Genomic DNA, 55,448 nt, shown 5'->3' with positions numbered 1-55,448 from the left:
GCCGCACAAAGCCGCCCGCCTTCATCTGAACCGCGGGGAAACCGCCAAGCGACACCGCCCGGTCAAAGGACCATTTCACGTCGGCGGCGGTGACCGGGCTGCCATCCTGGAACGTGGCGTCGCGCAGGTTGAAGGTCAGAACCAGGCCGTCCTCAGAGACGCTCCAGCTTTCGGCCAGTTCGGGCTCGACCTTGGAATAGTCAAACTCCAGCCCGCCACCGGTTGAGGGCTTGGTGCCAAAGGACACCAGCCGATCATAGCAGTTGATCGCCACCTGATAGCTGGGCCGGTTCGTGCCGGTGCGGTGCAAATCCAGGCTGTTGATGGTCTGACCGTTCACGGCCACCAATACATCGCTGCTTTGCGCTTGGGCGGGCATGGCCCGCAGGAATGGCAAACTCGCAGCGGTCACGACACCGGCTTGTAACAGTCTTCTTCTCGAAATCTCAGTCATTTTGGTCTCCATGTTGTGTCACGCATCGCCGCGTATCTTCGGTGGGCGCATACGGCGCGCGCTCTTACTTCAGGTCGTCTCGGCCAAGTACTTTCGCCAATCTGCAATGTGGGTGATGTCCTTGGCGCCTTCGCATGCGATGGCCTCACAGACGAAACCCTGAACCGCCGTCCCGTCCGCCAAAGTGATGGTGCCAATGCCCAAAGGAGCCGGGATGGTTTTCATGAACCCGCCAAAACCCGTGACCGGCATGTCCCACAGCTCGACCGTGATCGCCCCGCCCGCGCCTTGCGTCGTGCGCAACATTCCGGGACGCGGCACTTGCCCCACGGTCAGGGCGTGGAACGTGTAATCCGGGGCGCAGGCGTCTTGGCGCACAAAGGTCGCTCCGCGATCCGTCAGGCTGTGCGGGCGCCGGGACGGCGATGCCGCACATATCCATCAGGTTCACAAAGTTGGTGTCGGTGCCCAGCATGTTGTTGGGGCCCATCGGGTCCGCGACCTCTGCGATCCTGGCGTAGACCTGCTCGACGATATGCGCTGGATCCACGCCATCCGAGTAGGCCTTGCGCAAGGCTGACAGAGTGAGTGGAATTCCGGCGCTCATGCCATTTTATCCATCGTTTTCCAGAACATCGCCGATTCCTGTGCTTCACATCGACAGCTTCGTTGCGCAAGGCATTGGAAACAAATGCTAATAATTCACAAAACCGGTGCAAAAAACGCACCGCTTAGGATCGAGATCGGCAATGCGATATCTGAAGGACTTTGAATTCATCGAAGGCGTGATCCGCGCGGGGTCGATCCGCAAGGCGGCGGAGGACATGCATATCACGGCCTCGGCCTTGAACCGGCGGATCAATCGGTTTGAGGACGAGTTCGGGTACGAGATCTTCGAGCGCCTTCCGCGCGGCATGCGGTTGAACCCGGCGGGCGAGCTGCTGCTGCACCATATCCGGTCGCAGCGCTCAGACTTTGCGCGATTGAAGTCCCAGGTATCGGACCTGTCCGGTGTGCGGCGCGGGCATGTCTCCATCGCGTGCTCGCAGGCTTTGTTGCCATTTTTCCTGCCGCAGGTGATTGCGCGGTACCGCCATAACCATCCGGGGGTGACATTCACCGTCAACAACCGCGATCGCGTCGCCGCGGAACGCGAGCTGTCCGAGTTTGCAAGCGACATCGCCTTGGTGTTCGAGCCGCGCACAATGGTCGACTTCGAGATCGTCTATACCATGGCGCAACCGATCTGCGCCGTGATGCTGGCCAGCCACCCCCTCGCCGGGCGGGAAACGATCCGCCTGCGCGACGCCTTGCGCTATCCTCATGTGGCCCCGTCTGAGAAATACGCGGTGCGCGTCCTGCTGGAGACCGCCGCGCGGCGCACAACCTCTGACAAGGTGAATCCGGTCATTGAATCCGACAGCTTCGACTTCATGTGCCACTACAGCGAATGGGAGCACATGATCAGCTTTCAGTTCCCCATTGGGCTGAACATGGCGCGCACGCCGGATTTGGTCGCAATACCCCTGGCAAAGCAGGACGTCGCGCCGGGTAATCTGCTGCTGGGCCAACAGCGGGGCCGCACGCTGCCGGTCGCCTCGGCCCGATTCATGCGAGAGCTGATGGCAACGTTACAGGAATAAGTAAGGGCGGCTATGCGCATGCCAGTCGCAAGGACGACGGCATCAAAAGGCCATCTTCCGGTTATCCGGAAGTGCACAATGCGGACAGATGCAATTGCATCCCGAAAGGGAGCAAAACCCGCATTACAGACAAAAAAGGCCGGGCGCTGGGGCCCGGCCTTCTTGTTCCAACCAAAAGTTGGATTACTTGAGCTCGACCTCGGCGCCAGCTGCTTCCAGCTTGCCTTTGATCTCCTCGGCTTCGTCCTTGGAGCAGGCCTCTTTGACGGCCTTGCCGCCGGCCTCGACCAGGTCTTTCGCCTCTTTCAGGCCCAGACCGGTGATCGCGCGGACCTCCTTGATGACGTTGATCTTGGAGGCGCCAGCGGCCTTCAGGATCACGTCGAACTCGGTCTGCTCTTCTTCAGCGGCGCCACCGGCGTCGCCACCGGCCGGGCCGGCCATCATCACAGCGCCGCCGGCGGCGGGCTCGATGCCGTACTCGTCCTTGAGGATGGTTTTCAGCTCTTGTGCCTCGAGCAGGGTCAGACCCACGATCTCTTCGGCAAGTTTCTTCAGATCAGCCATTTTTCAGTTTCCGTTCCTAAGATGTGTTCCAACGTGCGGGCTTGTCCCCCACGCAGGTATCCGGTTTGCCTTAAGCCGCCTCGGCCTTCTCCTCGATGGAGGAGAGGATCGAAGCGATGTTCGAAGCAGGTGCGCCAATGGCCCCGGCGATGTTCGAAGCGGGTGCGCCGATGCAGCCGACGATGGAGGCAATAAGCTCCTCGCGCGACGGCATATCGGACACTGCTTTGACACCGGCGCGGTCCAGCGCCGTCTCACCCATAGCGCCGCCCAGGATCTCAAGCTTCTTGTTATCCTTGGCGTAGGCTTCCATGACCTTGGCCGCAGCCACTGGGTCTTCGGAATAGGCGAGTACGGTCATGCCCGTCAGAAGGTCAGCGATAACGGCGTTATCTTTGCCTTCAAGGGCGATCTTGGCGAGCCTGTTCTTGGCGACGCGTACAGATCCGCCGGCTTCGCGCATGCGACCCCGGAGATCTTGCATCTCGGCAACCGTGAGACCTGCGTAGTGGGCTACGACCACAACGCCAGAGCTCTCGAAGATCTGGCCGAGTTCGTCGACCACTTTCTCTTTTTGGGCTCTATCCACAGTTTCACTCCATTATGGGCGGGTTGCCCCGCCCGGCTCAGTTTTGCCGGCTCAAGCCAGCGGTTGGGTCCGTATTACGGGACCGCAAACCGCCCGCGAGCGCATGCCCTCGGCCAATCTGGAGTGATCCCGTCTCGGGCAGGAATTAGCGGGGATTTTGCCCCAACCCACCGTCTTGGACGAATACGGCTAGACGAAAAGAATCGAGCAAGCCGAGCCCGCTGAATAGTCGGAAAGTTTCCGCCTGCCAAGACTGAAATGTGGGATTGTGACCTTGCGCTACGCCGAATCCAGCATTGGAACTTCGCCCGCACCGGATTTCGCCGCGTTTTGCACCTTGCTGCGGCGTATGGCCCCCCTGGCCCCGGCCGTTTCCGTTAAAAGCGACAGCTCATCAATATCGCTGGTTCTTGGCGGCGTTGTAGAGACATCGCGATAGGTTCGTTTATCGGGCCGCGCATGGATGCGTTTGTGCATTCTGTGCGCCTTCCAATAGCCTAGAGCGTAGCGCAGAAGCTTGGTGATCGTCTCAAAGGCGTGAACCGGGTAAAAGATCAGCGGGTTGACCAGTGGCAGCCCGGGACGGCGATCGCGCCGATACTTGCGACGCAGCACGCCGCCCTCCAGCGGGTGGACGCCTTCGATCTGATAGGACATGAAGAACTCGTAAACCTCGTCGACATTCACGCCCTTAACTGGCTGCGCCACGGCGCGTCTGCCGATTGTTTCGATGTGTTCATCCGTGAAGAACGCCGCCCAAGCCGCCCGATAGGTATCTTCCCATTCGTCATCTGACATCGTTGGGTGATGCGTCACGCGATGGAACAGATCGTATTTGTTCATGTCCGGGTCCATCCAGACCCCGCCTTCGGCAAGTTTCTTGTGATCCGCGGACCCCGGTAGTGGCGTTAGATAGAAGAACTCCAGCACATCCAACGGAAGCTCGCGCTTGATGATCTCAACGTCACGCAGCACGCTGTCCTTTGTGTCGCCGGGGAAGCCGATGATGTACCCCGCATAGAGAGCCGCCCCATATTGCCGCCATTCCTGCATCATAAGCCGGTATTCGGTGATCTTGTTCTGCCGCTTATTTGCAGCCAAGAGGTTCTCTGGGTTGATGTTCTCAAGCCCCATGAACACGCGCGTCACGCCAGCCTTGCAGGCCTTTTCAATGAAACCGTCGATCCTGTGGCACAGCATATCGACCTGCACAAACAGTTCGACCCCAAGCCCCTCTTTGCGCAACTCGATCAGCCGGTCGAAAAACTCCTCCCAACGTTTGTTGCGCGCCAGGTCATCATCCGTCACGAAAAACTTGTGAATGCCCTGCGCGGCATTTTTGCGCACGATTGCCTCTAGGTCGTCAGCAGAGCGGAACCGGCTTTTGCGCCCCTGCACGTTTATGATCGTGCAGAATGAGCATTGGTAGGGGCAGCCGCGTCCTAGATCGAAGCTAGAGAAGTCATTTTGAACCCGCCCGATTAGTTTGAGGTCCAGGAAGGGATGCGGCTGAAGCTCCAGGCTGGGCAGATCGTTCATGTGGTTGTAGATCGGCTTCAGCTGCCCATTGTCAGCATCGCGCAGAACCTGCCCCAGGCGCCCCTCTTCCGCCTCGCCAGCGAAAAGCGTGATGCCCATGTCTTTCGCGGCTTGGATATCTGGCGGCAGCGTTTTCAGCATCGCCAGACAGCCAGAAACGTGAAACCCACCGATGGCGACCATAAATCCGGCATCCAGGAATTGTTTCGCCAAGTCGATGGCGCGGGGGAATTGGTTCGACTGAACCCCCGCGAAGGCCACCAAAACCTTAGAGCCGTCGTCTTGGAATTGGCTTATGATCCTGTCAGGCCGGATCCGCGCATTCGTCTCGTCAAACACATGCGGGCGGATTTCAACGTCGGCCCCCAGAACTTCGCCGGAGATGCAATCTTCGGCCAATCCGTTCAGCGCAGCGAGCGTGTTTGATGGGATGATCGAGCGCAGCCATTGGATCGGATAGCCGTCATCATCGTAATGCGTCGGCTTGATCATAACCAAATTGAATATGCGTCTCGCTTTCTCATTCATTGAGCTAACTCCCAAACAATCCTACGCATTATAGCCTCAATCTCAATCCTGATCCAAAGACGACCACATCATCATCTTCTTGAAGTTACCCGCCAAGGTAGTAGCATAGCGGTCTTAGCCTCAATCCACCAAATTTAACACCTGCTTTCGGAGCCTGCGCCATGAAAACCGCCAAGGACTATCTCGACGAAGCCGACGCCGTTGTGCCCAAGATCTCCGTTGACGAGGCCGTCTCCAAGCACGCCGCGGGCGGCACCGTCTTTGTGGATGTGCGCGACAGCGGCCAGATCGCCGAGACCGGCACCATCGCGGGCGCCAAGCGCATCAGCCGCGGGATGATCGAGTTCGCCGCCGACCCCGCCACGCCCTTCCACGAGCCCAGCCTGACCCATGACGCCGATATCGTGCTGGTCTGCGGCAAGGGCGGCCAGGCGGCGCTGGCCGGTAAGACGCTGAAGGATATGGGGTATCAGAACGTGGCCAATGTCGGCGGCTTCCCCGATTGGAAGGCCGGCGGCGGGCCCTCCGAGGACGGCTAAGCCGCGCCGCTGGGGCCGCCCCGCGTCCCGGCCTACCAGTCTTCGATGATCGTGTAGGCCGCCGCGGTGAACCCGGTCATCTCTGCCTCATCCGCGCCGGTGCGCGCGGACATGGCGTAGCCAAGCAGGAACCCCAGAAGCATCTCGGTGCGCGCCTCGGTCAGCTCTGCGCCGGGATTGGCGTGCGCCGTCGCCGCTTCGATGACAATGCGCAACGCCGCCCGGATGCGGGTACGATAGATGCGCGCGACGTTGCTAACCGCCGCGTCCGAGGTGCCCAGTTCGGTCGTGGTGTTCACCGCCAGGCAACCCGCCCGCCCAAAGGCGAACACCGCCTCTAGGAACGCGCGCAGCGCGCCCTTGCCCGCCGCGCCGCTGGCCTCCGCCATCTGCGCGAACCCCTCCATCCGGGTCTCGACATAGCGGTCCAGGATGCGGCGGAAGAGGTCCTTTTTGGAGCCGAAGCTATTGTAAAGGCTGGATTTGTTCAGCCCGGAGGCCTTTAGGATATCGGCCATCGAGGTGGCCTCGTATCCCTTCTCCCAGAAGAGAGCGGTCAATGCGTCCAGGACCGTCTCTTCGTCGAACTTCCTGGGGCGCCCGCGTCCCGGCGCGTCAGAAGCTTCGGCTGTTTCGATGGTGCTCATGGCCCTGATCTAGCACATCCATTTTATAATTGGAACACTTGGTCCAAATTATTTCTTGACAATATTGAACCAATCGGTCCATTAAAGATGCACAGACGCAATCGAACCCCAAATCGCTTCACCCAAGGAGACTTCCAATGACCATCACGCAAAAAGCCAAGACCCTTGCCGCCGCAACCGCCCTTGCCCTGACCGGCGCTGCCGCCACCGCCGGCTCCACCGAGATCGACCTGACCTATGTTTGGACCGCCAAGCCCGGCATGGAACAGCAGCTGATCGCCACCTACGACCAGGTCGGCGGCGTGCTGGAGGCCAACGAACCCGGGCTGCTGGTCTACGAGATCGCCGTGTCGGAGACCGGCCACCAGCTGGTGATCCGCGAGGTGTTCGAGGACGGCCAGGCGCTCGGCTACCACCTTTCCGAGACGGCCGCGAAGTTCTTCCCACAGATCAGCCAGATCGCCACGCCGGGCCCGTTCATCTTCCGCGGCGACGTGCCGGAGGAGCTTAAGCAAGCCGCCTATGCGATGGATATGGGCGCGATCTTCACCGGCGATTGGGACGGCTTCAGCCGCTGATCGCAGCAGATCAAGGTCGCGAGTGGCGGGCCAGGCGCCCGCCATTTCGCTGTTGTTTCAACGGGTTCAGCCGTTCTGCGTGAGATCCTCGGCAAGCATCAGCGCGTTACCATCGGGGTCATAAAAGCTCGCCGTCTTGACCATGCCGTCGATGACCATGGTCTCGCCGTCGAACCGCACGCCCTCGGCCTCAAGCGCCCCGCGCGCCGCATCAATGTCGCCCACGCCGAACACCGGCACACTATTGCCGGGGCTGGGCTCGGCCTGCTCGCCAAGGCCCAGGGTGACGCCGTCGGTCATGGTGGAAAGCTCGCTCCAGCCGACCGAGTCGGCGTGATAAAGAAGCTTAAACCCCAACATCTTATCGTACCATTCGGCGCTCTTGTGGCGATCCGTCACCGACACGGCCAGTGTGATCGTGTTGCGCAATTCCGCTACGGGCATTCTTGCCTCCAATACTGGAAATATATATACTATACTTTATGGACGTAACTGACGTTGTCAAGCTCACATCCCGCGCCTGGTCGCTAGAGATCCTGCGGCTGATGCATGACGGCGTGCCGGGTCGCCAGGCACAGCTCTTGGCCGCTTCTGGCGCCGGGCGCACCGCCTTCGCGCAGAGCCTGCGCCACCTCGTGGAGCTTGGGCATCTGGAGCGTAATCCGGGTCACGGCCACCCCCTGCGGCCGGAATACCGACTGACCGAACAGGGCGCGCAGATGGCCGCGCTCTCGCGGTCCATTGACGCGGCGCTTGGGGCCGAGGCCCAGGCGCCCCTGCTGCGGCGGGCCTGGACCGTGCCGGTCCTGACCGTCAGCCGGCAGCCCAAATTCTTTTCTGAAATCAAGGGCCTCCTGCCGCCGATCACTGACCGGGCGCTGTCGCAGACGCTGCAAGCCTTAGAGCAAACCCAATGGCTGCTCCGCGACACGCGAGCCGAGATGCGCCCGCCCCGCCCGGTCTACCGCGCCCAGAATACCGGCGCGCGGATTGCCGAGGCCGTGCAACAGGCATTGGCCGCCTAGAGCAGTTCCCGCACCCCGTTCGGGGTCTCAATCTCGGCGCGAAAGGCCAGCTCAGGTCCCTGGTGGATATGCGCGCTCAGCCCGCCGCCGAAACGATCCAGCGCCTCGCGAAGCGCCTCGGCCTGCGGGTGCTGCACCTCCCAGCGCCGCAGACGGCAGCCCACATCCGGCAGCCGCGTCGTGGGGTGCGGGGTATCGCCCCAGCCGATCAGCCCCGGAAAGCCGCCTCCAAACGGCAGCTTGCCATCCGCGGCCATCAGGATCTCCCATGTAAGGTCGCCCCGGCTCAGCGTGGTCAGCGCGCCAAAGGCGTCAGGGGCATCGCCGCTGACCGCGGCCAGATCCTGGCCCTGCACCACCCAGTTCGTCAGCCGTGGCGGGCCCGCGAAATTGTCCAGATCGAACCAGCGCGGCTGATCGGGCGGGGCGGCGTCCGGATCGGGCGCGATCACCTCAAAATAGCAATCCCCGAAGGATAACAGGCGGTTATGCGTGCCCATATCGGGGTGCTTGCCGCCGGGGGCCAGCGTCACGCCCAGCACCTGCTCGACATGGGCCACGCCCTCGTCCAGGTCCAGGGCAGAGACCACGAAATGGTCCAACGAAAGGGTCTGCGTCATGGGAATATCCACCATAGGACCGCCCAGATCAGGATCAGGACGGAGGGGTAAAAGGTTGCCGCGAAGCCGAAGGCCCGAAGCGGCGGCGAGATGTGGTAGCCGATCCAGAACAGCACCCGCGCGACGGCGAAGCCGAAGCCGAGCATCACCAGCACCCCCGGCCCATCGGTGACGATCAGATGCGTCGCCCCCGGCCAGATGAGCAGCGCCAGGACGAGCTGTTCCAGGGTGTTCTGCGCCACGCGGCGGTCGATCTCTGCCGCGCCGGTGGGCGCCTGGCCGTCGATCAGCGCGTCGTCGAACATCCGCCGCGCTGCCATGCGCGCGATCATCAGCGCATAGACCGCCCCCGGCGGCAGAAACGCCCATAAAACAACGGATTGGAAGCTGAAGACGGGGATGTTCACATAGGCGCTGCCGATCCAGATCAACGCCACGGCCCAGGCGAGTCCCGCCGCCATGCCCGCGATTATCAGCCCCCTCTTGGCCATCTACTCCGCCGCCGCCGGGCTGCGCGCCTCGCCGATCAGCCGCAGGATGTCCTGCGCCGCGGCGGGGATGTTCGTGCCAGGACCAAAGATCGCCTTCACCCCCGCGGCCTTGAGGAAGTCATAATCCTGCTGCGGGATCACCCCGCCGCAGATCACGATGATATCGCCCGCGCCTTGCGCCTGCAACGCCTCGATCAGCTTGGGCGCGAGGGTCTTGTGCCCCGCCGCCTGGCTGGAGATGCCCACCACATGCACGTCGTTGTCGATGGCGTCCTGGGCGGCCTCTTCTGGGGTCTGGAACAGCGGGCCGACATCGACGTCGAACCCGATATCCGCGAAGGCCGTGGCGATCACCTTGGCGCCGCGATCATGCCCGTCCTGGCCCATCTTGACCACCAGCATGCGTGGGCGACGGCCCTCGTTTTCGGCAAACGTTTCAACGTCTTGCTGGATCGCGGCAAAGCCCTCATCGCCCTCATAGGCCGCGCCATAGACGCCCGCCAGGGTCTTTACCTCGGCGCGGTGCCGCCCGAATGCCTTCTCCATCGCCATGCTGATCTCTCCCACCGTGGCGCGGGCGCGGGCTGCGTCCACCGCCAGGGCCAAAAGGTTGCCATTGCCGTCTGCCGCGCCGCGCTCCAGCGACGTCAGCGCCGCCGCGCAGGCCTCTGCATCGCGGGTTGCCTTGATGCGCTCCAGGCGCGCGACCTGCGCCCCGCGGACCTGCTCATTGTCGATGTCGCGCACGTCCACAGCGTCCTGGGTGTCAGAGCGGAACTTGTTGACGCCCACGATCACCTCGTCGCCGCGATCCACCGCGGCCTGGCGGCGCGCGGCGGCCTCCTCGATGCGCAGCTTGGGCATGCCGCTGGCCACGGCCTTGGTCATGCCGCCCATCTCGTCGATCTCTTGGATGATCTCCCAGGCGGCATCGGCAAGGTCAGATGTCAGCTTTTCAACATAATAAGAGCCCGCCAGCGGGTCTACGACATTGGTCACCCCGGTCTCGTTCTGCAGGATCAATTGTGTGTTCCGTGCAATTCGGCTGGAGAATTCCGTCGGCAAAGCAATGGCTTCATCGAAGGAATTCGTGTGCAGAGATTGGGTTCCTCCAAGTACGGCGCTCATCGCCTCGTAGGCGGTGCGCACGATGTTGTTGTAGGGGTCCTGTTCCTGAAGTGAAACTCCAGAGGTCTGGCAATGGGTGCGCAGCATCAACGAACCGGGCTTTTGCGGATTAAACTCCGACATGATCCGGTGCCATAGGAAGCGCGCCGCGCGCAACTTGGCCGCCTCCATGAAGAAGTTCATGCCAATGGCGAAAAAGAAGCTGAGCCGCCCGGCGAACTTGTCCACGTCCATACCGCGCTCGACCGCGGCGCGCACGTATTCCTTGCCGTCCGCCAGGGTGAAGGCCAGCTCTTGCACCAGGTTCGCGCCCGCCTCCTGCATGTGGTAGCCCGAGATCGAGATCGAGTTGAACTTGGGCATCTCATTGCTGGTGTATTCGATGATGTCCGACACGATCCGCATGCTTGGCTCGGGCGGGTAGATATAGGTGTTGCGGACCATGAACTCCTTGAGGATGTCGTTCTGGATGGTCCCCGACAGGGCCGCGCGGTCGACGCCCTGCTCCTCGCCCGCCACGATGAACGAGGCCAAGACCGGGATCACCGCGCCGTTCATCGTCATCGAGACCGAGATCTCGCCCAGCGGGATCCCGTCGAACAGGATCTTCATGTCCTCAACGCTATCAATCGCCACGCCGGCCTTGCCGACATCGCCCAGCACGCGCTCGTGGTCGCTGTCATAGCCGCGATGGGTGGCCAGGTCGAAGGCGACCGAGACGCCCTGCTGCCCGCCCGCAAGCGCCTGGCGGTAAAAGGCATTCGATTCCTCGGCCGTCGAGAAGCCCGCATATTGCCGGATCGTCCAGGGGCGGCCGGCATACATGGTCGAGCGCGGCCCGCGCGTGAACGGCGCCTCGCCGGGCATCGCGCCCATATGGGCCAGCCCTTCGGCATCCGCCGCGGTATAGACCGGCTGCACCGCGATCCCCTCGGGCGTCTCCCAGGTCAGGTCCTCCAGCGCGCGGCCCCGCAGCTCCTTCTCGGCGCGGGCCTCCCAGGCGGCTTTGTCAGTCATGGCATAATCCTCTTATGTGGCCGGCGCGCACAAGGAATTGCGCAGCAACCGGCGGGATAGGTCTTCGAATTTCGGATCGCGGGCCCTATATCTAGGCGCATGAACCAGTTTATCATATTCGCGCTCGTCGCGCTCCTGGCTGCCCCAGCGGTGGCGCAGGATGAAGACACCGCCGCCCCCGCCTCTGCCGAGGTAGAGGTCGCGGAAGGTATTGGGCCTTTGGACGCCGCGGATGTGACCCTGGAAGAGTTCCTATGGATCAACCGCCCCGTGGTGGTCTTTGCGGACACGCCCGCCGACCCGCGCTTCCAAGAGCAGGTGGAGCTGCTTCTGGCGCGCACCGCCGATCTGGTCGAACGCGACGTGGTGATCATCACGGACACCGATCCGGCGGCGCGCTCGGATATCCGCACCAAGCTGCGCCCGCGCGGCTTCCAGCTGGCGCTGATCGGCAAGGATGGCGGGGTAAAGCTGCGCAAGCCCTCGCCCTGGGACGTGCGCGAGCTTTCCCGCGTGATCGACAAAATGCCCCTGCGGCAGCGCGAGATGCGCGAGCGGTTGAATTCGCAATAGCCGCTCACGGCGACACCCCTTCTGCAAAGCGCCAGACCGCGCCCTCTGGCAGGCCCTCGGCCCAGGCGGCGATCTTGGCCACATAGGGCGCCGGGTCCTGTGGCCCGGTGACATAGAACGACACCTTTGTGCCGCCCAGGTAATAGGCGGGCCCGGTCGCCGTCAGATCGCCCAGGCGCTGCCAGTCCTCGCCCAGCCCGCCGGGGAACCACGTCTCGTAGATCATTGCGAACTTCACATCACGCGCGTCAGTGAGCCCGTCCACCCAGCCCGGCTTGAGGCGGCGCAGTCGCGTCTCGCGCGCCTCGTGATTGGCAAGCCCCCACAGGTCGAGCACATAGTCGGGGTTCTGCCAGGCAACCTTGCCCAGGTCGTTCACCGCCACCGGCTCGGCCAGATGCTCCTTGGCGAAGCGCGCCATTTGGCCCTGCTGGAGGAACACCGCGCGAGGCGTGTCGGGGTAGAGCTTTAGCGTGCGCGGGGCGTAAACCGACCCGGCGTAAAGAATTGGGATCACGACTAGAATTTGCAAACGCCGCTCATGCGCCGCCGCCGCTAAAAGCCCCGCCGCCACCGCGCCCAGAATATAGACCTCGTAGCGGTCCATCCAGCCGAAGCGGCCCAGGAACACATGCGCGACAGCCGCCACGAGCACCGCCAGGACCAGCGGACGCCGCCCCTTGCCCACGGCCAGAACCAGCACGCCCACCAGCACCGTCGCGTTGGCGCTGCTGATCAAGGCTTCCGCCTTTTCTAGAAAGTAGCCCGCCAGCCCGGACGCCTCATGCGGCAGCGCTATCTTGGAGGTCACCGAGCTTGGGACCGGGTCCAGCCCGAGCCGCGTCAGACCGACCGCGAAGAGGACCGTCGGCAGAAAGCCCAGCACAAGCAGCGTCGTCGCGGGCCGCAGGCGCCGGTAGGACAGCACGACCAGCACCGCCATCCCCGCCAGTGCCAGCCCCTCGGGCCGCAGCAAGGGCGAGAGCAACACGCTGAACATCAGCAAGCGCCCCACATCGCCCCGGTCCACGAACCGCAACAGCCCCGCCACGATCCCCAGGCTGGCGGCAAGGTGCAGGCTGTGCTCCATCCCGGTGAAAGCCACGCCGACGAAATGCAGCGCCAGCGGCCCGAGTACTGCAAATAGCAACCCCGATGGGCTTGTCCCGTAACCCGCTTGGCTAAGGATGCGCCCCCACAAAAGCGCCGAAAGCACCAACCCGATTCCGTTCCAAACAAACGGCAGATAGCGATGCCACTCGGTGTCGGCGAAGGGCATAAGGAGCACCGGGAACAGCGGAGACGAAGCCGCCGCCGCATACTCCCCCGCGTTCACCCCATAGCCGCCCGCGCGCATCTGCTCGGCCATGGCGAGGTGGATATAGGGGTCGTCCAGCGGGTACTCAAAATTCCCGCCCGCCGTCAGAAACGCGGTGTCCTGCAGGGCCAGGAAGGCCAGCAGCGCCACGAAGGCGGCGAGGAACGGCAGCACTGCCGTTGGGGGGGCAATTTCTTTGTTCATTTCTCTTCGTCCAACCAAGTCACGTCGCCGCGGCAGCGCATTTCGGCAATGTCGGATTTGTACTGCGCCTCTAATGCCTGTCGCTGTACCGTCGAGAAGACGGCGCCCAGCGATGCCAATGGCTTGGATGCGTTAAGGCGCTTATCAACGAGTTGAATGATGTCCTGCGGCAAACTCGCAAGGCGCGCGCAGATCTGGCGCAGCGCTCCGCCCAGCCGTTCTTGCTGCCAAAGCATGATCTCGGCGCCGGGCCAGACGCCGCGCACCACATCTATCAACGCCCCCCAGCCGCTGTTCTGCTCGAGGATCGCCGCGCCGTCAGGGCACGGCGTCTCGCCGCCGCTGCGCGCGTAAAGATAGGCGTAGCTGGACTGCCAGAAGGCGGCATAATCCCGCAACCCAATGGCGATGCGGCTTGGCGCGGGCTGGAACAGGCGCAGATGCGCCAAGAGGCGCGCGCGCGCCTTGGGATAGGCCCGCGCTGTCTGCAGATTTCGCCCCATGCTGCCCAGGATGTTCTCCTCGGACACGAACAAGTGCCTTGTCCCCGCCTTGACCTCGGCCGCTACGGCGTCGCGCAGCGCGCCCTCTGCCAGGCCCGCGGCCACGGCGGCGTCCTTGTCCCTAAGCTGCCCCCTGCCATCGAAATGGCGCGCGTATTCCGAGAACCCCTCCATCCGGCGCAGGCGCCCGGGCTGCCAGACGCGCAACCCAGCCTGAGGCGACGCAAGCGCCGTCTTGGCCAGGCATTTGTCGATCAGCGTAGAGGCAGACCGATGCACGCCGAGATGCAGGGTAAGGTGCATGGGTCTATTCGAACTCCATGATCACATCATCAACGGCCAGGCTGTCGCCGGCACCGGCGTTGATCTTGGACACGACCGACCTCTTTTCGGCGCGCAGGATGTTCTCCATCTTCATCGCCTCGATGGTGCACAGAGCCTGGCCCTCTTGCACCTCCTGGCCCACCTCGACATCCACTTTGACGATCAGGCCGGGCATTGGGCAGAGCAGCATCTTAGAGGTGTCAGGCGGCAGCTTTTCGGGCATCAACGCGGCCAGCTCGGCCTGGCGTGGGGGGCGCACATGCACCTTCAGCTCGGCGCCCCTTGTGCGCAGGCGGAACCCGCCTGGCAGCTTGCCCACCTTGAGAACCAGCGGCGCGCCGTCCACCATCAGCACCGCAAGCGGCTGGCCCGGGGTCCAGTCGCTCTCGACGCGGTGGTTGGAGCCGTCATCAAAGCTTACCGTGGCGCCTTCGTGGTCGGCGTCAATGGTGACGGTGAAGCTCTCGCCTTGCAGCGTCACCACCCAGTCGGTGCCCACGCGGCGCTCATGGTTGTCCATGCGGCCAGAGACGCGGGTGCGCCGTATCTCGGCCACGCGGTTCATCGCGGCGGCGGCGGCGGCGATGCGCGCCAATGCGCCGCGCTCTAGCGTGACCCCCTCGAACCCGTCGGGGTATTCCTCTTCGATGAAGGCCGTGGTCATGTCGCCAGAGATGAATTTTGGGTGGTCATAGACCGCGCTGAGGAAGGGCAGGTTGTGACCGATGCCCTCGACCTCGAACCGGTCCAGCGCCAGCCGCATCTCTTCGATGGCCTCGGCCCGGTCCGCGCCCCAGGTGCAGAGCTTGGCGATCATTGGGTCGTAATACATGCTGATCTCGCCGCCCTCATAGACGCCGGTGTCGTTGCGCACGACCGGCGCGCTCGGCGTCACGCCGGGGCTGTAGCTTTCGGTCTCGGCGGGCGGGCGATAGCGCGTGAGCCGCCCGATGGAGGGCAGGAAGCCGCGATAGGGATCCTCGGCATAGAGCCGCGATTCCATGGCCCAGCCGTGAAGCTTCACGTCGCTTTGCGCCATCGACAGCTTTTCGTCATTCGCCACGCGGATCATCTGCTCGACCAGATCGACGCCGGTGATCAGCTCGGTCACCGGGTGTTCCACCTGCAGGCGGGTGTTCATCTCGAGGAAGTAAAAGTTCCGGTCGCCATCGACGATGAACTCCACCGTACCCGCGCTGGCGTAATCCACCGCCTGCGCCAGGGCCACGGCCTGCTCGCCCATCGCCTTGCGGGTCGCCTCGTCCAGGAACGGGCTGGGTGCCTCTTCGATGACTTTCTGGTTGCGCCGCTGGATCGAGCATTCCCGTTCGCCCAGATAGATCCCGTTGCCATGCTTGTCGCAAAGCACCTGGATCTCGATATGGCGCGGCTGGGTGACGAATTTCTCGATAAAGATGCGGTCGTCGCCAAAGCTGCTGGCGGCCTCGTTCTTGGAGGACTGGAAGCCCTCGCGCGCCTCCTCGTCGGTCCAGGCGATTCGCATGCCCTTGCCGCCGCCCCCGGCGCTGGCCTTGATCATCACCGGATAGCCGATCTCGTTAGAGATCTTCACCGCCTCATCGGCGTCCGCAATCAGGCCCATATAGCCCGGCACGGTCGAGACATTGGCGTCCTGAGCTATCTTCTTTGAAGTAATCTTGTCGCCCATCGCCTCGATCGCGCCCTTGGGCGGGCCAATGAAGGCCACGCCCGCGGCTTCAAGCGCCTCGGCGAACTTGGCGTTCTCCGACAAAAAGCCATAGCCGGGATGCACCGCCTCGGCGCCGGTCTCTTTGACCGCGGCCATGACCTTGTCGATCACGATATAGCTTTGGTTCGCGGGCGGCGGGCCGATATGCACCGCCTCGTCGGCCATCTGCACATGCAGCGCCTGCTTGTCTGCGTCCGAGTAGATGGCCACAGTCTTGATGCCCATCTTTCGGGCGGTCTTAATCACCCGGCAGGCGATCTCTCCGCGGTTGGCGATCAGGATTTTCTTGAACATTTTTAACCCCTTCCGGTTCGTAGGGCCGGGGTTTCCCCAACGGCGAAAAGCCGCCCCGGCGCGTGGCCTGGGCGGCTCTCATAAGCGATGCCGGTCGCCCGGCATGTGTTTGTGTTTAGATCAGCAGCGCTCGGGGAACTGTTTGCAGAACGCCACGTTGGCCGCAGCGCCCAGGACGCCCCCGACCACGGGGTTGCCGTCCAGCAGAACCGCCGCGCCGGCGCCGGCGCCAGCGCCAAAAAGAGACTGCTCGCCGAAGGTATCGCCGCAGCCCGCCAGGGCCGTGAGTCCAATAAACGCAAGAATTTTGATCCGCATGCCTCTGTTCCTTCTTTTTCTTTACTTGTGGTTGCAGCTACGGCCTTTTGCAGCGTTTGCGCAACCCAAGGCATAAAAAGGGCGGCTGAATCGGCAATTAGCCGCGTAAAGCTCGTGTCGATAAGCCTAAGGGAAAATTCTGGTCTGACCCAAGAAGGGCCAGACCAGAGAGAAGGGGAAGGGTAACGGATAGGGCGCGTGATCGTTACTTGTTGGGTAGGTACGCACGCCCTGACACCGACATTGCCCATTGCCGTGGGCGCTGCAAAGCCCCGCCGCGACTCGCGCTCTAGATGCGCGCATTCCGGCCCAAAATAGCGGGTCCCAAGCGGGTTTGCGCCGATTCGCATCACAAAAAAATCTCGGGGAATGTGGTGCGCGCCAGATCGGCATCAATCCGCAAAAGCGCGTCGTAATCCTCTGGGTCAAAGGGGTCCTCGGCGGGCAGGACCTCGCGCCCAAAGAGCCAGCTCAATCGCCCGGCGTCCAGGTTGCCGCGCTCAAAGGGCTCCTCGCCGAACTGCTCCCACAGCGCCTGTATGAAGCCCAGATCCGCGCGCCGATCCGCAGGCCTGCGATCCGCGTGGCGCTCGCGGCGCACAATAGCGGTGACCCCACGCGGGTTGGCGCGGCGGATGGTGAACTGGAAATCGGTGCCGGGAAGGCGGCCAGGAAAGCCGCGGTGCTTCAGCATGCGCGTGCCCCCCGTTGGGCCGCGATGCGGGAGTGTTCGGGGGCGGGCACCAGGGCCCGCCCCGCGAAGCTTTTACTTGTACTTGCCGGTGTGTACGGGCTCTTCGGTAACGATGGGCTCGACAAACACGGTTTCTTCTTCTTGCTGACCGCACGCGGCGACGAGGCCGAAGAGGCCCAGGCAAAGAACGAGTTTGATGCTGTTCGACATCTCTGTCTCCTGTCAAAACGACGAAGACCACGCGCGCCTTGAGTTGCGCCCAGCCTCCGCAGCGAAAATACGGTCACTGTCCGGTAACCTTCTTTGACGTTATCGCATCCAATTTGGGATTGGTATCCATAAAGCACAGCAAGAAAGCCCTGTGGCCCCTTTGCATCAGCGGGTTTTCGCCCGTCAGAACGTTGCGGTCGCATCAGAAACCCTCCCAGATGCATTTGCCGTCCTCGATGAGGAAGGCCTCGAAGAATTGCGTGGCTTCCGGCGTGGCTTGGCCGAACACCACAGGACGGTCCATAAACGTGATCACAACGCGGTCTGGCGCGACGTCAAAGCGACCGAGATCGGCCACCACGAAGGTCCCGCAGAGCGCCTCGATATCGGCCAAAGCCGTCTCGACCGGCACGGTTCCGCCGTCGCGCGAGATGCCCGGCGTCAAGAAGCGGTACCGCCATAGGCCGCCCTCATGCGCATCCGCGTCCTCCACGACGTCATAAAAGCTGATCTCCTGCCCAGAGGGCACGGATACCGGATCCGCCCAGACAGGGCCCGCCAAGAGAAGGACGCACAGCGCTCTCATTTGCGCCCCTTGCGCACCAGGACGCGCTTGCATCCCGGCCCGCTCGAAAGAACCACGACACGGCCAAGGTTGGACAACAGCCGCTTGTTCTCCTGGAAGGCCTGGTTGCGCAGATCCAGGATAACCGCGCCCCCCGGCGCCAGACCGAAGCGGAAGAACGGCAGGTACATGTCCACCGGGAAATGGTAGCCGCAACTTAGAAAAGAGACTGCAAGATCAGGCTCTTGCCCCTCTTCAAGCTCGTCTTCCTCCGGGTTCCAGGTGGTGATCTTCTCCGGCGGCACCCCGTTCTCGGTCAGGAACCTTTGCGCGGCTTGCAGGCTGGTATAGGCCGCAGCCTCGTCCTCGAAGCCAAAGTGGCGCCGGTCATTGTTCTCGATGTCGATCAGCAGCAGTTCGGCATCGTAACGGGCATGCGCGAAGAGATCGAAGAAGCCATACCCACAGCCGATATCCGCGATCTTTTTGGGCCGCAATTCGTCGAGCGTGGGCTGCAGTGTTTCGAATTCGGTTTGGATCACACGGGCGGCGCGCTGTGCCAGCACCACTCCGTTTGACTGCACCTCGGCGCGCAGCCGCGTCTCGTCCCCCGCGATCCATTGCCGGATCACGTCGCCGGGGCGTTTGACTCCGGTCAGCACTTCCGAGCGCTGCAGCACGATATTCACCAGGTCAGATTGACCGAGCATATTGTAGTTCAGGCTCGAGGGGTCGATGTCGCGGTCGGCTGTGATCACAAATCAGGCCTCCGCGCGACACAGTCGATCTCGACCAGAGCGCCCACCGCCAATGCGGTCACGCCCACGGTGGTGCGGGCGGGCAAACGCGCGGGTTCGAAATGTGCTAGATAGGCCTGATTGAAGGCCTCATAGTCGCGCTCGAACTCCGTCAAATACGCTCGGCATTGCACGATATGGTCAAGCCCTAGCCCCAATTCGCCGAGAATCAGCGCCAGATTCGCAAGCACTTGTTCGGTTTGTGCAGTGATTCCCTCGGGCAGCGGAGCGTCCGGCGCCGCCGGATCGGTGGGCATTTGGCCCGTGAGGATCACCCAGCCATCCGATTCCACCGCGTGGGAAAACGGCGCTACCGGCCGGGGGCCTTTGTCGAAGAGGAAGAAGTCTGGCATTAGGTTCTCGCTTTTGCATAGGCCAGCCAACGGCGGCGATGCGTGTTTGAATTTAAAAGGTCTTCAACCCATTCACTCGCCAATGGGTGAACATGCCGGGCGACCCGCCCCCCTGCCCTCACCTGGAACACCTCGCCCAACTCGACCTCGACCGCGGGGCAGAACCCTTTGATCTTTTGCAGCTCGCGCCACATGTCCTGGCGGATCTGATGGGCGAGCCGCAACGCCTTGCACGGCGGGAACTCCGCCCGCGCCGAGACGTCCCAGCGCACCGGCTTGCGACGCGTGACGAGAACGCGGGTCTCGGATTGCTCTACGATCCAAGTGTTGGGCATCGTTATTGCTCACCCAGACACGCAAGAATAAAAGACTTCCCAAGCGCTGTGATCGCCAGAAGCTCTACCGTAACCAAGCAGCAAATGTTGGCGCCGTATCTCCCCTTAAAGTCTTCAGTGAACTCGGGCGAATTAACCACAAATGTCTCTACAATATCTTCCACAATTCCTAATCGCCTTAGAAGCTCAACGACGTGGATCCCTTCGTAGTGAGAAACCTCATGCGAAGAGCCACCCCACGCCAATTCCTCCCGGTTGGGTATCGCTCCGGAACTTTTGTGAACATGAATCGACTTCACGTGAAGACCTACCCCCTCAAGGTTGTTGATTTTTGTTCCCAAAACCTCTTCGGATAATTCTTCCGCACTCCAGTTGCGTTCCTTCTTCTCAAAAAAGTCACGAAAACGTTCGACGTTTTGGGAGAAAAGTTCGTTGGTGAATTCATGTTCGCCATCCTGGCAGAAGAATAGGCGCAGGAAGTGATAATGTTCCGACGCCATTTCCGATAAAATTTGTTTAAAGTAGTAGTGGCTAGGTTGCCGCTCTTTGGACGCTGAGACGAGCAGACCGGCCCATAAATCTGTCAAATCCTCTCCCGATTCCTCCGGCTCCTCGAGAGATGCGCCTTCCATCCAACCGATTAGAAATTTAGGCGGTACAGGTTCTATATTTAAACCTTGATTTTCCGCGATCTCTTTTGCCTTGGATAAAGCACGGATTGCATTTTCTTGGCGAAAAGTTCGCACCAAATCACCGATGGCACCCAAAGAGTCAGTAAAGGGGCTTAAGGCATCCGACAGTTGGTTACCGAGCCGCTGCCCAACACCTCCTGTTGTCGAAAGCTTAGCGCCTCCGGGGGATACCTCGAGCTCGAACTTTTCATCACCCATAACGTCAGCTCACAACGGAATGTTATCGTGCTTTTTCCACGGGTTCTGCAGCTGCTTGCCCCGCAGCGACGCAAAGGCTCGGGCCACGCGCTTGCGGGTGTTGCGCGGCATGATCACCTCGTCGATGAACCCCTTCTCAGCGGCCACAAACGGGTTGGCGAACCGGTCCTCGTAATGCTTGGTCTCGGCCTCGATCTCTTCCGGCGACTTGCCGCGATGGATGATCTCGGTCGCGCCCTTGGCGCCCATCACCGCGATCTCTGCCGTGGGCCAGGCATAGTTGAAGTCGCCGCGCAGGTGCTTGGAGGCCATCACGTCATAGGCGCCTCCATAGGCCTTGCGGGTGATCACCGTGACCTTGGGCACCGTCGCCTCGCCATAGGCGAAGAGCAATTTTGCCCCGTGTTTGATGACGCCGCCATATTCCTGCGACGTGCCCGGCAGGAAGCCCGGCACATCCACCAAGGTCAGGATCGGGATCTCGAACGCGTCGCAGAATCGCACGAATCGCGCGGCCTTGCGGCTGCTGTCGATATCCAGGCAGCCCGCCAGCACCATCGGCTGGTTGGCCACCACGCCCACGGTCTGGCCCTCTAGCCGCACGAAACCAGTGACGATGTTCTTGGCGAAATCCTCTTGGATCTCGTAGAAATCGCCCTCATCCGCCAACTTATGGATCAATTCCTTCATGTCATAGGGCGTGTTGGGGTTCGCGGGGATCAGCGTGTCCAGGCTGGTCTCGGCCCGCGCGGGGTCGTCAAAGAAGGGCCGCACGGGCGGCTTCTCTCGGTTGTTGAGCGGCAGGAAATCCACCAGGCGGCGGACCTCCGCGAGCGCCTCGACATCATTCTCGAACGCGCCATCGGCGACGGAGGATTTCTTGGTATGGGTGGAGGCGCCGCCGAGTTCCTCGGCGGTCACGACCTCGTTGGTCACGGTCTTCACCACATCGGGGCCGGTGACGAACATATAAGAGGTGTCTTTGACCATGAAGATGAAGTCCGTCATGGCGGGCGAGTAAACCGCGCCGCCGGCGCAGGGCCCCATGATCACGCTGATCTGCGGCACCACGCCGGAAGCCATGATGTTGCGCTGGAACACCTCGGCGTAGCCAGCGAGCGAGGCCACGCCCTCTTGGATTCGGGCGCCGCCCGAATCGTTAATCCCGATCACCGGGGCGCCGTTCTGCACAGCCATGTCCATGATCTTGCAGATCTTCTGCGCGTGCGTCTCGCTGAGAGATCCACCGAACACCGTGAAATCCTGGCTGAACACATAAACCATGCGCCCGTTGATCGTGCCCCAGCCGGTGACCACGCCGTCGCCCGCAGGGCGCTGCGCTTGCATGCCGAAATCAGCGCAGCGATGGGCCACGAACATGTCGAACTCCTCAAAGGAGTCCTCGTCCAGCAGCAGCTCGATGCGCTCGCGCGCGGTCAGCTTGCCCTTGGCGTGCTGCGCCTCGATCCGGCGCGCTCCTCCGCCCTGTCGGGCGTCCTCGCGGCGCGCCTCAAGCTCGGAAAGGATATCTTTCATGGGGTTTGCCTCCCTGAGAATTTGCGGCAAACTACGCGGCGGCACGGCGAAGGGGAAGCGGTTTTCAGTAAATTTGCAAATCCCTTGAGCCGTCTCCAGAGTAAATTGCAAACTTGCTAATAACCACCCTGTGACGCCTATACCCCCATTCAGGGATCCTTAAGGACAATGGGTTAAAAGCGCGTTGGTTTTTGGCGCGTTATCATGTCGGCCTATATTTCAGAGCTGGACTACTACGGCACCGCGGATGCCGAGTTTGTCGAGATCGCCGTCGCGGCGGGCACCGACGTCTCTGGCTATACTATCGTGCATTACGACGGGTTTGGGACCGTGGTGGACACCTTTTCCTTGGGCGTGATGACGGGGACGATGGGCGGCAAGGACGTCTACGTGCTGGATGACCGGACGGCGGGCTGGGATTATGGCGATCCCTCCGGCACGCTATGGGCGGATGACGCCCTCGCCCTTGTGGATGATACGGGATCCGTGCTGCAATTCGTCTCGTGGCAGGGCTATACGGTCACGGCCATCGCAGGTCCTGCCGCCGGCCAAACCAGCGTCAATGTCGGGACCATCGTCGATATCGCGAACGGGTCCGTGCAGTCCGACGACGGCGGAAGCACGTATTTCAGCCAAAGCAGTCAGAATCCTGATGTCATTCCGGCCTGCTATGCGACGGGCACACGTATCCAGACTCTGATAGGACCGCGCCCGGTCGAAACCCTGCGCGCCGGTGATGCGCTTACAATCGCCCAGGGTGACCCTGTCACGGTTCGCTGGGTCTATGCCGGTGCCACGCCCGCCGAAGCGGCGGCAACGGCAGATGCCGTTAGCATCCCGGCCCACGCAATGGGGCCAGGCAGGCCCCGGCGCCCCCTTCTTGTGTCCCCGCAGCATCGCGTTTGCGTCGGCGGCTTTGGGCAGTTCGCGACGTTGTTTTCTGCGCCCCACTTCCTGCCAGCCAAGGCGCTCATCGGGTTGCCCGGGGTGCACCAAGTGACGCTACCCGGCTCCTCGCAGTGGCACCATCTGGCCTGCGCCCGCCACCATGTTATTGCGGCGGAGGGGCTTTACTCCGAGACGATGCTGCTGGGTCCGATGGCCGTGAGCGCGCTGCCCGTCGCCGCGCGCGAGGAAGTGCAAAGCCTATTTGGGCACAGCGCTGGCTCCGCGCCCCTGAACGGCACGCCCGCACTGCCCTGCCTGACCGTAGGCGCCGCGCGTCAGGCCATCTTTGGGCGGCGCGGTCCCGGCAATCTCTCGCCCCGTCGGGCCCGGGCGCGGCATTCAGCGTTTGTACCGGCACCGTGCTTGACCTAACCTGCGTGGCGTGCGGATAGCGGCAAGTCGGGGAACATGCGCTCTGATATCGTGATCCAGATAGTCTCGGCCCATGCCGAAGGCGAAGTCGGCAACGTCATAACCGGCGGCGTCGCGCCTCCGCCCGGCGAGACGCTCTGGGCGCAGCGCGATAACCTGGCCGCGGATGGCGCGCTGCGCGATCTGCTGCTGCATGAGCCGCGCGGCGGGGTCTTTAAGCATATCAACATGCTGGTCCCACCGAAGGACCCGCGCGCCGCGATGGGGTTCCTGATCATGGAGCCGGTGCACACCCCTCCCATGTCCGGCTCTAACGCCATCTGCGTGGCGACGGTCTGTTTGGAAACGGGGCTGGTGCCGATGGTCGAGCCGGTGACCGAATTCATCCTAGAGGCGCCTGCAGGCCCGATACCCATCCGCGCCGAATGCCGCGATGGCAGGGCCGAAAGCATCGAATTCACCAACGTGCCAAGCTTTGCCGACAAGCTGGACCAGAAACTGGAGGTCGGGGGGCTTGGCACGCTGACCGTCGACACCGCCTGGGGCGGCGACAGCTATTGCATCGCGCGGGCCGATGAGATCGGGCTGGAGCTGCGCCCCGAGGAGGGCCGCGAGATCGCCGAGCTTGGCGCGCGCATCACCCGCGCCGCCAATGAGCAGATCGGGTTCCAGCACCCGACGCAGCCCTGGGATTTTATCTCGTTCTGCCAGTTTGCGGCGCCGGTGACCGAGATCGACGGCGTCAAGACCGGGCGCAACGCCGTGGTCATCGACCCCGGCAAAATCGACCGCTCGCCTTGCGGCACGGGGACCTCGGCTCGGATGGCGGTGCTGCACGCCCGCGGCGAGCTGCGCGCCGGTGACGCCTTTACCAGCCGCTCGATCATCGACGGGCGGTTCGACTGCCGCCTGACGGCAGTGACCCAGATCGGTGACCGCCCCGCAATCATCCCAAGCATTAAGGGCCGCGCATGGATCACCGGCACGCACCAGGTCATGCGCGACCCCAATGATCCCTGGCCGCGCGGCTACCGGGTTGGGGACACCTGGCCGCTGCGCTGAGCCCCTGCGCCAGCGCACATGGACATCCCCGCGACGCCCCCCTAACCTTACGCAATGACCGAACGCCCCGTCGTCCGATTTCTGGACCGCACCACCCCACCGCATATCATCACTCTGATCCTGATCACCGGGGTCTCTGTGCTGTCGATGAACATCTTCCTGCCCTCACTGCCGGGCATGGCGGCCTATTTCGACACCGAGTACCGCCTGATCCAGCTGAGCGTGCCGGTCTACCTGGCGATGAACGCCGTCTTGCAATTGGCGGTGGGCCCCATCTCGGATCGCTATGGGCGGCGGCCGGTGCTTTTGGTGGGGTTCTCACTTTTTGTGCTGGCCTCCATCGGCTGCCTCCTGGCGCCCAATGTCGAGGTTTTCCTGGCCTTCCGGATGGCACAGGCCAGTGTCGTGGTGGGCATGGCGCTGAGCCGCGCGGCGGTGCGCGATATGGTGCCGCAGGATCAGGCGGCCTCGATGATCGGTTATGTGACTATGGGCATGGCGGTGGTGCCGATGATCGGGCCGGCCTTTGGCGGGGCCTTGGACCAAGTCTTTGGCTGGAAAGCGAATTTCGTGCTCTTGGCGGCGCTGGGCGCGGCCATGGTGGCGCTGATCTGGGCCGATATGGGCGAGACCGCCAAGAACCGGTCGGCAAGCTTCGCCGAGCAGCTCCGCCAGTATCCAGAGCTTTTGTCGGCCCGCCGCTTTTGGGGCTACTGCCTGACGGCGGCCTTCGGCAGCGGGGCGTTCTTTGCCTATCTCGGCGGCGCGCCCTTCGTGGGCACGGATCTCTACGGTCTCAGCTCGTTCTGGCTGGGGATCTATTTTGGCGCGCCCGCCCTGGGCTACCTGTCCGGGAACTTCCTATCCGGGCGCTACTCGGTGCGCTTCGGCATCAACGCGATGATCGCATGGGGGACGGTGATCATCACGATCTCCATGGGCGCGCTGCTGTTGGCGTTCTGGGCGGGATTGGGCAGTGCCGAGCTGTTCTTTGGCATGATGACGCTGCTGGGCCTCGGCAACGGCATGATGATGCCGAACGCCCAGGCGGGCATGCTGTCCGTGCGGCCACATCTGGCGGGGTCGGCCGCGGGGCTGGGCGGCGCGATCATGATCGGCGGCGGCGCGGCGCTTTCGGCGTTGGCCGGGGCGCTTCTGACGCCCCAGTCGGGCGCCTATCCGCTTATTCTCATTCAGTTTATCGTCGCGGCGCTTTCGCTTGCGTCGATCCTATACGTCGTGCGACGCGAGCGCTCCCTGCCCGCCGCCGCCGAATAGCGGTTTTGCAAAGACTAGCGCTGGGCTTTGCAAAGCGCTAAGCCCGTCGCATGGCAACTCAGAAACTCTATGCGGGTGTAAAGCTGCGCGAATTGCGCACGCGCCTTGAACTGACGCAGAAGGCTTTCGCGGAAAAGCTGGGTGTGTCGTTGCCCTACCTCAACCAGATGGAGAACAACAACCGCCCGGTCTCGACCGGCGTTGTGCTCGCATTGGCGGGGGAGTTCGGGCTGGATGTGACCGAGCTGTCCACCGGCGATGCCGAGCGCATCGTTGTCGATATGCGCGAGGCGCTGGCCGATCCGGTCTTTGCCGACGGCGCCCCGCCCTTGGGCGACCTGCGGCTTGCGGCGTCGAATGCACCGGCGCTGGCGCGGGCCTTTCTTGGCCTGCATCGCGCCTATCGGCAAAGCCAAGAAAGGCTGGCCTCGCTGGATGAGGCCTTGGGGCGAAATGACAGCTCTGTGCAAGCCAGCCCGTGGGAAGAGGTGCGGGACTTCTTTCACTATTGCGACAATTACATCGACGCGGTGGACCGTTCCGCCGAACGGTTTGCCAGCCAGGGCCTGACCCATGGGCAGCCAGAGGACGCGATGCGCGATCTGGGTTATTCTGTCGAATTGCAGGATATGGCCATGCTGCGTTCCTTCGATCCGGACAGCAAAACGCTTGCGCTTAGCGCACAATCGGATCCTTCTACCCGGCGCTTTCAGATCCTGCATCAGATTGCACTGATCACACAAAACGACTTGATTGACGCCACGCTGGATCTCGCGCGCTTCCAGACCCAAGAGAGTCGTGAAATTGCAAAGATCGGGCTGGCGAACTACTTTGCCGGGGCGGCTCTGATGCCTTACGCGCGCTTCATGGCGGCCGCGGTCGAGACCCGCCACGACCTTGAGCGGCTGGCCGACATCTTTGGGGCCTCCATCGAGCAGGTCGCCCATCGGCTCAGCACGCTGCAGCGCCCCCAGGCGCGGGGCATCCCGTTCTTTTTTGTGCGCGTGGACCAGGCCGGCACGATCACCAAACGGCACTCGGCCACGCGGCTGCAATTCGCGCGCTTCGGCGGCGCCTGCCCGCTTTGGAACGTGCATCAGGCGTTCGAGACGCCGGGGCGCTTCTTGCGGCAAATGGCGGAGACCCCGGACGGCGCGCGCTATCTCTGCCTGGCGCGGGACGTCTCTAAGCCTGGCGGCAGTTTTAAGGCGCCGATCCGGCGCTATGCCATCGGGTTAGGCTGCGAGATCGCCCATGCCGACAAGCTCGTCTATGCCGACGACTTGGATGTGAGCAACCTCTCGGCCTTCGAACCGATTGGGATCTCTTGCAGAATTTGCGAGCGCCAGGGCTGCCATCAGCGCTCTGTGCCGCCCCTGGAACGCCGCTTGCAGGTCGATACGAACACCCGCGGCGTGCTGCCCTACGAGATCGGCTAGTAAAAGCTCTGCGGGTCGATGTCGATCGACAGGCGCAGGTTGTTTGGCAATCGCAATTGCCCCACCCAGCGCGCCAGCGCGGCCTGGATCGGCGCGGTCTTTTCGGCCTTCACCAGCAGGCGCACGCGGTGCCGCCCGCGGATGCGCGCAATCGGCGCCGGAGCGGGCCCAAAGACCTGCGCGCCGATCTGGCGCAATGGCGCGTCGTGACGCGCCAGCTCCTGCCCGACATCAAAGACTTCCTGCGCGTCGGGCGAGCTCAGCACGATCCCGGCCATCCGCCCATAGGGCGGCACCCCGGCCTGCCTGCGTTCCGCCGCCTCGGCGCGCCAAAAACTCTCCTCGTCACCAGCCAGAATCGCGCGGATCACCGCGTGCTCGGGCTGATAGGTCTGCAAAAGCGCCGTGCCGGGCTTTTCGGCCCGTCCCGCGCGGCCCGAGACCTGCCGCATCAGCTGAAAGGTGCGCTCGGCGGCGCGCAGGTCCGACCCCTGCAGCCCCAGATCCGCATCAATGACCCCCACAAGGGTCAGCAAGGGAAAGTTATGCCCCTTGGCCACCAGCTGCGTGCCGATGATCACGTCGGCCTCGCCCGCCGCGATCGCCTCGATGCGTTCCTTCAACGCCCGCGCCGAGCCGTAGAGATCTGAGGACAGGACCGAGATCCGCGCGTCGGGGAACAGCGCCTCGGCCTCCTCCTGCATACGCTCCACCCCCGGCCCCACCGGCGCCAGCCGCCCCTCGGCGTCGCAGCTGGGGCATTTCTCGGGCATCGGCTTGGTCTCGCCGCATTGGTGGCACATCAGGCGCTTGAGGAACCGGTGCTCGACCATGCGCGCGTCGCAATGGTCACAACCGATCTGGTTGCCGCAGGCCCGGCAGAGCGTCACCGGCGCGTAGCCCCGCCGGTTCAGGAACAAAAGCGACTGCTCGCCCAGCTCCAGCCGCTTGCGGATCTCACCCTGCACCACCGTCGAGATCCAGCGGTTCGGCGGCAGCTTCTCGTCGCGCATATCCACCGCGCGCAATGTCGGCAGCACCGCGTCGCCAAAGCGCGAGGTGAGCTGGATCTTGCGGTACTTGCCCGCCTCCACATTGGCCCAGCTCTCCAGCGACGGTGTAGCCGAGGCCAGCACCACCTGCGCGCCGTTGATCGAGGCCCGCAGCACCGCCATGTCGCGCGCGTGGTACAGCGCGCCGTCTTCCTGCTTGTAAGAGGTGTCGTGCTCTTCATCGACCACGATCAGCCCCAGGTCGCGGAACGGCATGTAAAGCGCCGAGCGCGCGCCGACGACAAGCTGCGCCCCGCCCTCGCCCACCATGCGCCACGCGCGGCGGCGCTCGGTCATGGTCACACCGGAATGCCATTCGGCGGGGCGCGCGCCAAACCGCTTCTCGACGCGGTCCAGGAACTCGCCCGTTAGGGCGATCTCGGGCAGCAGAACCAGGGCCTGGCGCCCTTTGGACAGGCAGGCAGCCACGGCCTCTAGGTAGACCTCCGTCTTGCCCGACCCGGTGACCCCCTGCAGCAATGTCGTGCCGTAGGCACCGGTTAGGATCGCGGCCCGCAGGGCCGCCGCCGCCTCGGCCTGGTCGTCGGCCAGCGCCTTGCCCGCGACCTCGGGGTCGAGCCGCGGATAGGGCAGATCCCGCGGCGTGTCCTCCTCGCGCACGACGCCCTGCTTGACCAGGCCCTTAACCACCGAGGGCGAGACCCCGGCCATCTCCGCCAGCTCGCGCAGGGTAAAGGACAGCCCGCCGTAATCCGACAGCGTCTGCACCACGCGCCGGCGCGCATCCGTGGCCCGGTCGGGCGCGCCCGAACCCAGGCGGTAGATCTTGCGCATCGAGGGCGGGTCGCCCAAACCGGGCGAGCGCGTCGCCAGCCGCAGCATCGTGGGCATCGGCGTTAGAGTGTAATCGCCCACGCGGGTCAGGAACTCCTGCATCTCCTCGCGCATTGGCACCACGTCAAGCACGCGGATCACCGAGCGGACCTTTGAGATGTCCCAATCGCCGCGCCCCGGCCCCCAGACCACGCCCAGCACCTTGCGCGGGCCCAAGGGCACCTCGACGAACGCCCCCGCCATGCAGCCGCCCTCCGGCGCCTTATAGTCCAGCAGGCGGTCCAGCGGCTGCGTGGTCAGCACGCCAACCAGCGCGCCCTCGTCAAAGAAGCCGGGGCCGCTCATCCGCCCGAACCGGGCGTCGTCGCTATATGCGTCTGTCGCGCCAAGTCTAAGCCCGCCGCAGCGTTGCGGTCGCAACGCCCATCGCCACCAAAACGCCTCCGCCGAGACGCGTCAGCCAGGCGATCACCCGCGGCCGGCCGATGAAGTCGCGCATACGCGCCGCCAACAGCGCGTAGATCAGCGCATTTGCCGCCGCCAATCCAACGAAAGTGCCGATCAGGATCGCGAATTGCGGCAGCAAATTCGCCGCAGGGTCCAGGAACTGCGGCACGAAGGCGATGAAGAACGCGATGGATTTGGGGTTCAACGCCGTCACCAGGCAGGCATGCCAGAATATGCCGCTCTGGCTGGCGGCATCCGGCGTCAACGCCAGCGAGGCCTGCCCGGCGCTGCGCCACAGCTTCACGCCGAGGTAGATGAGATAGGCCGCGCCCGCCCATTTCAGCACCGTGAATAGCGTTGCAGAGGCCAGCACGATCGCCCCCAGCCCCACCAAAGACGCGGTCATGGCGATGAAATCGCCCAGCCCCACGCCCAAAGCGGTCGAGACCGCCACGCGCCGCCCGTGCCCAATCGCATAGCTCAGCACCAAAAGCACCGTCGGCCCCGGGATCGCCAGCAACACCAGCGTCGCCGCCACAAACGCCATCCAAATTGTGAAATCCATCTCTCATCCTTGATGCTATCGGGTTTCCGATCATGCCCGTTTGCGCTATCACGCGCCCGAACCGACTCCTGAGCCCTGAGGTAATCCCAGATGAAATTCTTTGTCGATACCGCCGAAGTAGATGCAATCGCCGAATTGAACGAACTTGGCATGGTGGACGGGGTCACAACCAACCCCTCGCTGATCATGAAGTCCGGCCGCGACATCAAAGAGGTCACCAAAGAGATCTGCGATCTGGTCGACGGGCCGGTCTCGGCCGAGACCGTGGCACTGGACGCCGAAGGCATGATCGCCGAGGGCCGCGAGCTGGCCAAGATCGCCGAGAACATCGCCATCAAGGTGCCGCTGACCTGGGCCGGGCTGAAGGCCTGCAACGTGCTCACGAACGAGGGCCGCATGGTCAACGTCACGCTCTGCTTCTCGGCCAACCAGGCCCTGCTGGCGGCGAAGGCGGGTGCGACCTTCATCTCGCCCTTCATCGGGCGGCTGGATGATCTGAACCTCGAAGGGCTGGATCTGATCGCCGATATCCGCGAGATCTACGACAATTATGGCTTTGAGACGAACATCCTGGCGGCCTCCATCCGCTCGGCCAACCATATGTCGGAATGCGCCAAGATCGGCGCCGATGTGGCCACCGCGCCCCCGGGCGTGATCAAGAAGATGGCCGATCACGTGTTGACCGATAAGGGGCTGGACGCGTTCATGAAGGACTGGGCTTCCACGGGTCAGACGATCCTCTAGCGATGTTTGATTCTGGTCTGGGGCGGGCGTTGCCAACAAACGCACCGCCCTGACAACGCTTGCCGACACCAGGTGCAGCGGAATTCTAGCAATGAAACCGCCCGAGCTTGCCTCGGTCAGCGGCCGACCTCCCCCAGGAGGCCGCTTTTGCGACGTTGCATTCAATTGAAACGTCGCGATTTCCGGAGACTTCTCTGCTGGTTGACCTGATGCGCAAGCGTCCTCCAGGTCGGCCGCTGCCCGGGTTGTGCTCGGTTCAAGGCGGAGCCCCCGGGTCAAGCCCGGGGCGGGTTTCTAATCACCCCTCCCGGCCCTTTCCGACCGCCGGACACTGGTCATCACGAACCCAATCCTAGATCGGGCTATACGTGCCCTCATAGATCGGCAGCAGCGTGTCGGTATGCAGCAGCGACGAGATCGACGTGCCGTTCCAGGTGTTCAGGATCGCCTGCGCGAACATCGGCGCGGTTGGCACGATGCGGATGTTCTTGGCGTTGCGCGTGGCCTCGGTGGGCTCGATCGTGTCGGTGATCACCAGGCTCTTCATGACAGAGTTCGTGACGCGCTCGATGGCGGGCCCGGACAGCACCCCATGGGTGATGTAGCTGTGCACCTCCTTGGCGCCGGCCTGCATGATGACCTCGGCGGCCTTGCAGAGCGTGCCGGCGGTGTCCACGATGTCGTCGATGACGATGCAGGTGCGGTCCTTGACCTCGCCGATCACGGTCATCTCGGCGATCTCACCGGGCTTCTCGCGGCGCTTGTCCACGATGGCCAGGGGGCTGCCGATCCGCTTGGCCAGCTCGCGCGCGCGGCCCACCCCGCCCACATCGGGTGAGACGATGGTGACGTTCTCCAGCCGCTTCTTGAAGTGGTGCTGGATATCCAGCGCAAAGATCGGCGCCGCATAGAGGTTGTCCACCGGGATGTCGAAGAAGCCCTGGATCTGCGAGGCGTGCAGGTCCATCGTCAGGACCCGTTCAACGCCGGCGCCGGTGATCATATTCGCCACCAGCTTGGCCGAGATCGGCGTGCGCGACTTGGTGCGACGATCCTGGCGCGCGTAGCCGAAATAGGGGATCACCGCGGTGATGCGCGCCGCCGAGGAGCGCCGCAGCGCATCGGCCATGATCAGCAGCTCCATCAGGTTGTCATTGGCCGGGTTCGAGTTCGGCTGGATCACATACATGTCCTCGCCGCGCACGTTCTCGAAGACCTCAACGAAGATCTCGCCGTCGTTGAAGCGCTCCACCCGGGCATCTACAAGGCCGAGGTTCATGCCGCGATGCATCGACATGCGCCGCGCGACGGCGCTAGCGAGTTGCTTGTTGGCGTTTCCGGAGATCAGTTTGGGTTCGGTGATGGTGGCCATGGCAGCGCGGTCCTTGGTTTCCGTCGGATGACGGTTTCGTGTCGTTGAACCTCCCCTAGCATCCCGATACGGTCTTGCAAACATGATCCCGCATCGGAGCGCAAAGATGGCTAATATCGACTACTACTTCGCAACAATCTCGCCCTTCACTTACCTAGCGGGGACCCGCCTGGAAGAGGTCGCGGCGGCGCATGGTGCCGCGATCACCTATAAGCCGATGGACCTGATGGCCGTCTTTGGGCGCACCGGCGGCGTTGCCCCAAAGGACCGCCACGCCAGCCGCATAGAGTACCGCGCCCAAGAGCTGCGCCGCGCCGCCATCAAGACCGGGCTGCCAATGAGCAACCCGCCCGCCTTCTTCCCCACCAATATGGCGCCCTCCAGCTATGCCATTATCGCCGCGCAAAAGGCCGGCGGCGGCGACCTGGGCGCGCTGACGCATTCCTTCCTGCGCGCCTGCTGGGCCGAGGACAAGAACATCGCCGAGGATGACGTGATCCGCGCCTGCCTTGAGGCGGCGGGCTTTGACCCGGCGCTGGCCGATAGCGGCATGCTCTCAAGCGCCGATGAATACGCCGCCAACACCGAAGAGGCGGTCAACCGTGGCGCCTTTGGCGCGCCCTTCTACATCACCGATGGGGACGAGCGCTTTTGGGGCGGCGACAGGCTGGACGACCTGGACGCGCATCTGGCGGGCAAGGTCTAAGTGCCAAACGGGCGTCGCGGTGGCACGGAGTGTTACTGGCGAGAATGGGGAGAGGGGGCGCCCGAGGCGCTCCTGATCCACTGCACGCTGGCGCATTCCGGCGCCTGGAAGGGGCTCGCGCCCCTGCTGGGGCGCCCCGCCGTGGCGTTCGACATGCCGGGGCATGGGCGCTCGGGGCCGTGGGACCGCGCGCGCGACCTGCATGATCAGACCACCGCGATGGCAGAGGACTTCCTCACGGGCGACGCGCCCATGAACGTCATAGGGCACTCCTTTGGCGCAACGGTGGCGCTGCGTTTGGCGTTACAGCATCCCGCACGCGTGCGGCGGCTTGTGCTGATCGAGCCGGTCTATTTCGTCGCCGCGCAGGGCACCGAGGAATTCGAGGCCCATGCCGCGATGATGGCGCCCTTCAACGCTGCGATTGAAGACGGCCGGACGGTCGCCGCCGCCCGCGCCTTCACCGAGAAATGGGGCACCGGGGCGCGCTGGGATGACCTGCGGCCCGACCAGCGCGCGGCCCTGGCCGAGCAGATCACGCTGGTGCCCGCCCAAGCGGGCGCGATCTTTGAGGACGGGCCCGGGCTCTTGGCTCCGAGACGGCTAGAGGGCTGCGCGGTGCCGGTGCTGTTGGCGCAGGGGGAACATGCCTGGCCGGTGATTGATGCGGTGAACGCGGCGCTGGCCGCGCGGTTGCCACATGCCTCGCGTGCCACGATCCCTGGCGCCGGTCACATGGCGCCGATCACCCACCCCGAGGCGGCCGCGGAACACATCAGAGCTTTCTTCGCGCCTCACTGAACCGGCGCCTCACCGCACGTCCCAGCTGTCGTCATGCGGCAGCGCGCCGTAGGACATCCAATCGGCGCGGATGCGCGCCACGCGGCTGTCCCCCCAGGTGCGAAACACCAGGTCGAACCCCTTCTCGGTGATCTTATCGGCGTAGATATCGGCGCGCTGGTTGCGCTCGCGGTCCATATCCCACATCGAGATCGAGACATAGACCATCGGGATGTCCCGGTAGGGTTCCGAGAACTTCACCTTCTTGCGGATGGTGCGCGAGCCGCTGCCCGTCCACATCTTACCGCCCTGCTCGAAGTCGGAGAACATTACCACCGACCCCTGGTCTATCCCGACAACTTGGCTGTCTAGTCGCTTCATCTTGCTGTCACGGCGCGCGCCGCGTTCTGAATATTTATGCCTCGGCCACTAGGCCCATAAAACGCCAGCAGCCGCCAGAATTTTCTGACGGCTGCCGGTAAAATGTCGCGGTCTGGTGCGGGTTAAACGCCCAGTTCGCTCCGCAGGGCGGCCAGATCGGCGGCCTTTTTGGTGGCCGCGTCCGATCCGTCACCCTCGGTCGCAAGCCCGTCCAAGAAGGCCGCGTCCACGTCGCCCTTGGCCATGGCCTGCTCGGCCAGAACGCTCAGCGTGGTCCCGGTGATCTCGGCGAAGCCGCCGGAGACGACGTACTCCTGGTCGCCATCGGCGCCCTTGGCGCGCACGATACCGGGGCGCAGCGTGGTGATCACCGGCATGTGATCCGCCATGGCGGTCATGTCGCCCTCGGCGCCGGGGATCAGCACCTCGGTGGCGTCAAAGGACGCCAGCTTGCGCTCCGGCGAGACCAGATCGAATTGCAATGTGTCAGCCATCTAGCTTTCCTTCCGCAGGTTTGGTGGGCAGATTGCCCACCCTACTCGGAACAGTTTCGTCTGTGCGTAGGGTGGGCAATTTGCCCACCCTCCCACGTTTAGGCGGCTTCCGCGGCCATGCGCTCGGCCTTGGCGATCACGTCATCGATCCCGCCGACCATGTAGAACGCACCCTCGGGCAGGTGGTCGAACTCGCCGGCCACCACGCGCTCGAACGAGCTGATGGTCTCTTCAAGCGGCACCTGGATGCCAGGCGAGCCGGTGAAGACCTGCGCCACGTCGAAGGGCTGCGACAGGAAGCGCTGGATCTTACGCGCGCGGCTCACGGTCAGCTTGTCCTCTTCCGACAGCTCGTCCATGCCGAGGATCGCGATGATGTCCTGCAGCGACTTGTAGCGCTGAAGGATCTGCTGCACCTCAGAGGCCACGCCGTAGTGGCGCTCGCCCACAACGGCGGGGTCCATCAGGCGCGAGGTCGAATCCAGCGGGTCCACGGCGGGGTAGATGCCCAGCTCGGAGATCGCGCGCGACAGCACCGTGGTGGCGTCGAGGTGCGCGAACGAGGTCGCCGGCGCCGGGTCGGTCAGGTCGTCGGCGGGCACGTACACGGCCTGCACCGAGGTGATCGAGCCCGACTTGGTCGAGGTGATCCGCTCCTGCATGGCGCCCATGTCGGTGGCCAGGGTCGGCTGGTAGCCCACCGCCGAGGGGATCCGGCCCAGCAGCGCCGAGCATTCCGAACCCGCCTGGGTGAAGCGGAAGATGTTGTCGACGAAGAACAGCACGTCGGTGCCGGACTGGTCGCGGAACTGCTCGGCCAGGGTCAGGCCGGTCAGCGCCACGCGCATGCGGGCTCCCGGAGGCTCGTTCATCTGGCCATAGACCAGCGCCACTTGGCTTTCCGACAGGTTGTCGGGCTTGATCACGTTGGATTCGATCATCTCGTGGTAGAGGTCGTTGCCCTCACGGGTACGCTCGCCCACGCCCGCGAACACCGAGAAGCCCGAGTGCACTTTGGCGATGTTGTTGATCAGTTCCATGATCAGAACCGTCTTGCCCACGCCGGCACCGCCGAACAGACCGATCTTGCCGCCCTTGGCGTAGGGCGCCAGCAGGTCCACAACCTTGATGCCGGTCTCCAGCACTTCCGATTCCGTCGACTGCTCGGCGAATTCCGGGGCGGGCTGGTGGATGGCGCGGGTCTCGGTGGCGTCCACGGGGCCGCCCTCGTCCACGGGCTCGCCCACGACGTTCAGGATGCGGCCCAGGGTGGCGTTGCCCACCGGCACGGTGATCGGGCCGTCCAGGTCGGTCACGACCTGGCCGCGCACCAGACCCTCGGAGGAGTCCATCGCGATGCAGCGCACGGTGTTCTCACCGAGGTGCTGCGCGACCTCCATCACCAGGCGGTTCCCGTTGTTGTCCGTCTCAAGCGCGTTGAGAATTTCGGGCAGGTGGTCGTCGAACTGCACGTCGACAACGGCGCCGATGACCTGGGTCACTTTGCCTTTTGCGTTTGCCATTTCTGTTGTCTCCGGTTTCTTAGAGCGCCTCGGCGCCCGAAATAATTTCGATCAGCTCGTTGGTGATCACGGCCTGACGCGAGCGGTTGAACTCGATGGTCAGCTTGTCGATCATTTCACCAGCGTTGCGGGTGGCGTTGTCCATGGCGCTCATCCGGGCGCCCTGCTCGGAGGCGCCGTTCTCTAGCAGACCGGCGAAGATCGCGGTCGCCACGGCCTTGGGCAGCAGGTCGGCCAGGATCTCGTCCTCGTCCGGCTCGTAGTCGTAGAAGGTGCTGTCCGCGGCCTCCTCCGGCACCGGGGCGGGGATGATCTGCTGCGCGGTCGGGATCTGGCTGATCACGGACTGGAACTTCGAGTAGAAGAGCCAGGCCACGTCGAACTCGCCGCCGTCAAAGCGGCCCAGCACGTCGTTGGCGACGTCCTGCGCGTTGGCGTAGCCGATGCGCTTGACCTCGCTGAGGTCCACATGGCCGACATTAAGGTCGCCGAGGTCGCGCTTCAGGGCCTCGCGGCCCTTCTTGCCGACGGTCAGGATCTTGACGGTCTTGCCCGCGGCCTGCAGCTCTTGGGCCTTGGCGCGCGCCAGCTTGGCGATGTTGCCGTTGAAGCCACCGCAGAGGCCCCGCTCGGCGGTCATCACAACCAGCAGATGGGTCTGATCGCTGCCGGTCCCGGTCAGAAGCTTTGGCCCCTGCCCGCTCTCGGCGGCGCTGGCGGTCAGGCCCGCCAGCACAGCGTTGAAGCGCTCCGTATAGGGGCGCGAGGCCTCAGCAGATTCCTGTGCCCGCCGCAGTTTCGCGGCGGCCACCATCTGCATGGCCTTGGTGATCTTGCGGGTCGATTTGACCGACTCGATCCTGTTTTTGAGGTCCTTAAGGCTGGGCATCTGCCAGGATCCTTATTCGAAATCAGCGGCGTAAGCGTCCAGCGCGGCGCGGATCTTGTCCTCGGCCTCACCCTTGATCTTGGGGTCCTCGGTGGTGATCCAGTCCAGCAGGTCCTGGTGCTTGTTGCGCAGATGCGCGACCAGGCCTTGCTCGAACCGGCCAACCGCGCGGACGTCGATGCCGTCCAGGTAGCCCTTGGTGCCGGCGAAGATCACACAGACGATCTCGGCGTTGGTCAACGGCGAGTACTGCGGCTGCTTCATCAGCTCGGTCAGGCGCGCGCCGCGGTTCAGCAGCTGCTGGGTCGCGGCGTCCAGGTCGGAGCCGAACTGCGCGAAGGCCGCCATCTCGCGGTACTGCGCCAGCTCCAGCTTCACCGGGCCCGCGACGGATTTCATCGCGTTGGTCTGGGCCGAGGAGCCCACGCGGCTCACCGACAGGCCGGTGTTCACGGCGGGGCGGATGCCCTGGTAGAACAGCTCGGTCTCAAGGAAGATCTGGCCGTCGGTGATCGAGATCACGTTGGTCGGAATAAACGCCGACACGTCGCCGCCCTGGGTCTCAATGATCGGCAGCGCCGTCAGCGAGCCCGCGCCGTTATCCTCGTTCAGCTTCGCCGAACGCTCCAGCAGGCGGGAGTGCAGGTAGAACACGTCGCCGGGATAAGCTTCGCGGCCCGGCGGGCGGCGCAGCAGCAGCGACATCTGGCGGTAGGACACGGCCTGCTTGGACAGGTCATCATAGATGATCAGCGCGTGGCGGCCGTTGTCGCGGAAGTACTCGGCCATCGCGGTCGCAGCGTAGGGCGCCAGGAACTGCATCGGCGCCGGGTCGGACGCGGTCGCGGCCACAACGATGGAGTATTCCATCGCGCCGGTCTCTTCGAGCTTCTTCACCAGCTGCGCCACGGTGGAGCGCTTCTGGCCCACGGCGACGTAGACGCAGTAGAGCTTCTTGCTCTCGTCGTCGCCGGCGGCCTCGTTATAGACCTTCTGGTTCAGGATGGCGTCCAGCGCCACGGCGGTCTTGCCGGTCTGGCGGTCGCCAATGATCAGCTCGCGCTGGCCGCGGCCGATCGGGATCATCGCGTCAACGGATTTCAGGCCGGTCGCCATCGGCTCGTGCACGGATTTACGCGGGATGATGCCGGGGGCCTTCACGTCGGCCACGCGGCGCTCGGAGGCCTTGATCTCGCCCTTGCCGTCCAGCGGGTTGCCCAGCCCGTCCACAACGCGGCCCAGCAGGGCGTCGCCCGCGGGCACGTCCACGATCGAGCTGGTGCGCTTAACGGTGTCGCCCTCTTTGATGTCGCGGTCCGAGCCGAAGATCACCACGCCGACATTGTCGGCCTCAAGGTTCAGCGCCATGCCCATGATGCCGCCGGGGAACTCGACCATCTCGCCGGCCTGCACGTTGTCCAGGCCGTAAACGCGGGCGATACCGTCACCGACCGAGAGCACCCGGCCTACTTCATCAACCTCGGCCTCTTGGCCAAAGTTCTTGATCTGATCCTTCAGGATCGCGGAGATTTCCGCAGCTTGGATCGCCATCTTATCCGACCTCTTTCATTGCGTTCTGGAGGTTAGCGAGCTTGGAGGCGATCGAGGTGTCGATCATCTTCGAGCCCACCTTAACAATAAGACCGCCGATGAGGCTCTCATCAACGGTCGCGTTCACGTTCACATCTTTGCCGACCTGGGCCTTGAGGGTCTTGGCCAGTTTCTCGGTCTGTGCCTTGGTCAGGGCCTTGGCGCTGGTGACCTCGGCGGTGACCTCGCCCTTCTCGTCCGCGATCAGCCCGCGCAGCGCCGACAGCAGCTGGGGCAGCACGAACAGGCGGCGCTTCTGCGCCATCAGGGCCAAGAGGTTGGCCAGATTGCCTGACAGGCTCATCTTTTTGGCGATCGCGGTGATCGCCCCCTGGCTTTCCGCGCGGGTATAGATGGGCGAGGTGATCAGGGCGCGGAAATCGTCGCTCTCGGCCAAGGCGGCCTCCAGCGCGTCCAGGTCACTCTCAACCGCGGGCAGGGCTTTTTCTTCTTTGGCCAGCTCAAAGATGGCCGTAGCGTAGCGTGCGGCGATGCCGACAGAGATCGAAGCGTTCTCGGACACGTCCGTCCTTCCGATAGTTAGGCCCGATTGTGTACGATTGTATACAGTCCAGGCAGCCCAGACGGATCGGCCCTTGCAGGCACCCCCGTCGAAATCGCGCTTCATCTAGCAGAGGGGTTTACGTGGCGCAACACCCTTGCAAACTATCCACATTTTCAATGTTTGTTTAATTTCAGAGACTTATCGCCAGGTGCGACGGATTGCTGCGCCGATTTTCCCGATTGCTTGGTCATTTTGCCCCCTTCCCGGACGGGTGCGGGGTCCGAAACAGGGTCCTGGCGCGCGATTCTGGCCTCCCGCCGAAAGAACGCATAAAGAACAGATGCCGAGACGCGATCCCGTCAGCCGGTTTCGTCCGGGCACTGAAATCGCCGCATGGCGCCCAGCGGCACGTGACGCGACACAATTTTCTTGCAAGAAAATTGCGAAACTCTTGCAAGAGTTTCTGCAACGCGCGCCGCATTGATCCGCCATGCGCAACCTCTCGACATCCGCGGACCCAACTTTCCTTTGAAGGAAAGTGCAAATCTCTTGAAAGAGATTTGGCGCGCCAAAAAAAGGGCGCTCTGTGAATCCTTAATTCCGCCAGACGGCGCGCCATGCGCCAGCCCATCGCCTCCCCGACCGGGGACTTCCACAGAAACAAACCTAAACCCGAAACCCAACGCGCCGAGCCGCAATCTCCCGCCCTCTCATGCACCTCTGGCCGTTAAGCGCCGCGAAAGCGGCTCACTTTAGCCGCGAAGAGACATCGAACCCGGCCACGGGCTTGGCCGCCGGTTTCGTCACGCCCTCCAGGATCCGCATTGGGCGGCGCGCGGCCTCCACCAGCCCCGACGGGCGGATGAACGCCTCCTTGGAGGCCTCCACCATCAGCACGCCGCCCGCGATGCCCGAGGACAGCCGCTGGCCGTTGCGCTCGATCAGCGGGCCCAGCTTGAGCCAGAACTTGCGCTCCGAGGGCGGCTGGAACAGCGCCCCCCGGTGCCGCTCGGGGACGAAGCCATGGCGGCGCAGCTGCGCCTCGAGCTGGCCCAGCGAGTAGGGCCGGCCAAAGCCGAACGGGGTCTTGTCGCGGCGCAACCACATGCCCCGCCGGTTCGGCACGATGAACAGGGCGCGCCCTCCGGGCGCCAGCACGCGGGCGCATTCCTCCAGCAGGCGCGAGGGGTTCTCGGATGTCTCAAGCCCGTGCAAAACCAGCAGCTTATCGGCCTGCCCCGTCTGCAGCGGCCACAGGGTTTCCTCGCAGAGTACGCTGACATTGGGTTGCCCGGCGGGCCAGGGCATCACGCCCTGCGGCCCGGGCATCAGCCCCACCACCCGGCGCGCCTGGCCCAGGTAGGGGCGCAGCATCGGCACAGCGAATCCAAAGCCCACCACGGTCTGCGCCTTGGCCTCGGGCCAGAATCGCGTCACCTGCTCGCGCAGCACGCGCTGCGCCGCGCGGCCAAGCCCCGTGCGGTAGTAGAAGTTCCGCAGATCCAGCACGTCCAGATGCATTGCGGATGGCGCTCCCTTGGTTCACTCTTGCGCCATACATACCCTAGCCGCGAGCAAAGACCATGCCCTTAGAGATCGTCACCGTCCCCTGCCGCTCTGATAACTACGCCTTCCTGGTGCATGACAGCGATGCGGGCCGGACGGCGCTGGTGGATGCGCCAGAGGCGGCGCCGATCCAGGCCGCGCTGGCAGAGCGCGGCTGGTCGCTCGATATGATCCTGATCACCCACCACCATGACGACCATGTGGACGGCTTGGCCGCCCTGCGAAACGGGGCCATGGTGGTGGGAGCCCGCGCCGATGCGCATCGGTTGCCGGCGCTGGACCGGGCCGTCGCCGAGGGCGACAGCTTTGATTTCGCGGGGCATTCCGTGCAGGTCTTCGATGTCTCCGGCCACACGGTGGGGCATATCGCCTTCTACATGGCGGACGCGAACGCGGTCTTCACCGCCGACAGCCTGATGGCCCTGGGATGCGGGCGGCTGTTTGAAGGCACTGCCGCGCAGATGTGGGCCAGCCTGTCCAAGATCGCCGCGCTGCCGCCCGAGACGCTCGTATGCTCCGGCCACGAATACACCGCCGCCAACGCGCGGTTCGCGCTGACGGTAGAGCCCGCAAACGCGGCCCTCAAGGCGCGCGCCGAAGAGATCGCCGCCGCCCGCGCCGCGGGCACGCCCACGGTGCCGTCCGTTTTGTCGCAGGAGCTTGCCACAAACCCGTTCCTGCGCGCCCACCTGCCCGAGGTGAAGGCCGCGATCGGCCTGCAGGCGGCCTCTGACACAGAGGCCTTCGCCGAGATTCGCAGCCGCAAGGACAACTTCTAACCGCGCCGCGCCCCTTGTCCGGGCCCGGCGGACGCCTATCTGACATCAACGCGTGGGGGCGTTCGGCCGGGTTTGACCTTGGGTCAATTCGGGCGTTTCATCCACAATCTGCGCGCAGTGGTTGCGCGAATGCCAAAAAAAAGGGCCCCGATGGGAAAATGTGACCGATTTAGCGTAAATATCTCTTGAAGCTTGGCCGATAAAAACCAAACTTTAAAGATAAGAGGTCACGGTCGCCGTGGGGCCTCGGCTCCCGGCGCAGGTTAAGGAGCACTTCAAGTGCCATCGTTTTCGAACACACTCGAGCAAGCCATTCACGCCGCACTCGGTCTCGCCAATGACAGGCGGCACGAGTTGGCGACACTGGAACATCTTCTTCTGGCGCTCATTGACGAGCCGGACGCAGCCAAGGTCATGCAGGCCTGCAGCGTCGATCTGAACCTGTTGCGCCGCACGCTAGAGGAGTTCATCGAAGATGACCTCTCTACGCTGATCACCGATGTGGACGGGTCAGAGGCGGTGCCAACCGCCGCCTTCCAGCGCGTGATCCAGCGCGCCGCGATCCATGTGCAGTCCTCCGGGCGCACCGAGGTGACCGGCGCCAACGTGCTGGTCGCGATCTTTGCCGAGCGCGAATCAAACGCCGCCTTCTTCCTGCAAGAGCAGGACATGACCCGCTATGACGCGGTGAACTTCATCGCCCATGGCGTGGCCAAGGACCCCTCTTACGGAGAGACGCGCCCCGTGACCGGCGCGACCGACATCGAGGAAGAGGTGCAGACCCCCGAGGAAGAGGGCAAGAATGAAAGCGCCCTGGCCAAGTATTGCGTGGACCTGAACGCCAAGTCCAAGCGCGGTGACGTAGACCCGCTGATCGGGCGCGCCCACGAGGTCGAGCGCTGCGTGCAGGTGCTGTGCCGCCGGCGCAAGAACAACCCGCTTCTGGTGGGCGACCCCGGTGTGGGCAAGACCGCGATTGCCGAGGGGCTGGCCCGCAAGATCGTCGCCGGTGAGACGCCCGAGGTGCTGCAAGGCGCCACGATCTACTCGCTGGATATGGGCGCGCTGCTGGCGGGCACGCGCTACCGCGGCGACTTTGAAGAGCGGCTCAAGGCCGTGATGACCGAGCTTGAGGATCACGAGGACGCGATCCTCTTTATTGACGAGATCCACACGGTGATCGGCGCGGGCGCCACCTCTGGCGGCGCCATGGATGCCTCCAACCTGCTGAAGCCCGCCCTGCAGGGCGGCAAGCTGCGCTGCATGGGCTCGACCACCTATAAGGAGTTCCGCCAGCATTTCGAGAAGGACCGCGCGCTGTCGCGCCGCTTCCAGAAGATCGACGTGAACGAGCCCACGGTGGATGACAGCGTGAAGATCCTCAAAGGGCTCAAGCCCTATTTCGAGGAGCATCACGACATCAAATACACCTCGGATGCGATCAAGACCGCGGTGGAGCTGTCGGCGCGCTACATCCACGACCGCAAGCTGCCCGACAAGGCCATCGACGTGATCGACGAGGCCGGCGCGGCGCAACATCTGGTCACCAGCGCCAAGCGGCGCAAGACCATCGGCGCGAAAGAGATCGAGGCCGTGGTGGCCAAGATCGCGCGCATCCCACCCAAGAACGTGTCCAAGGACGATGCCGAGGTGCTCAAGGACCTGGAGGTCACGCTCAAGCGCGTGGTCTTCGGCCAGGATCCCGCGATCACGGCGCTGTCCTCGGCGATCAAGCTGGCGCGGGCCGGGCTGCGCGAGCCCGAGAAGCCCATTGGCAACTACCTCTTTGCGGGCCCCACCGGCGTCGGCAAGACCGAGGTCGCGCGGCAGCTTGCGGATACGCTGGGTGTCGAGCTGCTGCGCTTTGACATGTCCGAGTATATGGAGAAGCACGCGGTCAGCCGCCTGATCGGCGCGCCTCCGGGCTATGTGGGCTTTGACCAGGGTGGCATGCTGACCGACGGCGTCGACCAGCACCCGCATTGCGTGCTGCTGCTTGACGAGATCGAGAAGGCGCACCCGGATGTCTACAACATCCTGCTGCAGGTGATGGACCACGGCAAGCTGACCGACCATAACGGCCGGCAGGTGGATTTCCGCAACGTGATCCTGATCATGACCACCAATGCGGGCGCGCAGGAGCAGGCCAAGGAGGCCATGGGCTTTGGCCGCGACCGCCGCGAGGGCGAGGATATGGCGGCCATCGAAAAGATGTTCACGCCAGAGTTCCGCAACCGCCTGGACGCGGTGATCAGCTTTGGCGCGCTGCCCAAGGAGGTCATCCTGCAGGTGGTCGAGAAGTTCGTCGTGCAGCTTGAGGCGCAGCTGATGGACCGCAACGTCACCATCGAGCTGACCCGCCCGGCGGCGGAATGGATCGCCGACAAGGGCTATGATGACAAGATGGGCGCCCGCCCCCTGGGCCGTGTGATCCAGGAGCATATCAAAAAGCCGCTGGCCGAGGAGCTGCTCTTTGGCAAGCTCGCCAAGGGCGGCAACATCAAGGTCGGCGTCAAGGACGGCAAGCTGGACCTGCGCATCGAAGAGGCGCAGGCCCCGCGCCTGGCGACCAAGAAGCCACCGCTGCTGACGGCGGATTGATGCGTCGGATCGCGGCGGCGCTTTGTGTCGCCGCGTCCCCTGCCCTGGCCTTTGACCTGGCCTTTCCGGTGGACTGCACCCTGGGCGAGAGCTGCTATATCCAGAACTATGTGGACCGCGACCCTGGCCCTGGCTGGTCGGATTTCGGCTGCGGGCATCTCAGCTATGACGGGCATAAGGGTACCGACGTGGCGCTCAGAAGCCTCGCCGCGATGGCGGCGGGGGTGGATGTGCTGGCCGTGGCCCCGGGCACGGTGCGCGCCACGCGCGACGGGATGATGGACATCAGCGCGAATGCCGCGAACGCACCGGACGTCTCGGAACGCGCCTGCGGCAACGCGGTGGTGGTGGCCCATGAGGGCGGCTGGCAGAGCCAGTATTGCCACCTCAGGCGCGGCAGCGTCGCGGTGCGCTCGGGCGACGCGGTCGAGCCCGGAACGGTGCTGGGCCAGGTCGGCCTCAGCGGGCGCACCGAGTTCCCGCATCTGCACCTCACAATGCGCCGGGATGGCGAAACAATCGATCCGTTCCAGCCCAATGGCGAGACCGCCTGCGGCGACAGCGCGCACGCGCTTTGGGCCGACGGCACGGACTATGAAACGGCCGGGTTCATCAGCGCAGGCTTTTTTGACGCCGTCCCGGCCTATGGGGCGGTGCAAGCGGGCAGCGCCGAGATGCGCGAACTGCCCGCCGATGCCCAGGCGCTGGTGGCCTGGGGCTTCTATTTCGGCCCGCGCGAGGGCGATGTGCTGGCCGTCGCGATCACCGGCCCGGGCGGCATGTTCCTGGAACAAGAGCTCACCATCGACCGCACCCAGGCCCGCGCGTTCCGCGCGGTGGGCCGCAAGCTCAACGCCTCCACCCGGCAGCCGGGCACGTATAACGCCACGCTGCGGCTGCTGCGCGACGGCCAGCTGCTCGACACAATCAGCGCCCGTACCCAGGTGATGGCGCGATGATCTTTGGCGTCGCGCTGCAATAACCGCTAGGGTGCCCCTGCGCGCGCGCCAGGTTTGCGCGCTCGGACTGAAACTAAGGGAGCCGCCCCATGCTGCAGGAAACGGTCAAGACCCTGCGCGACCTGATCGCCTATCCGACGGTCTCCGCGGATAGCAATCTGGACATGATCGCCTATCTGGCCGCGCGCCTTGAGGCCGCCGGGGCGCGGGTCGACATCCTGCGCAACGCGGCGGGGACCAAGGCGAATATCTGGGCCACGCTCGGCCCGGACACGGATGGCGGCATCGTGCTGTCGGGGCACACCGATGTGGTCCCGGTCGAGGACCAGCCCTGGAGCAGCGACCCCTTCCAGATGACCGAGCGCGACGGGCGGCTCTATGGCCGCGGCAGCTGCGACATGAAGGGGTTCATCGCCGCCTGCCTGGCCGCCGCGCCGGCGCTGGCCAAGGGCGCGCAGCGGCGCCCGATCCATTTCGCCTTCACCTATGACGAAGAGACCGGGTGCTTCGGCGCCCGCCACCTGGTCGCCGAGCTAAAGCAGCGCGGGCTCAAGCCCGCCATCGCCATCATCGGCGAGCCCACCGAGATGCGGGTGATCGAGGGCCATAAGGGCTGCTATGAATACACCACCGAGTTCACCGGTTGCGCGGGCCATGGCTCGGCCCCGGATCTGGGCGTGAACGCGGTGGAATACGCCGCGCGCTTTGTCGGGCGCCTGCTGGGCCTGGCCGAGCAGCTCAAGGCGCGCACGCCCCAGGGCAGCCGGTTCGAGCCGCCCTGGACCACGATCAATGTCGGCCAGATGAACGGCGGCGTGGCCCATAACGTGATCGCGCCCACCGCCAAGCTCTGGTGGGAGATGCGCCCCGTGCTGCGCGCGGACGCCGATTTCGTGAAGTCCGATCTGAAGGGCTATGTCGAGAACATCCTGCTGCCGGCGATGCGCGCTGTGGACCCCGAAACGGATATCACCACCCGGATCGAGGGCGAGGTGGCCGGGCTGGAGCCCGTGGACCAGAACGCCGCGCGGGATCTGGTGGCGCGCCTGACCGGCGCGAACGGCGCCGATGTGGTGGCCTTTGGGACCGAGGCGGGCCTGTTTCAGGCGCTAGATATCGACACGGTGGTCTGCGGTCCCGGCTCGATCGCGCAGGCGCATCAGGCGGATGAGTATGTCGAGATCAGCCAGCTAGAGGCCTGCCTGGACATGCTGTCGCGCCTTGCCGGGGCGCCGGGTTAGCGCAGCAGCAGGCGCGGCGCCTGGCCCAGCCGGATGGGGCCTAGCCAAACCGCGCCCTCGGCGAAGGTCAGCGGCGCATCAAGCGTGTCCCGCCCGCCCGAGAGCCCGGTCAGCAGCGAAAGCCCGCTCTCCAGAGGGCCCACGAGTTGCTCCGGCACCCAGCCCGCGGCCTCGGCCAGGGCCAGCATCTCGCGCCAGTTCTTGGCCTTCACGGTCATGCTGCCGGTCATCCGACCGGCGCTGTCCACGGTGACCTCGCCTGCCAGCCAAAGCTCCAGCGCGCCCCAAAGCATCTCGGCCTTATGCAGGTCGATGGCGGTGATGGCGGGGCGGCGGGCCTCGATGGCCCGCAGGTCCCAGGGCGCGTCGAAACGGACGCTGGCGTCCAGGCTCAGCCGCTCCAGGTCGCCGGGGACGATGCCGCGCGCGGCCAGATCTGCCAGCAGCGCGCCCGCCGGGCGCAGCGCCTTGGCGTCCAGGCCGATATCCACCGCACCCGGCGCGCGCTCCGAGGGGCGGGTGGCCAGGCGCAGCTCTGCGATCTCGGTGGACCAGCCCGCGTCAGAGGCCAGCGCCAGCCCGGTCACGGCGACGGCGCTGCGCTCCAGGGTCCAGTTGCTTGCGTCCGCGAAGACCAGGCTGGCGCGGGTATCCGCGCCGGTCACGGTGATCTTTTGCCGCGGCGTCGAGATGACCGACTGGGGCGGCAGTACGGCGATCACATGCTTGCGCTGATAGCTGAGCCGGAAGAGCTGCAGGAACTCGCCCGTCCAGGCCAGGCCGGTGGCGGGGTCGGCCAGCTCCAGCGCGCTGATCGTGGTGTCAAAGCGGTTGGGGAAGCCGCGGGTGCGCACGGCGTCATACTCGGCCACCCAGCCCGCCTCGTGGCGGGCGTCCAGCCAGGCGGTGACCGAGCGGTCCATGCCGCGCGCGCCCAGGACCCAATAGCCGCCCCAGGCGGCCAGCAAGGCCGCCAGAACCGATGTCAAAACCCGCAATTGCCGCATTTTCTTGCACCCAATCCGTCCGGATCGCCGCGGCTTGCCCGCGGGACCCGCGCTTTCGCGTTGCGCTTCTGACACGGCTCTCTATAGGGCAGCGCAGGGAACAACCAGGGGATTGCCGCGCGCCATGTGGGTCTTTGGCTATGCATCATTGATTTGGAATCCGGGGTTCGAGGTGGCCGAGCAGGCGCTGGCGCGCCTGGATGGCTACGCGCGCAGCTTCTGCATGCGCTCGATCCACCATCGCGGCACCGAGGCCGAGCCCGGCCTGGTGCTGGCGCTAGACGCCGCCGAGGGCACGCATTGCGACGGGGTGGCGTTCCGCGTGCAGCCAGGCACAGAGGACGCGACCCTGGCCTACCTGCGCGAGCGCGAGCTGATCTCGTCGGCCTATCTAGAGCGCGTGCTGCCGGTCACGCTGGCCGATGGCCGCCGCGAGCAGGCCTATACCTACGTCATCGACCCCGAGCACGTGCAATACTGCCACGAGACGCTGGACGCCCAGGCCGAGATCATCGCGCTCGCCATAGGCGGGCGCGGCCCCAACACCGAATATCTTTACAACACCGCCGACCATCTGGCCGTGCTGGGGATCGCCGATCCCGACCTCACCTGGCTGGCAGAAAAGGTACGGGCTTTGACGAAAGTGCAGTGCTGATACGGGGGGTGTTGGCAGCGGCCCAATTCATCCGTATCTTATCCACAACTTAGAAAAGGGTCAGGATCGTCCACATGGACCAGCCGGATCGCGAGGCCGAGCAACATTTTACCCAGCCCTGGCGGCAGATCGTGCTGATGAGCGCGGTGCTGGCGCTTGTCGGGGCGCTGTCGGTGTTCCTGTTTCCCAGCGTGGCGCCGACCTTTTTGGCGAACCCCTGGCTGAACGGTTTCATCCTGGCGGTCTTCGTGGTGGGCGTCTTCGCCTGCTACTGGCAGACCTGGCAGCTGCGGCGCTCGACGATCTGGATCGAGAGCTTCATGATCAACAGCGCCGGGATGGAGGACATCGCGGCGCCGCGCCTTCTGGGGCCGATGGCGACGCTGCTAAAGAGCCGCGGCGCGACGATGCAGATCAACTCGACCTCGGCGCGCTCGATCCTGGATTCGGTGGCCACGCGGATCGATGAGCTGCGCGACATCACGCGCTACATCGTCAACCTGCTGATCTTCCTGGGCCTTCTGGGCACGTTCTACGGCCTCGCCACGGCGGTGCCGGCGATCGTGGACACGATCGGCAACCTGGAGCCGAAGGATGGCGAGACCGGCGCGGATGTGTTCCGCCGCCTGCAATCGGGGCTAGAGGCGCAGATGGCGGGCATGGGCGTGGCCTTTGCGTCCTCGCTTCTGGGGCTTGCGGGCTCGCTGGTCGTGGGCCTGCTAGAGCTCTTTGCCGGGCATGGGCAGAACCGGTTCTACCGCGAGCTCGAGGAATGGCTGTCAACGATCACCAAGCTGGGCTTCTCGACCGGCGACAGCGATGGCGGCGGCGACGGGGATCACGGGCAATACGCGCCGTTCTTTGCGCATATGTCGCAGCAGTTCGAAGAGATCCAAGGCATCCTGACGCAGGCCGATGTCAGCCGCTCGCTGCTGGACGAACGGCTGGGCGCGGTGGCCAACGGGATCGAAGCGATGACGGCCAAGCTGGGCGATGGCGACGAGAACGCCGCCGCGCTGGCCCGGATCGCCGACGGCCAGGCCCGGATCGCGGACGGCCAGGCCCGCATGGTGCAGCTTCTCGAGGTGCAGGCGCAGGCCGCCCAGGACGGCGGTGGCGCGGGGATCGACGCCGAAAGCCGCATGCGCCTGCGCTCCATCGACGTGCAGCTTCTGCGCATCCTTGAAGAGATGGCCGCCGGTCGGCAGGAAAGCACCGCCGAGCTGCGCGGCGACATCGCGGCCTTGACCAAGGCCCTGCGCCAGACCACACGGGACCCCGCGACGACCAACAACCGAAGGGGCTAAGCGATGGCCCTAACCCGCCGCTCCGTCAACCGCATGACCGGCAATGTTTGGCCGGGCTTCGTGGACGCGATGACCGGGCTCTTGCTGGTGCTGATGTTCGTGCTGACCATATTCATGGTGGTGCAATACGTGCTGCGCGAGACCATCACCGGCCAGGAAAGCGAGCTCAACGAGCTGAACCAAGAGCTGAACACGCTCGCCCAGGCGCTTGGGCTGGAGCAGCAGCGCAATTTTAATCTCGAGGAAAACGTGGCCGATCTCAGCGCCACGCTGGAGGCCTCGCAGGCCTCCGAGGCGGCCCAGGCCGCGCTGATCGCCTCGCTGCAGGGCGAGGTCGCCGAGCAGCAGGCGACCCTGGCCGCCCGCGGCGCCGAGATCGCCAGTTTTGAGGAACAGGTGGCATCGCTGCTGGCGCAGCGCGATGCTGCCCAGGCCGAGGGCGTCGCCCTCACGGCGGATCTCGAAGCCCTGCGCGGCGAGAACGCCACGCTGATCACCCAGCAGGAGGCACTACAACTGGCGCTGGCCCAGGCCCGCGACGAGGTCGACGCGCAGGTCGAGGCCGCCCGGCTCGCGGCGGCCCGGCGCGAGGCGCTTGAGGTGCTGATCGCGGATCTGCAACAGCGCGTGAGCGACCGGGAGGCCTCGCTGGCCGACGCCTTGGCGCGGCTGGACGGCTCCGCGACCGAGAACACCGCCCTGAATGAACGACTGGCCCGGCTCCAGGCGGCGCTGGACGACGAGACCTCCGCCCGCCAGGTCGCCCTGGCCGAGGGCGAGGAGCTGCGCGCGCAGATCCTGGCCCTGCAGGCCAGCCTAGCCGACGAAAGCACCGCCAGGACGGACGCCTTGGCCCTGATCACCGAGCTGCGCGACAGCCTCGCCGCCCGCGACGCTGAACTGAGCACCGTCACCTCCGCCAACACCGCCGCAGAAACCGAGCGCGAGAGCATGGTCCGGCAGCTGGCCGCCCTGCAGGCCTCGCTGGACGACAGCACCGCGGCGGAAAACGCCCTGCGGCTGCTGCTGGCGCAGCGCGAAGAGCAGCTGGCCTCGGTCAATCAGGCCCAGGTGCAGGAGCAGGCCTCCAACACCGCGCTGCAGCTTGCCATGAAGCAGATCGAGGAGCGGCTGAGCACCGAGCTGGCCCAGGCCGTGGCCCTGCGCGCCCAGCTGACCAGCATCGAGGCCGAGCTGGCCCAAGAGCAGGACGCGGTGGCCAAGGCGGGGTCGGATATCGCCGCGCTCTCGGCAGAGCTGGACCGCACCCGCGCCGCCCTGACCGCCGAGGAGGCCCTGGTGATCGCCCTGCAGACGCGCCTGGACGAGGGCGACGCCTCGCTGGCGCAGGAGCTGGCCAGCAGCGAGGGCCTGCGCGCGGAACTGCAGGCAGCGGTGAACGCCCTGGGCGAGGAGCAGGCCATGGTGCTGGCCCTGCGCGCCAAGCTGGACGAGACCACCAACGCGCTGAACGACGAGGCGACGCGCAACGCCGGGCTTGAGGCCGAGCTGGCCAGCCGAACAGAGGCCCTGACGCAGGAGCAATCGCTGATCCAGGCGCTGCGCGGCGAGGTCGGCGATACCAGCGCCGACCTGAACCTGGCCGCGGAAGAGCTGCGCGCCGAGCAGGCCTTGGTCGCCGCACTGCGCGATAACCTCGCCGACAGCGCCCGCGCCCTGGCAGATGAGCAATCCGCCCTACTCAAGGAGCAGGCCGCCGCGATCTTGCTGCGCGAGGAATTGGCGCGCATGTCGGCAGAGTTCGACGCCGCAGAGACGCAGCGCCTCGCCGTGGCGGCGGCCTTGGCAGCGCTAAAGGACGAACTCACGACCGCAACGACCGATCTGGACGCCGCCACTCAGACCCAGCTGGCAGAGCGCGCCGCGGCAGAGGCCCTGCGCCTGAAGCTGGCCGAGATGGAGGCACAGTTCGAGCAGGCCGAGGCCGAGCGCCTGGCGCAGCTGGCCGCGGCAGAGGATCTGCGCCAGCGGCTGGCCACGGCCGAGGCGCAGTTTACCGAGGCCGACGCCCAGCGCCTGGCCGAACAGGCCGCGTTGGAGGATCTGCGGCAACGGCTGGCCGACGCCGAGCAAGGCGTGACGGATGCCGAGGCCCGCCAGCTGGCAGAGGCCGCCGCCGCTTCGGAGCTGCGCGAACGCCTAGCCGCCGTAGGGGGCGAACTGGACGCAAAAGAGGCCGAATTGCTGGCCGAGCAGGCCGCCGCTCTGGAGCTGCGCGAAAAGCTGACCTCGGCGCAGACCCAACTGACGGAGGCGGAGCAGCAGCGCCTGGCCGATGCCGCCGCCGCCGAGCAACTGCGCGAACGCCTGGCCAATTCCAGCGCCGAACTGACCGCCATGCAACTGTCGCTGGAGGAAAAGCGCCGCGAGGCCGAGGAGACGCTGACCCTGCTGGCGGCGGCGAACCTGTCGAACGAGAACCTGACAGATCGCCTGGCGGCGGCGCTGCTTGAGAACAACCAGGTGCAGGCCCAGCTGACGGAAGCCCTGGCCGAGGCGGAGGCGCTTCAGGGCTCGGTCGGCGATGAGGCAGAGCTGCGCGAGCGGCTCAAAAACGCCCTGGCAGCCAAGCGCGCGGCGGAGCTTGAGAACATCCGCAACCTCTCCGATGCCGAGGAGCGCGCGGTCCTGCTGGCCCAGGCCAACCGGACCCTGTCGGCGGAGGAGGCCAAATCCGCCGAAAGCCTACGCCAGGTGGAGGCGCTGAACCAGAACGTGGACGCGCTGAAAGAACAGATCGCCACGCTGCAGACCCTGGTGGACCAGGCCATCGAGAAGGACCAGGTCAGCCGGGTCGAGATCCAGACGCTGAGCGGCAAGCTAAACGCCGCCCTGGCCCGCGCCACCGCCGAAGAAAAGCGCCGCGCGGATGTGGAGCAAGAGCGCGCCGATCTTCTGGAAGAGCGCGCCGAACTCCTGGAAGAGCGCGCGCGGCAACTCGAGGAGCAGGCCAAACAGCTTGAGGCCTACCGCTCTGTGTTCTTCCAGCAGATCAGCGAACTTCTCGCCGATCGCGAGGGCGTGCGCGTGGTGGGCGACCGCTTTGTGTTCTCCTCCGAGGTACTGTTTGAGATCGGCGCGGTAGAGCTGAGCCCCGAGGGCCGCACCCAGATCGCTGGCGTTGTGGGCATCCTAGAAGAGGTCGCCGCCGCCATTCCCGCCGAGATTGACTGGGTGCTGCGGGTGGACGGCCATACGGACAACCAGCCAATCATTGTTCCGGGCCGCTTCGCGGATAACTGGGAGCTCAGCCAGGGCCGCGCCCTGTCAGTGGTGCGCTTCATCTCCGACGAGCTTGGCTTCCCGCCGGACCGGCTGATCGCCGCGGGCTTTGGCGAGCACAACCCGGTGAACCCCGCCGACACCGCCCAGGCGCGCGCGCAGAACCGACGGATCGAGCTTAAGCTGACCGAGAAGTAAGCGGCGGGATCAGCCCTCAACGCGTGTTGGCGCGCCACAATTTTCTTGCAAGAAAATTGCGAAACTCTTGAAAGAGTTTCTTCGGCGCGCCCCTCACTGACCCTCTACAGCGCAACGCCAAAACTTAGCTCACAGCGTTTGGAAACCCGCCCGGACCATCAAGAGAGGCCGCCTCCCCCAGCCTATATCCGCTATCTCAAGGTAATGGCGGGACGCGGTACACGCGAGTTCTCGCCGGCTCGCGGACCAACTTTCCTTGCAAGGAAAGTGCAAATCTCTTGCAAGAGATTTGGCGCAGCCAAAAGACCGCAAACCTAACTCTATGGCCGCAGGAACTTCGCGCCAGTCCCGTCCTGCGTCAACGCCAAGCGCCGCACCGGCGGTTTCGGCTTGGCCGCAGCACCCGCGACATCCGCCCCACGCATCGCCATCAGCTCTGCCAGCGGCACCTCCAACGCGGTGCCCAGCGCCACGGGCTTGCCCTGCACCTTCGCCTTCGCCGAGACCAGCGACACGATCCGCGCACGCCCGTCCTCCACCACAAAGATCGGCGCCCCGGACGAGCCAAAATCCACGTCGCAGCTCAGCACCAGCGAGCCGTTCTGCCGCGCCAGCACGTGGCACACCTCCTGCAGCGACGGGCTGTCGGCGCGGTCATGGGCATAGCTCACCACCCCCACCTCGGCGCCATCCTGCGGGCGGCTTTGCACGGCGAACGGCGCGATGGCGCTGCTGCGGATCGGCGCGTCCAGCTCCAGCAGGGCCACGTCATAGGCCACCCGGTCCACGAATGTGGCATGGCTCACCGCGAAATCGGGATGCACCAGCGACCGTTTCACCCCGCGATAGGCCGAGGCCCGCCCGCCGCGCCAATCCGCCAGGAACTCCACCTCGCTATCGGCGATCCGCACGCCGCTCTCCATGTCATACATGCAATGCGCCGCCGTCAGCACTAGGTTCTCGGCGATCAGCGCGCCGGTGCAGAAACTCGTGTCGCCGATGTTGAGCCGCCCCACGCCCTGCCAGCCGCGGCTGTCATCGCCGGTCATCAGCGTCCTCAGCCCCGAGCCTTGCCCCGTGCCCTGCGCCTGCCCCTCGGTCCCCAGGAACAGCACCAAAATGATCAAGAACAGTCCGCGTCGCATCGCATGGCTCCCACTTGCTTGAGGGCCACGGCTAAGGGCGCGGTGGGGCCGAATTGGGGCCGGATTGGGCTCAATTCGAGAACAATAATGGCGCGATTTTGGAAACAATCCCGATCCGGACACGCCGTAGGGCGGGACTTGTCCCGCCCCCGCACCCGCTCAGCCCATCCAGGCCAGCACCGCATAAAGCAGCGCCGCGGGCACATAGATCTCGGGCTTGTCGGAGGCCCAGGCGGCGAACCCATGGCTCGTGCAAAGCCCCGCATAAACGTTGCGATGGCAACACAGCCCCCGCATCTTCTTCACAATCCACTTCCTCATAACGAACTCCTTGAGTGAGAGAGAGTGGGATCCCGCCGGGGTCCGCCCGGCATTAGCTAACAACCCCGATATGCCACCCTGGACGCGCGCAATCGTTCCGTTAAAGTTGCGGCCAGGGGGTTGTGGAACCCTGTGGGGAGTTGTGGGAAGTTGTTTGACCCAATCGCATTTGGGGCCGTGGTCCGCCGCCAGCGCGGCAGCAAGCGCCTGACGCAAGAGACTTTGGCGCTCGACGTCTTCGGCGACCCCGCGCGCAAGGGCGACATCAGCCGCATCGAGAACGGCAAGATCACCCCGCAAGAGGCGACGATCCAAAAGCTCTGCGCCGCGCTTGATATCTCAGAGGCAGAGCTGGCCCCGATCCGCCAGTCCCGCCCCGCCGCCGAGCAACTGAACCAGATCCCGACTCTCAGCCGAGAAGAGCTGCAAAACCTCGCCGCCCGGTTCGAGCTTGACGGCATCTATGACGCGCCCGACGCCGAGCTGCGGCGCTTGCTGACGCTGAAAGCGGACGAGTACCGCGCGCTGAAATCCGAGGTTGACGACATCGGCGAGACCTACGTACGCCTGTCAAACCTCAAAGCCGCCGCCCAGGACGCCATCGCCCGGATGGACCTGGAGGAGGTCGAAAACCTGCTCGCCTTGGTGCAAACCGCCGAGTTGGAAGAGGCCGCTAAAACCGCAGAACTGCGTGCAAGCAACGCGCTCCTGCGCGGCAATGTCGAACAAGCCTACCGACTGTTCTGCGCCGCTGCCAATAGCTTTGCCGCCGTAGACCCGCTGGAAACCGCGCGGCGACGGATATCGGGCGGTCACGCCGCGTTTCCGGCACTTTATTACCACGGGCTCCGATACGGCGGCGACGCGCTCAAATTTTCTGCGCAGCTTATAGAGGGCGCTTTGAGCACCGAGTTGAAAGAACAAGACGACCGGCTTTGGGCCACCGCCCAAAACAACCTCGGTCTCGCTCTGCAAGACCAAGCCATCTTCACCGAGGGGCCGCAGGGCGCCGATCTGCTCGCCCAAACCGTCTCCGCCTATCGCGACGCGCTCACCATCCGCACCCGCGCGGACCACCCGGTGAATTGGGCCATGACCCAGAACAACCTCGGCAACGCGCTGCAACAGCAAGGCATCCGCACCGTGGGGCCGCAGGGCGCCGATCTGCTCGCCCAGGCGGTCACCGCCTATCGCGACGCGCTGACAATCCACACCCGCGCGGACCACCCGGTGGATTGGGCCACCGCGCAGAACAACCTCGGCAACGCGCTGCAACAGCAAGGCAGACGCACCGAGGGGCCGCAAAGCGCCGATCTGCTCGCCAAAGCCGTCACCGCCTATCGCGACGCGCTCACAATCACCACCCGCGCCGACCACCCGGTGGATTGGGCCATGACCCAGAACAACCTCGGCCTCGCGCTGCAAAAGCAAGGCACCCGCAACAGTGATCGGTGCCATGGCACCCGCCAGACAGAACGGCGTGATGATGGCCAT

54 protein-coding genes and 1 pseudogene (1 of these 55 running past the window's edge) are annotated in these 55,448 nt (G+C 64.6%); 20 read left to right on the top strand and 35 right to left on the bottom strand.

Annotated features, from left to right (window positions below; all coding sequences use genetic code 11):
* Together AIOL_RS05465 and AIOL_RS05460 are read right to left on the bottom strand one after the other, a co-directional pair.
* Nucleotides 1-454 carry the start of an ABC transporter substrate-binding protein gene (locus tag AIOL_RS05465; RefSeq protein WP_049645274.1) on the bottom strand. The gene continues 1,148 nt to the left of window position 1, outside the view, so only the first 454 of its 1,602 coding nucleotides appear in the window; it begins with the start codon at nt 452-454; its stop codon lies off the left edge, out of view.
* A gap of 69 nt (nt 455-523) precedes the next feature.
* Nucleotides 524-856, bottom strand: a complete 333-nt coding sequence (locus AIOL_RS05460) for an allophanate hydrolase-related protein (RefSeq protein ID WP_394298934.1) — start codon at nt 854-856, stop codon at nt 524-526.
* A 347-nt stretch (nt 857-1,203) separates the two neighbouring features.
* On the opposite strand from AIOL_RS05460, the gene AIOL_RS05455 reads away from it, so the two are divergent.
* Nucleotides 1,204-2,097 (top strand): LysR family transcriptional regulator, encoded by an 894-nt coding sequence (locus AIOL_RS05455; protein ID WP_049642059.1) that lies wholly within the window; start codon nt 1,204-1,206, stop codon nt 2,095-2,097.
* Between the two features lie 183 nt (nt 2,098-2,280).
* On the opposite strand, the gene rplL is transcribed toward AIOL_RS05455, so the two are convergent.
* From rplL to AIOL_RS05440, 3 genes are all read right to left on the bottom strand, one after another.
* Complete coding sequence (gene rplL, locus AIOL_RS05450) at nt 2,281-2,664, bottom strand: 50S ribosomal protein L7/L12 (protein WP_049642058.1); 384 nt, start codon at nt 2,662-2,664, stop codon at nt 2,281-2,283.
* A gap of 70 nt (nt 2,665-2,734) precedes the next feature.
* Nucleotides 2,735-3,253, bottom strand: a complete 519-nt coding sequence (gene rplJ, locus AIOL_RS05445; protein ID WP_049642057.1) for a 50S ribosomal protein L10 — start codon at nt 3,251-3,253, stop codon at nt 2,735-2,737.
* Between the two features lie 279 nt (nt 3,254-3,532).
* Nucleotides 3,533-5,284 (bottom strand): B12-binding domain-containing radical SAM protein, encoded by a 1,752-nt coding sequence (locus tag AIOL_RS05440; RefSeq protein WP_152912380.1) that lies wholly within the window; start codon nt 5,282-5,284, stop codon nt 3,533-3,535.
* A 197-nt stretch (nt 5,285-5,481) separates the two neighbouring features.
* Between AIOL_RS05440 and AIOL_RS05435 the strand changes: the two genes are divergently transcribed.
* Nucleotides 5,482-5,859 carry a rhodanese-like domain-containing protein gene (locus AIOL_RS05435; protein WP_049642055.1) on the top strand — a complete coding sequence of 126 codons (378 nt, stop codon included), beginning with the start codon at nt 5,482-5,484 and terminating at the stop codon, nt 5,857-5,859.
* A 32-nt stretch (nt 5,860-5,891) separates the two neighbouring features.
* Here the strand turns inward: AIOL_RS05435 and AIOL_RS05430 are convergent, their stop codons facing one another.
* Nucleotides 5,892-6,506: a TetR/AcrR family transcriptional regulator gene (locus AIOL_RS05430; protein WP_049642054.1), complete on the bottom strand. Its 615-nt coding sequence runs from the start codon at nt 6,504-6,506 to the stop codon at nt 5,892-5,894.
* Between the two features lie 137 nt (nt 6,507-6,643).
* Here AIOL_RS05430 and AIOL_RS05425 point away from each other — a divergent pair, with 137 nt between their 5' ends.
* Nucleotides 6,644-7,084, top strand: a complete 441-nt coding sequence (locus AIOL_RS05425) for a putative quinol monooxygenase (RefSeq protein ID WP_049642053.1) — start codon at nt 6,644-6,646, stop codon at nt 7,082-7,084.
* 66 nt (nt 7,085-7,150) lie between these two features.
* On the opposite strand, the gene AIOL_RS05420 is transcribed toward AIOL_RS05425, so the two are convergent.
* On the bottom strand, nt 7,151-7,528 hold the full coding sequence (locus AIOL_RS05420; RefSeq protein WP_049642052.1) for a VOC family protein: 378 nt from the start codon (nt 7,526-7,528) through the stop codon (nt 7,151-7,153).
* Nucleotides 7,529-7,566: 38 nt separating this feature from the next.
* On the opposite strand from AIOL_RS05420, the gene AIOL_RS05415 reads away from it, so the two are divergent.
* Nucleotides 7,567-8,109: a winged helix-turn-helix transcriptional regulator gene (locus AIOL_RS05415; RefSeq protein WP_049642051.1), complete on the top strand. Its 543-nt coding sequence runs from the start codon at nt 7,567-7,569 to the stop codon at nt 8,107-8,109.
* Here AIOL_RS05415 and AIOL_RS05410 read toward each other — a convergent pair.
* From AIOL_RS05410 to scpA, 3 genes are read right to left on the bottom strand one after another with little or no spacing between them, the layout of a single operon-like run.
* The gene (locus tag AIOL_RS05410) at nt 8,106-8,729 is read right to left on the bottom strand and encodes a VOC family protein (protein WP_049642050.1); all 624 of its coding nucleotides are present in this window, start codon (nt 8,727-8,729) and stop codon (nt 8,106-8,108) included. The genes AIOL_RS05415 and AIOL_RS05410 overlap by 4 nt on opposite strands.
* The gene (locus AIOL_RS05405) at nt 8,726-9,220 is read right to left on the bottom strand and encodes an MAPEG family protein (RefSeq protein ID WP_049642049.1); all 495 of its coding nucleotides are present in this window, start codon (nt 9,218-9,220) and stop codon (nt 8,726-8,728) included. The genes AIOL_RS05410 and AIOL_RS05405 overlap by 4 nt, the downstream gene beginning before the upstream one ends.
* Nucleotides 9,221-11,365 (bottom strand): methylmalonyl-CoA mutase, encoded by a 2,145-nt coding sequence (scpA, locus tag AIOL_RS05400; protein WP_049642048.1) that lies wholly within the window; start codon nt 11,363-11,365, stop codon nt 9,221-9,223.
* A 99-nt stretch (nt 11,366-11,464) separates the two neighbouring features.
* Between scpA and AIOL_RS05395 the strand changes: the two genes are divergently transcribed.
* A complete protein-coding gene (locus AIOL_RS05395; RefSeq protein WP_049642047.1) occupies nt 11,465-11,938 on the top strand; it encodes a DUF4174 domain-containing protein in 474 nt (157 codons plus the stop codon).
* Nucleotides 11,939-11,942: 4 nt separating this feature from the next.
* Here the strand turns inward: AIOL_RS05395 and AIOL_RS05390 are convergent, their stop codons facing one another.
* The 12 genes from AIOL_RS05390 to AIOL_RS05340 all read right to left on the bottom strand — a co-directional run bounded on the left by AIOL_RS05390 (nt 11,943) and on the right by AIOL_RS05340 (nt 21,990).
* Entirely contained in the window at nt 11,943-13,460 is a 1,518-nt protein-coding gene (locus tag AIOL_RS05390) for a hypothetical protein (protein ID WP_152912379.1), read from the bottom strand.
* Nucleotides 13,457-14,266: a hypothetical protein gene (locus AIOL_RS05385; protein WP_049642045.1), complete on the bottom strand. Its 810-nt coding sequence runs from the start codon at nt 14,264-14,266 to the stop codon at nt 13,457-13,459. Before AIOL_RS05385 ends, AIOL_RS05390 begins: the two co-directional genes overlap by 4 nt.
* Before the next feature lie 4 nt (nt 14,267-14,270).
* Entirely contained in the window at nt 14,271-16,292 is a 2,022-nt protein-coding gene (locus tag AIOL_RS05380) for an acetyl-CoA carboxylase biotin carboxylase subunit (RefSeq protein WP_049642044.1), read from the bottom strand.
* Between the two features lie 120 nt (nt 16,293-16,412).
* Nucleotides 16,413-16,610, bottom strand: a complete 198-nt coding sequence (locus AIOL_RS05375; protein ID WP_049642043.1) for a hypothetical protein — start codon at nt 16,608-16,610, stop codon at nt 16,413-16,415.
* Nucleotides 16,611-16,959: 349 nt separating this feature from the next.
* Nucleotides 16,960-17,304, bottom strand: coding sequence for a hypothetical protein (locus AIOL_RS05370; RefSeq protein WP_049642042.1), 345 nt, complete (start codon nt 17,302-17,304; stop codon nt 16,960-16,962).
* A gap of 72 nt (nt 17,305-17,376) precedes the next feature.
* Entirely contained in the window at nt 17,377-17,514 is a 138-nt protein-coding gene (locus AIOL_RS25690) for a hypothetical protein (protein ID WP_200898736.1), read from the bottom strand.
* Between the two features lie 202 nt (nt 17,515-17,716).
* A complete protein-coding gene (locus AIOL_RS05365) occupies nt 17,717-18,100 on the bottom strand; it encodes a DUF6497 family protein (protein WP_152912378.1) in 384 nt (127 codons plus the stop codon).
* Entirely contained in the window at nt 18,097-18,837 is a 741-nt protein-coding gene (locus AIOL_RS05360; protein WP_049642040.1) for a hypothetical protein, read from the bottom strand. The genes AIOL_RS05365 and AIOL_RS05360 overlap by 4 nt, the downstream gene beginning before the upstream one ends.
* On the bottom strand, nt 18,834-19,229 hold the full coding sequence (locus AIOL_RS05355) for a RidA family protein (RefSeq protein WP_049642039.1): 396 nt from the start codon (nt 19,227-19,229) through the stop codon (nt 18,834-18,836). Before AIOL_RS05355 ends, AIOL_RS05360 begins: the two co-directional genes overlap by 4 nt.
* Complete coding sequence (locus AIOL_RS05350; protein WP_049642038.1) at nt 19,229-19,564, bottom strand: hypothetical protein; 336 nt, start codon at nt 19,562-19,564, stop codon at nt 19,229-19,231. Before AIOL_RS05350 ends, AIOL_RS05355 begins: the two co-directional genes overlap by 1 nt.
* Nucleotides 19,565-19,566: 2 nt before the next feature.
* Entirely contained in the window at nt 19,567-20,454 is an 888-nt protein-coding gene (locus tag AIOL_RS05345) for an Abi-alpha family protein (protein ID WP_152912377.1), read from the bottom strand.
* 9 nt (nt 20,455-20,463) lie between these two features.
* The gene (locus AIOL_RS05340) at nt 20,464-21,990 is read right to left on the bottom strand and encodes an acyl-CoA carboxylase subunit beta (RefSeq protein WP_049642036.1); all 1,527 of its coding nucleotides are present in this window, start codon (nt 21,988-21,990) and stop codon (nt 20,464-20,466) included.
* Nucleotides 21,991-22,194: 204 nt separating this feature from the next.
* Between AIOL_RS05340 and AIOL_RS05335 the strand changes: the two genes are divergently transcribed.
* The 4 genes from AIOL_RS05335 to AIOL_RS05320 are packed head-to-tail and all read left to right on the top strand — an operon-like array spanning nt 22,195 to nt 27,089.
* Nucleotides 22,195-23,310: a Hint domain-containing protein gene (locus AIOL_RS05335; protein WP_049642035.1), complete on the top strand. Its 1,116-nt coding sequence runs from the start codon at nt 22,195-22,197 to the stop codon at nt 23,308-23,310.
* A gap of 36 nt (nt 23,311-23,346) precedes the next feature.
* Nucleotides 23,347-24,372: a trans-3-hydroxy-L-proline dehydratase gene (locus AIOL_RS05330; protein ID WP_049642034.1), complete on the top strand. Its 1,026-nt coding sequence runs from the start codon at nt 23,347-23,349 to the stop codon at nt 24,370-24,372.
* Between the two features lie 54 nt (nt 24,373-24,426).
* Nucleotides 24,427-25,650: a multidrug effflux MFS transporter gene (locus tag AIOL_RS05325; protein WP_049642033.1), complete on the top strand. Its 1,224-nt coding sequence runs from the start codon at nt 24,427-24,429 to the stop codon at nt 25,648-25,650.
* 50 nt (nt 25,651-25,700) lie between these two features.
* Entirely contained in the window at nt 25,701-27,089 is a 1,389-nt protein-coding gene (locus tag AIOL_RS05320; RefSeq protein ID WP_049642032.1) for a helix-turn-helix domain-containing protein, read from the top strand.
* Here the strand turns inward: AIOL_RS05320 and AIOL_RS05315 are convergent.
* On the bottom strand, nt 27,086-29,281 hold the full coding sequence (locus tag AIOL_RS05315) for a primosomal protein N' (RefSeq protein WP_049642031.1): 2,196 nt from the start codon (nt 29,279-29,281) through the stop codon (nt 27,086-27,088). The genes AIOL_RS05320 and AIOL_RS05315 overlap by 4 nt on opposite strands.
* 46 nt (nt 29,282-29,327) lie before the next feature.
* Nucleotides 29,328-29,948, bottom strand: a complete 621-nt coding sequence (locus AIOL_RS05310) for a LysE family translocator (RefSeq protein ID WP_049642030.1) — start codon at nt 29,946-29,948, stop codon at nt 29,328-29,330.
* A gap of 90 nt (nt 29,949-30,038) precedes the next feature.
* On the opposite strand from AIOL_RS05310, the gene fsa reads away from it, so the two are divergent.
* Nucleotides 30,039-30,692 (top strand): fructose-6-phosphate aldolase, encoded by a 654-nt coding sequence (fsa, locus tag AIOL_RS05305; protein ID WP_049642029.1) that lies wholly within the window; start codon nt 30,039-30,041, stop codon nt 30,690-30,692.
* 352 nt (nt 30,693-31,044) lie between these two features.
* Here fsa and AIOL_RS05300 read toward each other — a convergent pair whose 3' ends face one another.
* On the bottom strand, nt 31,045-32,064 hold the full coding sequence (locus tag AIOL_RS05300; protein WP_049642028.1) for a ribose-phosphate pyrophosphokinase: 1,020 nt from the start codon (nt 32,062-32,064) through the stop codon (nt 31,045-31,047).
* Nucleotides 32,065-32,170: 106 nt separating this feature from the next.
* Here AIOL_RS05300 and AIOL_RS05295 point away from each other — a divergent pair, with 106 nt between their 5' ends.
* Both AIOL_RS05295 and AIOL_RS05290 read left to right on the top strand, forming a co-directional pair.
* On the top strand, nt 32,171-32,770 hold the full coding sequence (locus AIOL_RS05295) for a 2-hydroxychromene-2-carboxylate isomerase (protein ID WP_049645273.1): 600 nt from the start codon (nt 32,171-32,173) through the stop codon (nt 32,768-32,770).
* A complete protein-coding gene (locus AIOL_RS05290; protein ID WP_049642027.1) occupies nt 32,771-33,571 on the top strand; it encodes an alpha/beta fold hydrolase in 801 nt (266 codons plus the stop codon).
* A gap of 9 nt (nt 33,572-33,580) precedes the next feature.
* On the opposite strand, the gene AIOL_RS05285 is transcribed toward AIOL_RS05290, so the two are convergent.
* From AIOL_RS05285 to AIOL_RS05255, 7 genes are all read right to left on the bottom strand, one after another.
* Nucleotides 33,581-33,931, bottom strand: a complete 351-nt coding sequence (locus AIOL_RS05285) for an H-type lectin domain-containing protein (RefSeq protein ID WP_049642026.1) — start codon at nt 33,929-33,931, stop codon at nt 33,581-33,583.
* 122 nt (nt 33,932-34,053) lie between these two features.
* Complete coding sequence (locus AIOL_RS05280) at nt 34,054-34,425, bottom strand: F0F1 ATP synthase subunit epsilon (RefSeq protein WP_049642025.1); 372 nt, start codon at nt 34,423-34,425, stop codon at nt 34,054-34,056.
* Nucleotides 34,426-34,523: 98 nt separating this feature from the next.
* Nucleotides 34,524-35,948 carry a F0F1 ATP synthase subunit beta gene (gene atpD, locus AIOL_RS05275; protein ID WP_049642024.1) on the bottom strand — a complete coding sequence of 475 codons (1,425 nt, stop codon included), beginning with the start codon at nt 35,946-35,948 and terminating at the stop codon, nt 34,524-34,526.
* 19 nt (nt 35,949-35,967) lie between these two features.
* Entirely contained in the window at nt 35,968-36,837 is an 870-nt protein-coding gene (locus tag AIOL_RS05270; RefSeq protein ID WP_049642023.1) for a F0F1 ATP synthase subunit gamma, read from the bottom strand.
* A 12-nt stretch (nt 36,838-36,849) separates the two neighbouring features.
* A complete protein-coding gene (gene atpA / locus AIOL_RS05265; RefSeq protein ID WP_049642022.1) occupies nt 36,850-38,388 on the bottom strand; it encodes a F0F1 ATP synthase subunit alpha in 1,539 nt (512 codons plus the stop codon).
* 1 nt (nt 38,389) lies between these two features.
* Nucleotides 38,390-38,950 carry a F0F1 ATP synthase subunit delta gene (locus AIOL_RS05260; protein ID WP_049642021.1) on the bottom strand — a complete coding sequence of 187 codons (561 nt, stop codon included), beginning with the start codon at nt 38,948-38,950 and terminating at the stop codon, nt 38,390-38,392.
* Nucleotides 38,951-39,679: 729 nt separating this feature from the next.
* Nucleotides 39,680-40,453 carry a class I SAM-dependent methyltransferase gene (locus AIOL_RS05255; protein ID WP_049642020.1) on the bottom strand — a complete coding sequence of 258 codons (774 nt, stop codon included), beginning with the start codon at nt 40,451-40,453 and terminating at the stop codon, nt 39,680-39,682.
* A 62-nt stretch (nt 40,454-40,515) separates the two neighbouring features.
* Here AIOL_RS05255 and gloB point away from each other — a divergent pair, with 62 nt between their 5' ends.
* The 4 genes from gloB to argE all read left to right on the top strand — a co-directional run bounded on the left by gloB (nt 40,516) and on the right by argE (nt 46,078).
* Complete coding sequence (gene gloB / locus AIOL_RS05250; protein WP_049642019.1) at nt 40,516-41,277, top strand: hydroxyacylglutathione hydrolase; 762 nt, start codon at nt 40,516-40,518, stop codon at nt 41,275-41,277.
* A 279-nt stretch (nt 41,278-41,556) separates the two neighbouring features.
* The gene (clpA, locus tag AIOL_RS05245; protein WP_049642018.1) at nt 41,557-43,878 is read left to right on the top strand and encodes an ATP-dependent Clp protease ATP-binding subunit ClpA; all 2,322 of its coding nucleotides are present in this window, start codon (nt 41,557-41,559) and stop codon (nt 43,876-43,878) included.
* Nucleotides 43,878-44,837, top strand: a complete 960-nt coding sequence (locus tag AIOL_RS05240; protein WP_049642017.1) for a M23 family metallopeptidase — start codon at nt 43,878-43,880, stop codon at nt 44,835-44,837. Before clpA ends, AIOL_RS05240 begins: the two co-directional genes overlap by 1 nt.
* 89 nt (nt 44,838-44,926) lie before the next feature.
* Nucleotides 44,927-46,078, top strand: a complete 1,152-nt coding sequence (argE, locus tag AIOL_RS05235; RefSeq protein WP_049642016.1) for an acetylornithine deacetylase — start codon at nt 44,927-44,929, stop codon at nt 46,076-46,078.
* On the opposite strand, the gene AIOL_RS05230 is transcribed toward argE, so the two are convergent.
* Nucleotides 46,075-47,085 carry a DUF2125 domain-containing protein gene (locus AIOL_RS05230; RefSeq protein WP_082152441.1) on the bottom strand — a complete coding sequence of 337 codons (1,011 nt, stop codon included), beginning with the start codon at nt 47,083-47,085 and terminating at the stop codon, nt 46,075-46,077. The two genes, argE and AIOL_RS05230, sit on opposite strands and share 4 nt — an antisense overlap.
* Before the next feature lie 124 nt (nt 47,086-47,209).
* Between AIOL_RS05230 and AIOL_RS05225 the strand changes: the two genes are divergently transcribed.
* From AIOL_RS05225 to AIOL_RS05215, 3 genes are all read left to right on the top strand, one after another.
* Nucleotides 47,210-47,740 (top strand): gamma-glutamylcyclotransferase, encoded by a 531-nt coding sequence (locus AIOL_RS05225; protein ID WP_049642014.1) that lies wholly within the window; start codon nt 47,210-47,212, stop codon nt 47,738-47,740.
* A 74-nt stretch (nt 47,741-47,814) separates the two neighbouring features.
* A complete protein-coding gene (locus tag AIOL_RS05220; protein WP_049642013.1) occupies nt 47,815-49,047 on the top strand; it encodes a hypothetical protein in 1,233 nt (410 codons plus the stop codon).
* Between the two features lie 3 nt (nt 49,048-49,050).
* Complete coding sequence (locus AIOL_RS05215; protein ID WP_049642012.1) at nt 49,051-52,488, top strand: peptidoglycan -binding protein; 3,438 nt, start codon at nt 49,051-49,053, stop codon at nt 52,486-52,488.
* 320 nt (nt 52,489-52,808) lie between these two features.
* Here AIOL_RS05215 and AIOL_RS05210 read toward each other — a convergent pair whose 3' ends face one another.
* Nucleotides 52,809-53,633: a trypsin-like serine peptidase gene (locus tag AIOL_RS05210; RefSeq protein ID WP_049642011.1), complete on the bottom strand. Its 825-nt coding sequence runs from the start codon at nt 53,631-53,633 to the stop codon at nt 52,809-52,811.
* Nucleotides 53,634-53,792: 159 nt separating this feature from the next.
* Entirely contained in the window at nt 53,793-53,954 is a 162-nt protein-coding gene (locus AIOL_RS25435; RefSeq protein WP_160314411.1) for a hypothetical protein, read from the bottom strand.
* A 609-nt stretch (nt 53,955-54,563) separates the two neighbouring features.
* Between AIOL_RS25435 and AIOL_RS26405 the strand changes: the two are divergent.
* A pseudogene (locus AIOL_RS26405) lies at nt 54,564-55,286 on the top strand (tetratricopeptide repeat protein); the annotation flags it as partial.
* Between the last annotated feature and the right edge of the window lie 162 nt (nt 55,287-55,448).

Source organism: Candidatus Rhodobacter oscarellae (assembly GCF_001078595.1).
Lineage (GTDB): Bacteria > Pseudomonadota > Alphaproteobacteria > Rhodobacterales > Rhodobacteraceae > Rhodobacter_B > Rhodobacter_B oscarellae.
This window is presented reverse-complemented; position numbering and strand designations above follow the sequence as displayed.

What these genes read in the sequence shown, in the direction of transcription:
- AIOL_RS05455 (WP_049642059.1), top strand. Translation starts at nt 1,204, where the DNA reads ATGCGATATCTGAAGGACTTTGAATTCATCGAAGGCGTGATCCGCGCG.
- rplL (WP_049642058.1), bottom strand. Translation starts at nt 2,664, where the DNA reads ATGGCTGATCTGAAGAAACTTGCCGAAGAGATCGTGGGTCTGACCCTG.
- AIOL_RS05440 (WP_152912380.1), bottom strand. Translation starts at nt 5,284, where the DNA reads ATGATCAAGCCGACGCATTACGATGATGACGGCTATCCGATCCAATGG.
- AIOL_RS05435 (WP_049642055.1), top strand. Translation starts at nt 5,482, where the DNA reads ATGAAAACCGCCAAGGACTATCTCGACGAAGCCGACGCCGTTGTGCCC.
- AIOL_RS05430 (WP_049642054.1), bottom strand. Translation starts at nt 6,506, where the DNA reads ATGAGCACCATCGAAACAGCCGAAGCTTCTGACGCGCCGGGACGCGGG.
- AIOL_RS05425 (WP_049642053.1), top strand. Translation starts at nt 6,644, where the DNA reads ATGACCATCACGCAAAAAGCCAAGACCCTTGCCGCCGCAACCGCCCTT.
- AIOL_RS05420 (WP_049642052.1), bottom strand. Translation starts at nt 7,528, where the DNA reads ATGCCCGTAGCGGAATTGCGCAACACGATCACACTGGCCGTGTCGGTG.
- AIOL_RS05415 (WP_049642051.1), top strand. Translation starts at nt 7,567, where the DNA reads ATGGACGTAACTGACGTTGTCAAGCTCACATCCCGCGCCTGGTCGCTA.
- AIOL_RS05410 (WP_049642050.1), bottom strand. Translation starts at nt 8,729, where the DNA reads ATGACGCAGACCCTTTCGTTGGACCATTTCGTGGTCTCTGCCCTGGAC.
- AIOL_RS05405 (WP_049642049.1), bottom strand. Translation starts at nt 9,220, where the DNA reads ATGGCCAAGAGGGGGCTGATAATCGCGGGCATGGCGGCGGGACTCGCC.
- scpA (WP_049642048.1), bottom strand. Translation starts at nt 11,365, where the DNA reads ATGACTGACAAAGCCGCCTGGGAGGCCCGCGCCGAGAAGGAGCTGCGG.
- AIOL_RS05395 (WP_049642047.1), top strand. Translation starts at nt 11,465, where the DNA reads ATGAACCAGTTTATCATATTCGCGCTCGTCGCGCTCCTGGCTGCCCCA.
- AIOL_RS05390 (WP_152912379.1), bottom strand. Translation starts at nt 13,460, where the DNA reads ATGAACAAAGAAATTGCCCCCCCAACGGCAGTGCTGCCGTTCCTCGCC.
- AIOL_RS05385 (WP_049642045.1), bottom strand. Translation starts at nt 14,266, where the DNA reads ATGCACCTTACCCTGCATCTCGGCGTGCATCGGTCTGCCTCTACGCTG.
- AIOL_RS05380 (WP_049642044.1), bottom strand. Translation starts at nt 16,292, where the DNA reads ATGTTCAAGAAAATCCTGATCGCCAACCGCGGAGAGATCGCCTGCCGG.
- AIOL_RS05375 (WP_049642043.1), bottom strand. Translation starts at nt 16,610, where the DNA reads ATGCGGATCAAAATTCTTGCGTTTATTGGACTCACGGCCCTGGCGGGC.
- AIOL_RS05370 (WP_049642042.1), bottom strand. Translation starts at nt 17,304, where the DNA reads ATGCTGAAGCACCGCGGCTTTCCTGGCCGCCTTCCCGGCACCGATTTC.
- AIOL_RS25690 (WP_200898736.1), bottom strand. Translation starts at nt 17,514, where the DNA reads ATGTCGAACAGCATCAAACTCGTTCTTTGCCTGGGCCTCTTCGGCCTC.
- AIOL_RS05365 (WP_152912378.1), bottom strand. Translation starts at nt 18,100, where the DNA reads ATGAGAGCGCTGTGCGTCCTTCTCTTGGCGGGCCCTGTCTGGGCGGAT.
- AIOL_RS05355 (WP_049642039.1), bottom strand. Translation starts at nt 19,229, where the DNA reads ATGCCAGACTTCTTCCTCTTCGACAAAGGCCCCCGGCCGGTAGCGCCG.
- AIOL_RS05350 (WP_049642038.1), bottom strand. Translation starts at nt 19,564, where the DNA reads ATGCCCAACACTTGGATCGTAGAGCAATCCGAGACCCGCGTTCTCGTC.
- AIOL_RS05345 (WP_152912377.1), bottom strand. Translation starts at nt 20,454, where the DNA reads ATGGGTGATGAAAAGTTCGAGCTCGAGGTATCCCCCGGAGGCGCTAAG.
- AIOL_RS05340 (WP_049642036.1), bottom strand. Translation starts at nt 21,990, where the DNA reads ATGAAAGATATCCTTTCCGAGCTTGAGGCGCGCCGCGAGGACGCCCGA.
- AIOL_RS05335 (WP_049642035.1), top strand. Translation starts at nt 22,195, where the DNA reads ATGTCGGCCTATATTTCAGAGCTGGACTACTACGGCACCGCGGATGCC.
- AIOL_RS05330 (WP_049642034.1), top strand. Translation starts at nt 23,347, where the DNA reads ATGCGCTCTGATATCGTGATCCAGATAGTCTCGGCCCATGCCGAAGGC.
- AIOL_RS05325 (WP_049642033.1), top strand. Translation starts at nt 24,427, where the DNA reads ATGACCGAACGCCCCGTCGTCCGATTTCTGGACCGCACCACCCCACCG.
- AIOL_RS05320 (WP_049642032.1), top strand. Translation starts at nt 25,701, where the DNA reads ATGGCAACTCAGAAACTCTATGCGGGTGTAAAGCTGCGCGAATTGCGC.
- AIOL_RS05315 (WP_049642031.1), bottom strand. Translation starts at nt 29,281, where the DNA reads ATGAGCGGCCCCGGCTTCTTTGACGAGGGCGCGCTGGTTGGCGTGCTG.
- AIOL_RS05310 (WP_049642030.1), bottom strand. Translation starts at nt 29,948, where the DNA reads ATGGATTTCACAATTTGGATGGCGTTTGTGGCGGCGACGCTGGTGTTG.
- fsa (WP_049642029.1), top strand. Translation starts at nt 30,039, where the DNA reads ATGAAATTCTTTGTCGATACCGCCGAAGTAGATGCAATCGCCGAATTG.
- AIOL_RS05300 (WP_049642028.1), bottom strand. Translation starts at nt 32,064, where the DNA reads ATGGCCACCATCACCGAACCCAAACTGATCTCCGGAAACGCCAACAAG.
- AIOL_RS05295 (WP_049645273.1), top strand. Translation starts at nt 32,171, where the DNA reads ATGGCTAATATCGACTACTACTTCGCAACAATCTCGCCCTTCACTTAC.
- AIOL_RS05285 (WP_049642026.1), bottom strand. Translation starts at nt 33,931, where the DNA reads ATGAAGCGACTAGACAGCCAAGTTGTCGGGATAGACCAGGGGTCGGTG.
- AIOL_RS05280 (WP_049642025.1), bottom strand. Translation starts at nt 34,425, where the DNA reads ATGGCTGACACATTGCAATTCGATCTGGTCTCGCCGGAGCGCAAGCTG.
- atpD (WP_049642024.1), bottom strand. Translation starts at nt 35,948, where the DNA reads ATGGCAAACGCAAAAGGCAAAGTGACCCAGGTCATCGGCGCCGTTGTC.
- AIOL_RS05270 (WP_049642023.1), bottom strand. Translation starts at nt 36,837, where the DNA reads ATGCCCAGCCTTAAGGACCTCAAAAACAGGATCGAGTCGGTCAAATCG.
- atpA (WP_049642022.1), bottom strand. Translation starts at nt 38,388, where the DNA reads ATGGCGATCCAAGCTGCGGAAATCTCCGCGATCCTGAAGGATCAGATC.
- AIOL_RS05255 (WP_049642020.1), bottom strand. Translation starts at nt 40,453, where the DNA reads ATGCATCTGGACGTGCTGGATCTGCGGAACTTCTACTACCGCACGGGG.
- gloB (WP_049642019.1), top strand. Translation starts at nt 40,516, where the DNA reads ATGCCCTTAGAGATCGTCACCGTCCCCTGCCGCTCTGATAACTACGCC.
- AIOL_RS05240 (WP_049642017.1), top strand. Translation starts at nt 43,878, where the DNA reads ATGCGTCGGATCGCGGCGGCGCTTTGTGTCGCCGCGTCCCCTGCCCTG.
- argE (WP_049642016.1), top strand. Translation starts at nt 44,927, where the DNA reads ATGCTGCAGGAAACGGTCAAGACCCTGCGCGACCTGATCGCCTATCCG.
- AIOL_RS05230 (WP_082152441.1), bottom strand. Translation starts at nt 47,085, where the DNA reads ATGCGGCAATTGCGGGTTTTGACATCGGTTCTGGCGGCCTTGCTGGCC.
- AIOL_RS05225 (WP_049642014.1), top strand. Translation starts at nt 47,210, where the DNA reads ATGTGGGTCTTTGGCTATGCATCATTGATTTGGAATCCGGGGTTCGAG.
- AIOL_RS05220 (WP_049642013.1), top strand. Translation starts at nt 47,815, where the DNA reads ATGGACCAGCCGGATCGCGAGGCCGAGCAACATTTTACCCAGCCCTGG.
- AIOL_RS05215 (WP_049642012.1), top strand. Translation starts at nt 49,051, where the DNA reads ATGGCCCTAACCCGCCGCTCCGTCAACCGCATGACCGGCAATGTTTGG.
- AIOL_RS05210 (WP_049642011.1), bottom strand. Translation starts at nt 53,633, where the DNA reads ATGCGACGCGGACTGTTCTTGATCATTTTGGTGCTGTTCCTGGGGACC.
- AIOL_RS25435 (WP_160314411.1), bottom strand. Translation starts at nt 53,954, where the DNA reads ATGAGGAAGTGGATTGTGAAGAAGATGCGGGGGCTGTGTTGCCATCGC.